The following is a 42175-nucleotide window of genomic DNA, read 5'->3' on the forward strand; positions in this document are numbered from 1 at the left end:
GGCGGGACCCGCCGCAAGTACGTCCGTGTATGCTCATGTCGCGCCATCCATGGCGCTCATGGTCCCGCCAACCCACCCGTGCCCGCCCTTTGACAATGGGCTGGTGCGCAAGGGAAAAGCGACGCTAGCAGCTGAAGCATGCGCAATGGTTGGATCGGCCAGCGCGGTCGAGATGATCGGGTTGATCGGTCTGGTCGGTGGGAGCGGAACAGTCCGGGCGGTCAGGGAAATCGGGGCGTTCGACGTGGTCGGCACGGTCAAAAGTGTCGAGGCGGCGGAACTGCTCGAGCTGGCCCTAACCGCAGATACCGCGTTCGATCCTCCGCCGCGTCGCGTCGCGTTGCGTTGCTTCGCTTCGCTTCGCTTCGCACTGCACTGCCATGGCAACCAACCACCTGTCGAAGGGCGGGGGTGTGTGGGTTGGCGGGACCGTTGTGCCGCAGGGATGCGGCTCACGAGCCCCCATGGATGGGTTTACGGCGCGTCCCGCGAACCCACACACCCCCGACCAGGCCACGGACAGTCGGCACTAACGCTTTTGAGGGGGCGGGGTAAACCAACAAAAAACCCGCTGCACAAGCAGCGGGTTTTCGATGTCACCACTAAGTCGCTGACAAGCGCAAAATCAGAACTTGTAGTTCACACCCAGCATGTACGTGCGGCCCCACTCCACGTACTCCAGCGGTCGATCCTTTGTGCCAGCGTAGGTGCGATACGGCTCGTTGGTCAGATTGCTTCCCTGCAGCAACAGCGTCAGCCCATGCAGACTGCTGCTGTCCGCGAAGGTGTAGCTGACCTGCGCATCCGTCACGTTCTCACCGACCACATACCGCAGCGTCCGGTTGCCGTTGAAGTTGCCGATCTCACCGATGAAATCCGAACGGCGGCGTTGGCTCACGCGGGCCTCGAACCCACTGCGCTCGTAGTACGCCGTGAAGTTGTACACGCGCTCGGACAGGCCGGGCAGGCTGATCGGATCGCTGCCCACGCTGGACGCGCTTTCCGGATCCAGGATCTTGATGTCGCTGTCGTTGAACGTCGCACTGGCCTGCACGCCGAAGCCACGCAAGGTCTCGGTCAGCATCTCCAGCGGGAACGAGGCGGTCAGCTCCAGGCCCTTGAGCTTGCCACCCTGGCCGTTCTGCGGGGCCGAGAAGGTGCCGGTCGGCAGCACCGGCACGATCATGCCCGGCGGCGGTACGTAGCTGGCCAGCAGATCGCTGAAGTCGTAGTCATCGCGCGACTGCGTGTAGACGTAGGACTTGAGATCCTTGAAGAACACCGCAGCCGCCACATACGCCTTTTCACCGAAGTACTTTTCGTAGGACAGATCGATCGCATTGGCGCGCCACGGATCCAGCAGCGGGTTGCCGCCGCTGCCGCCGGGCTTGCCGGTGGCGGTGTCCACGCCGAACTCCAGGCCGGCGCGCATCTGGTCCACGCGCGGGCGTGCCACCTGCTTGGCCACGGCGAAACGCAGCGTCTGCTGGTGCGGGAACATGAAGGCCAGGTTCAAGCTCGGCAGCCAATCGGTGTAGGTCTTGCCGTCATCGATCGGCAGGATGTTCTGGCCGTCCGGACGCGAGCGGTCGAAGTAGTTGGACTGCGAGCTCTGGTCGGTGCGCACCATCTGCACGCCGATGTTGCCGCGCAGGCCCACCTCGCCCAGGTCGGTGTTGATGTTGGCGCGGATCCAGGCGGTGCTGGTCTTTTCCTGCACCGTCCAGGCCTTGGGAATCAGGTAGTCCAGGTTGGTGACCGGGTTGAAGACCATGTAGCGGTCCACCGCGGCCGGGACGTTCCAGGCGGGGATGTAGCCGATGCCGGCGAAGCCCAGGTTGACCGGTGCGTACTGCAGGTCACCGGCGATGTTGGCATCGCCCTGGTCGCCGAGCAGGATGTTGCCCTCGGCCTGGGTCTTGTCCTTGCGGCGGTCGGCGTAGTTCACGCCCACGTCCACATCGGAGAACCACGGCAGCGAATCGGGCATCGCAAAGGTGGCCTGCAGGCGGGCGCCCTTCAGGCGGTCTTCGACCATCGGCACCTTGCCGTAGCCGGAGCCGTAGATGGTGTTGGTCAGGAACAGCGCGTCCGGGTTGGAATAGTCCAGCCCCGGGCTGATCTGCGAGAACCCGTCCGGCTTGACCACCACCCCGACCGAATCCAGCTGCGGCATCGGCGTGAGCTGCAGGTTGTTTTCCAGGTTCAGTTCGTTGCGCGTGGCCTTGGAGTAGTTCACATCGGCGACAACCTTGACCCGCTCGAAGTTGAACTCGTTGTTCCAGCCGAACGCGTCGATCTTGTCCTTGCGCTTGTTGTACATGCCGCGCACCAGCGGATACACGCCGGTCGCCACGCCGCCGGCGAAGGTGCCATCGGCGTTGATCTGCGGGTTGGTGATCAGCAGGCCCGGGGTATAGCCGCCGTTGTAGTTGCTGAGATTGACCTCGAACTGGTTGGCAGTATCGATCTGCTCGGCTTCGGTGTGGAACGCATCCAGGGTGCTGGTCCACACGTTCGACGGGCGGAACTGGACGGTGGCCATCACGCCGTCGCGCTCGTTGTTACCGGTGCGGCGCAGCGCCTTGATGCCGTCGGAGAACACCGTGCCCGGGGCCAGGCCGGGGCGATTGCCCTGGTCGGTCTGCTCGGTGGTCCACGGTTCGTACAGCCCGACCTGGTTCTCCTGGATGGGCATGTCGCTGTGCGCGTAGCCGATCGAGATGCCCAAGGTGTTGTCGAGGAACTGGTCGATGTAGCTGGCGCTGAAACGGTTGCCGTACGGATCGACATTGGCGGCCTTGCCCAGCGAGCTCTTCTGGTAGCGGCCGCTGATCGCGATCACGCGCTCGGCGAAGCTCAGCGGGCGCACGGTCTGCATGTCGATGGTGCCCGACAGGCCCTGGCCGACCAGGGCGGCGTCCGGGGTCTTGTACACGGTCACGCCGTTGACCAGCTCCGAGGGGTACTGATCGAACTCGACGCTGCGGTTGTCACCGGTGCTGACCACTTCGCGTCCATTGAGCAGCGTGGTGGCAAAGTCGGGCGACAGGCCGCGCACGCTGATCACCTGGGCACGCCCGGCCACCCGCTGGGCGGCCAGACCGGGCAGGCGGCCCAGCGATTCGGCGATGCTCACGTCGGGCAGCTTGCCGATGTCCTCGGCCGAAATCGCTTCGACCACCGAGGTCGCGTCCTGCTTGATCGCGATCGCGTTCTCGATGCCGCGGCGGATGCCGGTGACCTGGACGGTGTCCAGATTGGTCGCCGCGGTGCCGGTCCGTGCAGTGGTGGTACTGGGTTCGGCGGTCTGCGCCGACGCCATCAACGGCGTCAGGGCGACGGCCAGCGCGAGACTCAGCGCGCTGCGCTTGCGGTTCAACATTTTCCCCTCCCAGGCAATGTTGCCAATCGATTTTTTGGTTGCCCGGAGGACCCGGGAGCGTCATGGCGCGGTGGCCGTTGACTGCGTGGCTATGGTAGGCAGCGCATCGGCTGTGGGAATCACCCTGCATACGTATTCAATGACGTTTGCAGCGTTGGAAGCGATTACAGGTGCGTTATTGCAGCCGCACCGGCGTACACGCGCCCGGTAGGCGCCGACCGTCGGTCGGCACGCCGCATCCACGCACGCGGCGCTGGCTGAGCGACTTACAACGGGGTAAAGCGGATCGCCTGGCCGCCGCCCGGTGCAAGCACCAGCGTCAGCGCATCGGCGCTGGTGACCTCGCGCGTTTCGCGCACGAAGGCGAAGGGATTGCGGCGGAAATCCGCGCCGTCGCCATCGCGGTAGATCTCCGCGCGGTAGCGCACACCCGGCGCCAGGAAGCCCAGCGAGACCGGGAGCACGCGGCCGTGTTCATCGGTGATGCTGCCCAGGAACCAGTCGCGGCTGTGGCGGTCCTTGCGCACGATGGTGACGTAGTCGCCCACCTCGCCGTTGAGCACGCGGCTGTCGTCCCAGTCCACCGCGACGTCCTCGATGAAGCGGAAGGCTTCGCGGTGCTGCTCGTAGTGCTCGGGCAGGTCGGCCGCCATCTGGATTGGGCTGTAGATCGTCACGTACAGCGCGAGCTGCCGGGCCAGCGTGCTGGGGATCGCCTGACCGCCGCGGCCCTTCAGACTCAGGATGCCGGGGGTGTAATCCATTGGCCCGGACAGCATCCGGGTGAACACCAGGTTGACCTCGTGCTCGGGCGGGTTCGGCGGTTGGCCCCAGGCGTTGTACTCCATGCCACGCGCGCCTTCGCGGGTGATCCAGTTCGGGTAGGTGCGGCGCAGGCCGGTGTCCTTGATCGGCTCGTGCGGATTCACCGCGATATGCCGCTTGGCTGCTTCCTGCACCACCTTGAGGTGATGGCGGGCCATGAACTGGCCGTCGTGCCACTCGCGCCACAGCGGCCCACCGGCCGGGTTGCGACGGTCGACCTGGCCGTCATCGCAGACATAGCCGCTCTTGAATGCATCCACGCCCAGCCGCGCATACAGATCCAACGCCGCGCCCAGCTGATCTTCGTAGTGTTCGATCGCGCAGCCGGTTTCATGGTGGCCGATCAGGTGTACGCCCTTCTTCGCGCCGTAAGCCGACAGTGCCTCGATATCGAAGTCCGCGGTGGGCCGGGTGAAATCGAAGGCATAACCATTGCCGACCCATTCACCGTTCCAGCCGGGATTCCAGCCTTCCACCAGTACGCCACGGAAGCCATGCCGGGCGGCGAAGTCGATCACGCGTCGGGTCTTGGCGGTGGTCGCGGCGTGCCGCGGGCCGGTGGCCCAGCTCTCCTCATCCAGATGCATCGACCACCACACGCCCAGGTACTTGGAAGGCTTTACCCAGCTGACGTCGCCCAGCACATTGGGTTCGTTGAGGTTGAGGATCAGGCTGGATTCGACCAGCCCGCCGGCGGTGTCGCTGATCTGCAGCGTGCGCCAGGGGGTGTCGAAGGGCAGGTTCCGCCGCACTTTCCAGCCCTCGGCCGAGGGCGACAGCTGCGCGCGCAGGCGTTGGCCGTCGGTGCGGCGCAGCCACATGCCGGCGTAGTCCACCAGCGCGGCTTCGTGGATGGCGACATGCAGGCCATCGCGGCTGCGCAGCGTCATCGGCGTATGTGCCAGCGGCACCTGATCCAGCGGCGTGCGCTGGTAGAGATATTCGTAGTGAATCGGCTCACCGGCCGGAATCCACCAGGCGGTGGAGGTCGGCGCGATCGCGAACTCGGTCAGCTCATCGTCGATGATCGCCTCGCGCATGCCCGGCTGCTCGGGGAAGTGGTAGCGAAAGCCGAGGCCGTCGTCATAGACCCGGAACACCACATCGATGCGGCGCTTGGCGCCGCTGCGTTCGGCCAGCTGCACGACGACTTCGTTGAAGTGATTGCGGGTCAGCCGGCGCTCGCCCCAGGGCTGTTCCCAGGTTTCATCGACGCTGCGCGACTGCTGGCCCACCACGGCGAGATCCCGGTCCAGGCGGCCATCGCGCAGCTGGAAGCCGAGCTTGGAGCTGTCCACCACGGCCTCGCCGAAACGTTCAACCCGATAGCTGGGGTTGCCGCCGTCCAGTTGCAGCGACACGCGCAGGACCTTGCCGGGCGACTCGACGTTGGCGACAGTGACCGGTTCCGCCGAGACGGTGGCGCTGAATGCGCAGAGGATCCAGCCGAGCAGGGGCCGGCGACAACGTGCGAAAGGCCCGTTTGTTGGATGCGACAGTGACGGCATTTCCCCTCCCAAGGCGGCCGAAAACACCCCCGGACTATAGCGATGCGGTCACGATTGCCGACCGCCCTGGCCATGAATACGTATGCAGCTCGATGCAGGCTGCGGCGTGCCGTCTACCATGGGCCCAAGGCACCCTGGGAGGGGGCCGCGAGCGCATTGCCGCGAGGCGGTGCGGACCTACAACGCGAGCAAAGGGGAGGGAGGCAACAGGCGCGAGCCGGTTCGCCACTTCGATGCTGAAGATGATCTGCCTGACCGTTGCCCTCGGGGCAGCGATGGGGTCCACCGCACGTGCGGCCGACCTGGACTTCGATGGCCGCCATGCGCGTGCCGAGACCGCCGCTGAAGGTGGCTACCGTCTGCACGCACCGCAGGGCGAGGTGCGCGTCAACGCGCAGCCGATGCGCAGCGAGACCGGCAGTGTGCTGTTCGATGCGCTGTTCGGGCTGGCCCAGCAGGAGATGGATGCCGACCGCGTGGATGCGATCCGCGACCCGGCCTTCAATCACGGTAAGCCCGTGGACTGCGAATGCTTCCAGACCGGCGAGCGCTGGCCCTATGTGTGGACCCGCGATGTGAGCTTCGCCGCCGATCTGGCGCTGTCGCGTCTGGATCCCGTACGCACGCGCCAGTCGCTGCGGTTCAAGCTGTCCACCGCACGCGATGGGCATACGCCCGGTCTGTTCGTGGCGCAGGACACCGGCTCCGGTGGCAGCTGGCCGATCAGCAGCGACCGCGTGGTGTGGTTCCTGGCCGCACGTGGGCTGCTGGATGACGCGGCCTTTGCCGAGCAGGTCTGGCAGGCACTGCAGGCCACCCTGGCACAGGATCGCGAGGCGGTGTTCGAGGCGCGGATCGGCCTGTATCGCGGCGAGACTTCGTTCCTGGATTGGCGCGAGCAGACCTATCCGGACTGGACCCGCGAGGATGTGCGCTTCATCGGCGAGTCCTTCGCGCTCTCCACCAACGTGCTGCATTACCAGGCGCTGCGACTGGCCGAGCAGCTGGCACGCCAGCGCGGCGACGCGCGCGCCACCACGTATGGCGAATGGGCCGATGCGCTGGCCCGCCAGATCGACGCACGCTTCTGGCGCGAGGAGGCTGGCCAGTACATGAGCTACATCGGCGAGGCGGCCCACCCGGTGCCGTACGCCAAGTACGACCTGCTCGCGCTCTCGCTGGGCGTGCTGGCCGATGTGTTTCCGGCCGATCGCGCACGCCGCGCGCTGGCGAATTACCCGGCCGTGGCCGGTGGCAGCCCGGTGGTCTGGCCGCAGGAAGCGCAGCAGCCGATCTACCACAACCGCGGCATCTGGCCCTTCGTCAGCGCGTACTCGCTGCGGGCAGCGCGCCGGTTGGACGATGCCCCGCGCATTGCCATGGAGATCGAATCGCTGATGCGCGGCACCGCGCTGGCCGGTTCCAACATGGAGAACTACGAGATGCGCACGCTGGCCGTGCATGTCGATGAAGGCGCCCTCAGCGGCCCGGTAGTCAATTCGCCGCGGCAGCTGTGGTCGGTGGCCGGGTACCTCTCGATGGTGCTGGAAGGGGTGTTCGGCGTGGAAGACGATGGCCGCATCGCGCCGAAGCTGCCGGTGTCGCTGGTGCCGACGCTGTTCGGTGCGCATGACCGCATCCGCCTGGACGATGGCAAACAGCGGTATGTACTGGTGCGACCGAAGCAGCTTGCCGGCGAGCTGCTGGTGGCGGGTGATATCCAGCGCGACGGCAGCACCACCACAGTGCAGCTGGTGCCGTTGCATGCGACGGGGGCGACGCCATCACCGGCCATCCTGCGTCCCTCGGCGGTGTTCGCCCCGGCCACCCCGGCCACCCCGGTGCCGCGCGAAACGACGGCGGGCTGGCAGATCACGGTGCCTGCCGGGCACGTGCTGTGGCGCGACGGCCAGACGCTGGCGCCCACACGGGGTGTCGCCACGATTGCCCGGGACGGTGCCAGTCACTGCCTGAGCCTGACCCGCCGGGAGGGCGCGCTGGAATCGCTGCACAGCCCGATGACCTGCATCGGCCCGCAGCAGGTGCTGGCCGGCGACACGCACTGGCAGTGGATCGCACCGACCGCCGGCCGCTGGCGTGCACGCCTGCGCTACGACAACCCCAACGGCCCGATCAACACCGGCGTGACTGCAGCGGTGAAGACGCTGGTGCTGCAATGCGAGGGTCAACCGGAGCAGCGCCGCCCCATCGTGATGCCGCACAGCGTGGGCGAACAGGGCTCCACGGCGGTTGAATTCGAGCTGCCGGCACGCGCCTGCCGCGTCACGTTGGACGAGGGCTTCAACATGAGTGCGTTGACCCACTTCGCGCAGTACAACGGCGGCAAGGGCGGCAGTGAGGGCGTGCTCAATCAGGCCCGCGTGTCCGCGCTGACCCTGATGCCGGTCGCAGCCTCGCCGGAGCCGCGCCCATGAGCCGTTCGCCCAAACCGACGCTGTCGTTCTGGCAGATCTGGAACATGTGCTTCGGCTTCCTCGGCATCCAGTTCGGCTTTGCCCTGCAGAACGCCAATGCCAGCCGCATCTTCGAGACCCTTGGCGCCCCGATGGATGCGGTGCCTGGGCTGTGGATCGCCGCGCCGCTGACCGGCCTGCTGGTGCAGCCGGTGATCGGCTACCTGTCCGACCGCACCTGGACGCGCTGGGGCCGCCGCCGCCCGTTCTTCATGATAGGTGCGGTACTGACCACGCTGGCTCTGCTGGTGATGCCGAATTCGCCGACGTTGTGGATTGCGGCCGGCACGCTGTGGGTGCTGGATGCCTCGATCAACGTATCGATGGAGCCGTTCCGCGCGTTCGTCGGGGATCAGCTGGCCCCCCGGCAACGGCCGACCGGCTTTGCGATGCAGAGCTTCTTCATCGGCATCGGTGCGATCGTCGCCAGCTTCCTGCCTTTCATCCTGGCCCACCTCGGCGTGGCCAACACGGCGGCCGCAGGGCAGGTGCCCGATACCGTGCGCTACGCGTTCTACTTCGGGGCGGCGGTGCTGCTCGCGGCGATCACCTGGACCGTGGTCAGCACCCGGGAATACTCGCCGGCCGAGCTGGCCAGCTTCGATGATGCCGAGCCGTCCGCCGTGCACCAGAGTGCACGTGTGGCTGGACCGCCGCCGCGGGCACAGATCGGCGGCTGGGTGGCGGTGGGCATCGTGCTGGCCGCCGCCATCGCGGCGCGGCAGGGTGACCGCATGCTGTATGTGCTGGCTGGCCTGTGCATCGCCTATGGCGTGCTGCTGGGTGTGGCGCGCTGCGTGCCGGGGGCGAACATGCTGGCCACCATCGTCGACGACCTGCGTGCGATGCCGCGCACCATGCGTCGCCTGGCCTGGGTGCAGTTCTTCTCGTGGTTCGCGCTGTTCGCGATGTGGATCTACGCCACCGCCGCCGTCGCCGGCACCCATTTTGGTTCCACCGATACCGGCTCTGCCGCCTACAACGAGGGCGCCAACTGGGTCGGCGTACTGTTCGGTGCCTACAACGGCTTCGCGGCATTGGCCGCGCTGCTGATCCCGCTGATGGTGCGCTCACTGGGGCTGCGCTGGAGCCACCTGGTCAACCTGTGGCTGGGCGGGCTGGGGTTGATCTCGATGCTGTTCATCCGTGATCCGCACTGGCTGCTGCTGTCGATGGTCGGCGTCGGTTTCGCCTGGGCGTCGATCCTCTCGTTGCCGTATGCACTGCTGTCCGACAGCGTGCCGGCGGCCAAGATGGGCATCTACATGGGCCTGTTCAATTTCTTCATCGTGATCCCGCAGCTGGTCGCGGCCAGTGCGCTTGGCTTCCTGCTGCGCACCTGGCTGGGCGGCGATCCGATGCACGTGCTCGCACTCGGGGGTGGCAGCCTGCTGCTGGCCGGTCTATGCGTGCTGTATGTGCCATCCCAACAGGAGGTTGTCTGATGCCCCGGTATTCGTCGTTGTCGCTGGCCCTGTCATTCGCGCTGTCCGCCAGCCCCGCCCTGGCCATCGAACGCCCGGACTATGTCGGCACGCGCGAGCCGTTCGCCAGCCAGGCGGTCTACTTCGTGGTCACCGACCGCTTCGTCAATGGCGATCCGTCCAACGACCACCGCGACCAGGGCGGGGCGCATCCCACCTTCGATATCCCGGTGCCCTGCCCGGACAAGGTCGATGGCAACATCGGCTACCTCGGCGGCGACTTCAAGGGCGTGCTCGACAATGCCGCGTACATCCGCAAACTGGGCTTCGGCGCAGTGTGGATCACCCCGATCATCGACAACCCGGACCAGGCCTTCACTGGCAGCAAGCCGATCAGCTGCACCAGCACGCTGACCGACCGTGGCAAGACCGGCTACCACGGCTACTGGGGCGTCAACTTCTACACGCTCGACGAGCATCTGCCGAGCAAGGACCTGGACTTTGCCGCGTTCACCCGCGGCCTGCATGCCGCCGACCTGAAGGTAGTGCTGGATATCGTCGGCAACCATGGCTCGCCCGCGTGGACGATGCCGGTGGCGCAGCCGCAGTTCGGGCAGATCTTCGACAAGGACGGCCGCTTGATCGCCGACCATCAGAACCTCCCGCCGCAGCAGCTGGACCCGCTCCATAACCCGCTGCATGCGTTCTACAACAACATTGGCCCGGTCGACGGCAAGGACGGCTCGATCTTCGACGGCAACCTGGCCGAGCTGTCCGACTTCAACGAGCACAACCCGGCGGTGATGGACTATCTGGTCGGCGCTTACCTGCAGTGGACCGCGCAGGGCGTGGATGCGCTGCGCATCGACACCATCGGCTGGCTGCCACACCCGTGGTGGCATGCCTTCGTCAACCGCATCCGGGCCGAGCATCCCGGCATGTTCATGTTCGGCGAAGCGTTCGACTACGACGCCAGCAAGATCGCCGAGCACACCTGGCCGGCCAACGCGAACGTCAGCGTGCTCGACTTCCCGCTGCGCGGCGCCCTGTCGTCCGTGTTCGGCAGGGAGCAGAAAGGCTTTGAGACCCTGGCCGAGCCGCTTCACCTGCTGGATGGGCCGTACGCCAATCCGTATGAGCTGATGAGTTTCTACGACAACCACGACATGGCCCGGCTGGATGCCAGCGATGCAGGGTTCATCGACGCCCACAACTGGTTGTTCACCGCGCGCGGCATTCCGGTGATCTATTACGGCTCGGAAACCGGCTTCATGCGCAGCCGTGCCGAGCATGCCGGCAACCGCGCCTACTTCGGCCAGCAGCGCGTCAACAACGCGCCGAACAGCCCGATCTATGCGCGGCTGCAGCGCATCGCCAAGCTGCGTGAGGCCACACCCGCACTGCAGCGTGGTCTGCAGGTCAACGAGCGGCTGCAGGGCGATGAAGCGGTGTTCTTCCGCGTGCTGCAGCAGGGCGATACCGCACAGACCGCCCTGGTCCTGCTCAACAAGGGCGACACCGCCCGCACCGTCGAGGTGCGCCGCTATCTGCAGGCCGGGACCTGGCGCGACGCGCTGGGTGGCGCCAGCCAGACGGTCACCGGCGCACTGAAGGCCGAGGTGCCTGCGCATGGCGTGCGCGTGTTCGTGCTGGATGCGCAGGTCGACCAGACAGCGCTACAGCAACAGTTGAAGGCGGCGATGGAGGACCAGCAGGCCCGCACGAAACGCCTGGCGAAGTAGCCGGGGAATGCCCGGTCTGCCGTTCGCGGTGGGCCGGGCACTACAATCGGGCTCGCGATCGCGCACTGCGGTCCTTCCGAGTACGCTTTCCATGTCACGCCTGTCCCTGCGCCCCGCAACGCCCGACGACGCCGAACGCCTGTTCCATCTGATGCAGTTCTACTACTTCGAGGCGTCGGCCTGGAGCGGAGAAGAAGTACGCTCCGACGGCCTGTTCGACTGTGATCGGAGCGATGTCGAGGCCTCCCTGCGCAACGCCCCGCAGTGGGCGCGGTTGTTGTTCGTCGACGAGGCGCTCGCCGGCTTCGTGCTGGTGGACCGGGTGGAACGGGACGGCCACCACTATCCTGAACTGGCCGACCTCTTCGTGCTGCCCAAGTACCGGCGGCAAGGGTTGGCCGCGTATGTGGTCAACGCACTGGTGCGTCCCGGCGAGGGGCAATGGCTGCTCGCAGTGTTCCGCGGCGACGTGGCTGCGCATGCCCACTGGCTGCGGACCCTGCCGCGTCTTGGTCTGCCCCACGTCGCGCTGGCCGACGATGACCCGCGGTTCCATCTCTACCTGATCGGCGATCCGGCCAGCCTGTAGTGCCGGCCGCTGGCCGGCTCCCGACACGCCCGGCGGTACACTAGCGGCCCCCACCCACACCCCCGCATTCCATGAACGACGCTGCGCCCCAGACCCCGATCGAAACGCTGCTCAAGACCGCGATGGACGGTCAGCTGCCGATCGGCCTGTTCATGAAGGCCTTCGTCGCCTCCGAGGTGGTGTTGCTCACCGGCAGCCTGGTGACGCCGGATGGCAGCGGTTTCGATCCGCTGCTGTTCGACAAGCAGGGCGTGCTGCACGTGTCCGTGTTCACCGATATGAGCCGCGTCGGTTTCCACAGTCAGCAGGCCCCGCATACCATCCGCATGCTGATGCTGGAGGTGCTCAAGCGCGTCCCCGGCGGCTACGGCGTGGTGATCAATCCGGGCACCTCGCTGGGCTTTGAAATCTCGCCGTCCGGCGTCGGCGAAATCCTCAAGGACTTCGCTGACGCCCCGCGCTGACGCTGCGTTTTACTGCAGCGTCACCTTCCGCCGGTTATCCGACGACACCCGATCGATCAGTTTGTTGTACGGATCAAAGCCCGCCTCATCCGGCTTGCCCTCCACCGTCACCGTGATGGAGGGATTGGCCTCGGTGACGTGGTGGCGCTGCAGGTACAGCACCTTCTGATCGCGCTCCTTGCCCGACGGCGCATTGGCGAACACGCCCACCTCGATCCAGTCGTCCATCGTACCGGTGGTCTCCTTGCCGCCACCGTCGGCATAGCGCTTCTCGGCGTGCAGCTTCAAGGTGACGTCGTACTTTCCATCGGCACGCTTCTGCACGCTCGCGGTGAGGACACGGTTGTCGTAGAAGCTGATCTTCTCGAACAGGTCCGTCACCAGCTGCTGACGGTCGGCCGGGGTCTCGGCGCGGATGTAGGCGAGCAGTTCGGTGGAGGTGGTGTAGGGCGGCTGCTGGAAGGCCTTGTCCTGCAGATAGCGCTTGAGGGCGCGATTGAGGGCGGCTTCGCCGATCTCCTCACGCAGCCGGTAGAACGCCAGCGAGCCCTTGCGGTAGTGGATGTACTGCTGGTTCTCCACCCGTGCCAGCGGCAGTTCTTCTACGCCTTCGCCACCACGCCCGGACAGGTACCCGTCCAGCTCGTTCTTGAGGAACTGGCGCATGTGCTGTCGGCCGTACTCCTTCTCCATCACCATCAGCGCCGAGTACTGCGACAGCGACTCGGACAGCATCGTGGCGCCCTGTACGTTGGCACCGATCACCTGGTGCGCCCACCACTGGTGTGCGATCTCATGGGCGGTGACATAGAACACGTAGTCCACCTTGTCCGGATCGCGCAGGTCGGCGATGAAACCAATCGATTCGGAGTAGGGGATCGTGTTGGCGAAGGACTGCGCGAAGCTCTGGTAGCCCGGGAATTCGATGATGCGCACCTGACGGTGCTGGTAGGGCGTGAAGTTGGCTTCGTAATACGCCAGCGACTTCTGCACCGCATCGATCATGCGGTCCACGTTGTAGCCGTGCTGGGGGTCGTAGTAGATCTCGACCGGAATGCCCTTGTAGGTCGCGCGTTTCACTTCCCAGCGGGCAGACAGGTAGGCGTAGAAGTTCAGCATCGGCCGGTCCATGGCATAGCTGAAGCAGCGGCGGCCGTTCACGGTCGTCTCCCGCACCAGGTATCCCGGTGCCAGCGCAACCTGGTCCGGCGCGGTGCAGATGGTGCTGCGGAAGTCCAGCCAGTCGGCATCGTCGCTGACGTAGTTGTTGGCGCGTGCGGCCTGGTCCTCCAACTTGGGCATGCGGGTCGGCTCGCCAAGGCCGCGCTTGCGGCGCTCGTTGCGGTCGGTGATCTGTACGCGCTGGTTGTAGCCGAACGACGGCAGATCGCTGCTGTTGAAGAAGCTGCCGTTGTCGACCAGGTTGGTCGGTGCCTGATGCGCGGTGATGCCGTCCGGATGCTGGTTGATGCGGAAGTGGATACGGCGTTCCTCACCGGGCTGCAGCGGCTTGGCCAGCCGGTAGATGCGATAGCCCAGATCAGCGTCGTGCATGGACAACGTTTCGCCCCCCAGGTCGACCAGGGTCAACTGCCTGTCATCGTCCATCGACACATGGATCTGATCGATGGGCGCGGCATGGGTATTGCGCACCGTCCAGTAAGCATCGACGACCATCGACTGGGTTTCCGGCGACAGGTCGATCCGGTTGTCCACCGCCACGATGCGTGGCTGCGGCACATCACGGTAGCGCGACAGATCGCGTTCGTAGCGGGCCTGCAGGTCCAGCTGCTGATCGGGCGAGCGGAACTCGTTGCGGATGTTGGTGCTCCAGTACAGCCAGCCACCCACCCCGATGAAGGCCAACGTGGCCACCACTGCACCGAGTCCAGTCGGGCCGCGCAGGCGGCGCCCGGCCAGCACCAGCCGCTGCCGCGCACCATTGCCGACGCCGCGTACCCAGAAGGCCGAGGCGACGCACAACAGGGCCAACAGGAACAGCGCCCAATACCCTTGGAACGCCAGTTGCCCCGGCAGGAAGTGACCGTAGCCGTTCATGTCCGAGTACGGCGCGATCGGCCAGCTGCCGAAGTTGTACAGGTTCTGCGTGTAGTCGAGCATGCCCAGCACCGCCTGCCCGATCATCACCACGATCAGCAGTGCGTAGCCGACGAACTTGTTGTTGGTCAGCACCTGCAGCACCAGCGCCAGCCCACCCATCAGCAGATAGACCACCGAATCCAGCGCGAGCATCTTGAGATACACCAGCGGCTCGATGTGGGTGTAGCCCTTGGCCAGCTGCACGCCGATCGCGGCCAGCGCGCCGATGGCCTGGAAGCAGGCGATCACCGCCACCAGCGTGGCGAACTTGGCCAGCAACGGCACCCAGTTGGGCACCGGCATCGCATCGGTGACGTCACTGATGCGGGCGGTGCGTTCCTTCCAGACCAGCTCGCCGGCGAAGAACAGCACGATGATGATCAGCAGCCAGCTGTAGGTGCCTTGCAGCGCGGTCAGCATTTCCGAGGTGACCGGCCAGATCGGCGTGCCATACATCGTCTGGCGGAACAGGGCGCCGGGCAGGAAGTTGCACAGCCCCAGCACCAGCAGTACCAGGAAGGGCACGCTGCGCACCACGCCAGCCGTATCAAAGCGAACCTGATGCAGGAACTGGCGCCAGGCGGTGCCGACACCGCTGCCGGGCACCACGCGTGGCACCGTGACCTGGGCCGGGCGCAGCGACGGGGTGCTCGTTGCCGCGGCGGCTTTACGGCCCCAGCGACGACCGGCACTGCCGCTGCGCTCGGTGCGGAACAAGGCAAACGTCGCAGCGAACAGCACTGCCGCCACACCCAGCCATAGCGCACGGTTGGCCAGCAGCTGACCGGCGACGGCAGGCAAGCCGGAGTTGCGTTCGGCCACCGACCAGTAACGGATGGTCCGCGACAACGCGCGCAGGCCGAGCGGCTCGCTCAGCACCGCAATCCAGGTGTTGTCGATGTCGCGGAGCAGGGCCGCGCTGACGCCGTACAGCACGAAGTAGGCGATCACGCCGATGTAGACCCACAGGATCGAGCGGGTGGTGGCCGCCAGCAAGGCCAGCAGGGCCGTGGTGAAGATCAGGTTCGGAATCACGATGACGCCGAATGCCCAGACATAGCTGTACAGCGAGACCGGGCCCATACGGGCCGGATCGACCCAGGGCATGAACGGCCCCAGCGCCATGCCGGCGGCAATGATCACGTACACCAGCAGCCCGCTGACCAGCGCGGCGCCGATGCGTCCGGCCAGGTAATCGCGGCGTTTGATCGGGCTGGCGAAGATCAATTCGGCGGTGCCGAGATCGAAGTCGCGCAGCAGCGCATTGCTGACGAACAGCGTGGAGACCAGCATGCCGAGCAGAGTGAAGATGCCCAGCATCGAAGCGATGACGGTCGGTGCATTGCTGTGCACGTTGCCGGTGCCACCGCCGATCTGTATCGCGTCGGACGACGCGGCACCGAAGGCCATCAAGGCGAACAGGCCCGCCAGCAGCCACAGCAGCGGGGAACGGAGCTGCTCGCGCAGCTCGAAACGGAAGAAGGCAGCGATCATGGGCCGGCTCCGGTCAGGCGGTCCGCGACTGCAGGCGCAGTCGCTGGAAATAGACGTCTTCCAGATCGGGAGCCACGGCTGCGAAGCCGTCGCCGGGGTCGTTCGCGCTGTGTACGTGGATCACCGGCCGCCCACCGACCAGGCGGGTGGACAGCACCACATGGTTGGTCTCATACGTGGGCAGTTCGGCAACGTCGACCTGCTTGCGCCAGACCTGGTGCTGCAGCGCATCGATCGCATCGCTGGGTTTGCCGGTCAGCAGCACCTGTCCCTTGTTCATGATGGCCATGTTCGGGCAGAGGTCGGTGACATCTTCGACGATGTGCGTGGACAGGATCACCGCCACGTTCTCGCCGATCGCCGCGAGCAGGTTGAGGAAGCGGTTGCGCTCTTCCGGGTCCAGGCCAGCGGTGGGCTCATCGACGATCACCAGGCGCGGATCGCCGAGCAGCGCCTGCGCGATGCCGAAGCGCTGGCGCATGCCGCCGGAGTAAGTGCCGAGCTTGCGCTTGCGCGCATCCCACAGGTTGACCTGCTGCAGCAGCGCCTCGACCACCTCACGGCGCTGGCCCTTCTGGGTGATGCCCTTGAGTACCGCGAAATGGTTGAGCAGGTCCAGCGCGCTGACCTTGGGATACACGCCGAAGTCCTGCGGGAGGTAGCCCAGCCGGCGCCGTACCGCATCCTTGTCGCGCAGCACGTCGATGGCCGCCTCACCGGGAATCGACAGCGTCGCCGAGCCGCTGTCGGCCTCCTGCAGCGTGGACAAGGTGCGCATCAGCGAGGACTTGCCGGCGCCGTTGGGCCCGAGCAGACCGAACATGCCGCGGGGCACATCGAGCGTCACACCGGCGAGGGCATGGACACCATTGGCGTACGTCTTGGACAGCGCGCGGATCTCAAGCATGTGGCCACTTCCCCTGGGAGATAGCGCGGTTATCCGCCCTATTCAGGTGGGCCGCATCCGCCGTAAGTCATGGGTGCTTCTGGACACGTGTGCGCCACCGAGCGGCCAGCCATGACGCAGCCACGCAGCCTGCGGCCACCAGCAGCCAGCCGGATGCCGTTGGCCCCGCGCTCTCCTTGATCGCGCCCCACCACGCCGGGCCGAACATCGCCCCGATGGCCAGGACGGCGAGGGCCAACAAGGCAAGCAATACCCGCGACACCCAACGTTCGATACCGGCGTCATGCCGGGCAATGCGCAGCGTGACATCACGGGCGAAGCGCATCGGCGGTCCACTCTGCGGGGCCGAAGCGATCGCCTGGGCGATGCGCAGGTAGTCGGTGGCGTCCGGCGCAGCGCGCTGGCCGCTGAGGGCGGCGCGCAGCGCATCCTCCTGGGCCTGCCATTCCTCGGGATCGATGCGGGGATCGTCTGCGCTGCTCATGCGGGCACTCCAATGCGGGATTCGAGCAGTTCGCGCAACCGCTTGCGGCTGCGGAACAGGTGGCTCTTGATGGTGCCTTCGGCCAGCTCGGTCAGGGTGGCGATCTCGGCGATGGAGATCTCCTCCAGGTGATAGAGCGTGAGCAGGGTGCGCTGCAGGGGCGGCAAGCCGTCGATCGCAGCGTACAGGTGGGCGTTGATGTCGTGCTCGCTGGTCAAGGCTTCCAGATCGATGCCATCGCCGATCTGTTCGATCAATGCGGTGCCGTCCTCGCCCATGGTGTTCTCCACCAGCGGAATGCGGCGGCGTTCCAGGTGGCGCTTGGCGATTGAATAGGCGACCTGCGCCACCCAGGATTTCAACGCGCTCTCGCCGCGGTACTGATGCAGCGTCTGATGGATGCGCAGGAAGGCTTCCTGGCACAGCTCGCGGGTGTCGTCGGGGTGGCGGACCATGCGGTCGACCACGCGCCAGCACAGCCCTTGATACTCCCGCACCAGCTGCTCGAACGCCCCGGGCTGCCGCGACAGAATGGCGGCGACCAGTGCCCGGTCGGCGTCGAGACAGTCGGCAGGGGTGGGCGGCGGGGTGCGCATCCCCATAGGGATACGTCGAGTGCGCCATCGGTTGCAACCGTGCTCCGTGCAACCCATTCCGCCCTGGCCGTATCTCAGTGGATAAGCCCCTCCTCAACGGAACGAACGCACCATGGATTACAACCTGATTCTTCCCGTCGTCCTGATCCTGGGCATCGTGTATGCCATCAAGAGCGTGGTCGATGGCCACACCCGCCGCCGGATCGTTGAAGCCCGCGGTTCGGAAGAGCTGGTGCGCTCGCTGCTGGCCGGCGACACCACCAAGCGGCGGCTGGCCGCGCTGCATTGGGGCTGCGTGTTGCTGACCCTGGCGCTGGCATTCGGCCTGGTCGATCTGCTCGGTATCGACCGGGTCACCCCTGGCGCCATCGCCCTGCTGCTCGGTGCGACAGGGCTGGGCAACGTGGTGTATTTCGTACTCGATCGCCGCCTGAAGTAAGCCCGCCATCCTGCCGCCCGCGTCGCCGGCGGCTCCCCTGCAACAGGACCTCGAATGAAACGCATCCTGGCACTCTGTGCCGGCGTTGCCGTGGCCGTGATGTCTCCGGTGCGCGCTGCCACGCCTGTCGATTTTGCCCCGCTGTCCTCCCTCATCGAACAGACCAAGGCGGCCACGGGCCTGCCTTCGGGTACCGCGGTCGTGGTGGTGAAGGACGGCAAGGTGATCCATGAAGGCTACTACGGCCTGGCGAATATCGGGGCCGGCACGCCGGTCACGGCTGACACTGTCTTCTACATCGCCTCGGCGACCAAGCCGTTCTTCGCGCTGAACGCCCTGCACAAGCAGGCCGCCGGCGAGCTCGACATGGCGATGTCACTCCAGCAGATGTTTCCGCAAACACGCTTCGATGGCCTGGAGGCCGAGGCGATCACCGTCCGCGATCTGCTCACGCACACGGCCGGCGTGGACAACACTGCCCTGGTCTGGGCCACCGCCTTCAGCGGCGTGCACGACAGCGCCTCGCGGCGGGCGCTGGTGGGTGCGACGCGGCGCGATCCGGACGCGGCGCACGGCACCTTCCGCTATACCAACCTGGGCTACAACCTGCTCAGCATCTGGATGGACCAGCACGACGGCCTGCCGTGGCAGGACCAGCTGCAGCACACGCTGTTCGATCCGTTGGGCATGCGGCACACGAGTACCCGGATCAGCACTGCCGAGGCGGCCGGCTGGCCCATGGCCACGCCTTACTCGCTGGCCAGTGCGCAGCCGACCACGCCGCTGTATCTGCGCAAAGCGGACGACACGATGCAGGCGGCCGGCGGCATGGTCGCCACCGCGCCGGACCTGGCGCGGTTCCTGATCGCGCAGTTACCGGGGGAGGGCAACACCGCCCTTGCCCGGCAGGTAATCACCCGCTCGCAGCAGCGTCAGGTCGCGCTGGACGCGAGCTATCTGGATTTCGCGCGCGACGGCTACGCGTGGGGCTGGTACACCGGTCCGTACAAGGGCCACCCACTGCTGCACCACTTCGGTGGATTCGCCGGCTTCCACGCGCATCTGTCGTTCATGCCGGACCAGAACATCGCGCTGGTCGTGCTCAACAACGAGGACGTGCTGGGCGCGCCGCTGACCAACCTCATCGCCGATCACGTGTATGGCCTGCTGTTGCACGAGCCCGGGATCGCGTCGAGCTCCGCCGCCCGCTTCCTGGCGCTGCAGGCAAAGGCGGCCCAGATGCAGGCGAACGTGGCGCGCCAGCGCGAGGCGATCCAGTCACGCCCCTGGCGGCGGTCCTTGCCGCGCGACCATTTCGTGGGCCGATACGTCCATCCGCTGCTCGGCGAGGTAAGGGTCGACGCGGCAGGTGACCAGGCGCTGCGGCTGCGCTGGGGGCGGCTGGACGCCGTCGCCAGTGCAGGCGAACAGAGGGATCAGGGGCGCGTTGAACTCGTCCCCGGTTCGGGGAGCTGGCTGACCTTCCAGGTGGGAGAGGGCCAGGTACGGTCGCTTACGTTCGAGACCCTGACCTTCCAGCGCGTGCCCTGAGCCAGGCTCAGCCGCGCAGCGAGGAGTCCCGCAGCACCTGCTTGACCGCGATGCTCTCGCCCTCCACCGGCTTGCCCTCGATCAGCGCCAGCAGCTTCTCCACCAGCAGGTGCCCGGCATGCTTGGTGTCCTGCTGCACGGTGGACAGTGGTGGGGAGACCGAGGCGGCCAGCGGGATGTCATCGAAACCGGTGACCGCCACGTCCTCGGGCACGCGCAGGCCGTGCTCGCGCAGGGCGCGCATCGCACCGATCGCGATCAGGTCGCTGGCCGCGCACAGCCCATCGATACGTTCGCCGCGCGCCAATAGCGCCTGGCAGGCATCGAAGCCGGACTGCTCGGTGGTGATCGCATCGTGCTGCAGGGACGGCTCGGCGGTGAGGCCGCGTGCCTGCATCGCCTCGACGTGGCCGCGGTAGCGCTGCTCGAACTCGGGATAGTGGCTGGAAGCATGGCCGACGAAGGCGATCCGGCGGCAGCCCTGGTCGAGCAGGTGCGCGGTGATGTCGAAGCCGCCCTGGAAATTGTCGCTGCCGATCGAGACACCGGGCTGATCGGGCAGGGAAGCACCCCAGCGCACGAAGTGGGTGCCTTGCTCGACCAGCCGCTGCAGGCGCTCGCGCGACTCGTGGTAGTCGCCGTAGCCGAGCAGGATGATGCCGTCGGCCTTGTTGCTGTCCTCGTAATCGGCCTGCCAGTCGGTGGACAGCTGCTGGAAGGAGACCAGCAGGTCGTAGCCGCGCAGCGCGCAGGCCCGGGTGATCGAGCCGAGCATGGCGTGGAAGAACGGGTTGATCAGCGAGTCGTCGTTGGTGGGGTCTTCGAAGAACAGCAGCGCCACCGTGCCGGCATTGCGCAGGCGCAGGCTGGAGGCATTCTTGTCGACCTTGTAATTCAGCTCCCGGGCAATGGCCAGGATCCGCTGCCGGGTCTCGGCGTTGACCATCGGGCTGCCGCGCAGCGCCCGCGACACCGTGGGCTGGGAGACGCCGGCCAGGTGGGCGATATCGAGGGAGGTGGCTTTGCCGCGGATGGTCATTTCAGCAGGGGGTGAGGCAGTGAAGGGACATCATGCCATGCGCTACCAGGGCTGGGCCTGTCGCCGGGACGGTCAGGCTGGCCGGGGCCTGGCGGCAGTCGGCGTAACGGTCGTCACCCTTGCCGCGTATGGCTCGAGCAGGTTTCCGGTCGCTGCCGGGCGGAATTCCGACAGGGTCGGGGACGGCGGCAATGATAAGATGGTGCAATCTGGATCCCCCCAATTTTCCCAAGGGCGGCCCGGCAGATCTGCACCCCGCCCGGGGCTGTGATATGACTGCGGCCTGCCCTCGGACAACGGAAGAGCAACCCTATGGCGCGCGGCATCAATAAAGTCATCCTGGTCGGCAACCTCGGCAACGACCCGGACGTGAAGTACACCCAGGGCGGTATGGCGATCACCCGCATCAGCCTGGCCACCACCAGCGTCCGCAAGGACAAGGATGGCAACCAGCAGGAGCGTACCGAATGGCACCGCGTGGTGTTCTTCGGCAAGCTCGGCGAGATCGCCGGTGAATACCTGCGCAAGGGCAGCTCGGTCTACGTCGAAGGCAGCCTGCGTTACGACAAGTACACCGGCCAGGATGGCGTGGAGAAGTACTCTACCGACATCATCGCCGATGAAATGCAGATGCTCGGCGGCCGTGAGGGCGGCGGTGGCGGTGGTGCCGGTGGCGAACGTCCGCAGCGCCAGCAGGCCCCGCGCCAGGAGTACGGCGGTGGTGGTGGTGGCGGTGGCGGTGGTCAGCGCGGCGGCGGTGGTGGTGGCTACGGCCAGCAGCGCCCGCAGCAGCAGGCCCCGCAGCAGTCCGCGCCGCCGATGGACGACTTTGCGGATGACGATATTCCGTTCTGATTTCCAGTCGTCAGTTCGCGTTTGAATAAACCCCAGTAAGCCGGTGTGCTTACTGGGGTTTTCTCGTTTGGGCGGCGTTGTGCCCCGCAGCATGCGTTTTCGTGCACCGCGTCTTGCAAAAAAAACCGTTCCTCCTCTATGGTGCAATCGATTGCATTGCAGCAGTTCGACAGCGTTTGATACCAGGAGGCCGGAAGGCGGATGTCCATCCATTCCATCAGACCGCCCTCGGCGCCGGGGCTCACGCGGCGCGATGCGCTTCGCATGGCGGTCGCCGGCAGCCTTGGGCTGGGTGCTGCGGCCGTGTTGCCGGCGTTTGCCGCTGCCGCCCCGCTCAAGGGCAACCTGAAGCACGCCGTCGCCCGCTGGACCTTCCCGCAGCTGTCGGTCGCCCAGCTCTGCACGACGGTGAAGGACATTGGTTTTGCCGCCATTGATCTGGTCGGCCCAGAGGATTGGCCCACACTGAAGGCCCACGGCGTGGACAGCTCGATGTGCAACGGCGCGGAGCTGGGCCTCACCAAGGGCTTTGCCGACCCCCGGTTCCACGACGCCCTGGTGGAGCGCTACACGCGGCACATCGATCTGGTGGCCGATGCGGGGTACCGCAACCTCATCTGTTTTTCCGGCAACCGCAATGGCATGGATCCCCAGCAGGGCATGGCCCACGCCGAGGCGGGCCTCAAGCGCATCCTCGGGCATGCCGAGAAACGCGGCGTGGTGCTGGTGATGGAGCTGCTGAACTCCAGGGTCGATCATCCCGACTACCTGTGCGACACCTCCACATGGGGCGTGGCGTTGTGCCAGCGTCTCGGCTCGGACCACTTCGGCCTGCTCTACGACATCTATCACATGCAGATCATGGAGGGCGACATCATCGCCACCATCGGCAGGGATCACGCCTGTTTCAAGCATTACCACACGGCGGGCGTGCCGGGCCGGCACGAGATCGGGGACCACCAGGAACTCAACTACCCCGCCATCTGTCGCGCGATCCGCGACACCGGTTTCGACGGCTATCTGGCGCAGGAATTCATGCCTGCGGCACCGGATCCCGTCGGCTCGCTGCGCGAGGCGATCCGCCTCTGCGACGTCTGAAACGATATCCACCAGGTGAGAGATCCATGGCAGACAATCATTACGACGCCATCGTTGTTGGCTCGGGAATCAGTGGCGGTTGGGCGGCGAAGGAGCTGACCGAGAAGGGCCTCAAGGTGCTGATGCTGGAACGCGGCCGCAACATCGAGCACGTGAAGGACTACGTCAACGCGATGAAGGAGCCGTGGGACTTCCCGCACCGCAACCGGCCAACCCAGGCGATGAAGGCGGCCTTCCCGGTGCTGATGCGCGACTACGCGCTGGCCGAGAACCTCCAGGGCATGTGGGCCGACGAACAGGAATCGCCCTACATCGAGACCAAGCGCTTCGACTGGTTCCGCGGCTATCACGTCGGCGGGCGTTCGCTGATGTGGGGCCGGCAGAGCTATCGCTTCTCCGACCTGGACTTTGAGGCGAACCTCAAGGACGGCATCGCCACCGACTGGCCGATCCGCTACGCCGACATCGCCCCCTGGTACGACCATGTGGAGAAGTTCGCCGGCATCGCCGGCACCCGCGAAGGGCTGGACGTGCTGCCGGACGGCGAGTTCCTGCCGCCGATCCCACTCAATATCGTCGAGAAGGATGTGGCCGCGCGGATCAGGAAGGCCTTCGGCGGCACCCGGCACATGATCCACTCGCGCACCGCCAACATCACCCAGCCGATGCCCGAGCAGGGCCGCGTCAACTGCCAGTACCGCAACAAGTGCATCCTCGGCTGTCCCTTCGGGGCCTATTTTTCCACCCAGGCAGCGACGCTGCCGGCGGCGATGAAGACGGGCAACCTGACCTTGCGGCCATTCTCGATCGTCAAGGAAGTGCTCTACGACAAGGACCGCAAGCGTGCGCGCGGGGTGGAGGTCATCGATGCCGAGACGGGGCAGACCTATGAGTACACGGCGAAGGTCATCTTCCTCAATGCGTCGTCCTTCAACTCGACCTGGCTGCTGATGAACTCGGCCACCGATGTCTGGGACGGTGGGCTGGGCTCCTCGTCCGGCGAACTGGGCCACAACGTGATGGACCATCATTTCGGCGCGGGTGCCTCGGGCCGGGTCGAAGGGTATGAAGACAAGTACTACTTCGGCCGTCGTCCCTGCGGCTTCTACATTCCCCGCTTCCGCAACGTGGCTGCGGACAAGCGCCGCTACCTGCGTGGCTTCGGCTACCAGGGCGGTGCCAGCCGCATGGGATGGTCGCGCGAGATCGCCGAGCTGAATATCGGTGCCGACCTGAAAGAGGCGCTGACCGTGCCCGGTGACTGGCGCATCGGCATGACCGGCTTCGGCGAGATGCTGCCGCACCACGACAACACGATCCGCCTGGACAGCGACCGCAAGGACAAGTGGGGACTGCCGGTGCTGGCGATGGATGTCTCCATGCGCGCCAACGAACTGGCCATGCGCAAGGACATGGCCGCCGATGCCGCCGAGATGCTCGAGGCCGCCGGCGTCAAGGACGTGGAGATGCATGACAATGACTACGCCCCGGGCAAGGGCATCCACGAAATGGGGACTGCGCGCATGGGCCGTGACCGCAGCACCTCCGTGCTGAACCAGCACAACCAGGTCTGGGATGCGCCCAACGTCTATGTGACCGACGGGGCGTGCATGACCTCCAGCGCGTGCGTGAATCCTTCATTGACCTACATGGCGCTGACGGCACGCGCTGCCGACCATGCCGTGCGCGAACTGAAAGCGGGGAATCTCTGATGGACCGCCGCGAACTGCTGAAGATGATCGTCGCCGCCACCGGTGCGGCCATGATCGGTCTGCCCGCACTCGGTCAGGCACAGGCTCCTGCCGCAGGGGCGAAGTCGCGCTTCTCCGACGCGGATGTCGGCACGCTGGATGAGATCGCCGAGACCATCCTGCCGCGGACGAAGACGCCGGGGGCGAAAGACGCAGGCGCCGGTGCGTTCATGGCGACGTTCGTCAGCGACTGCTACACCGCCCGGCAGCAGGCGACGTTCCGCGCCGGCCTGGCCGATATCGACAAACGCGCGGGCGGCCGCTTCGTTTTACTTGCGCCGCAGGCCCGCACCGAGCTGCTGCGCGCGCTGGATGCAGAGGCCAGGAAGCACGCGGTCGAGGTGACCGAGACCGGCACCGCCGAGGAGGGAGAAGCGATGCCGCATTACTTCACGATGCTCAAGCAGCTGACCATATTCGGTTTCTTCACCTCCAAGGTCGGCGCAACTGAAGTGCTGCGCTACGTCGCGGTGCCGGGGCGCTACGACGGCGACCTCGCCTATATCCCCGGTACGCCGGCGTGGGGGACCAGCTGATGGAGCGCAACGGAATGATCACGCCTGTGCTGATCGCCGCCGCCGTGCTGGTTGCCGCACCTGCGCTCGGGCAGGCCGGTGCCGACCCTGCACGCGATCCGAAGAAGACCGAGGTCTGGACGCCGGTGCCAACGAGCGTGGCCACGCCCCCAGGAAAGGCACCCTCCGACGCAATCGTGCTGTTCGATGGCAACGATGTGTCCGCCTGGGAGTCGGAGCAGGGCGGGCGCGTGCCTTGGCGCGTCGCTGATGGCGCACTGACGGTGGTTCCGGGCAGCAAGGGCATCCGCACCAGGCAGCACTTCTGCGACGTCCAGCTGCATGTCGAGTGGCGCACGCCTGTCGAAACCGAGGGCTTTGAGGGCCAGGACCGCGGCAACAGCGGCATCTTCCTGCAGGAACACTACGAGCTGCAGGTGCTCGACAGTTACAACAACCCGACCTATGCCAACGGCCAGGCCGGCGCCATCTACAAGCAGGCCATGCCCTTGGTGAACGCCTCGCGCGCACCGGGGCAGTGGCAGGCCTACGACATCCTCTGGAAGGCACCTCGGTTCTCACCCGGCGGCGGGCTTGTGTCGCCCGCGCGCATCACGGTCCTGCACAACGGCGTGCTGGTGCAGGACGACACCGTGCTGGCGGGCAAGACCGAGTACATCGGCGCGCCCTCGTACGCGCCCCATGGGTGTGCGCCGATCTACCTGCAGGAACACGATTCCAACGTCAGCTACCGCAACATCTGGGTGCGGGCGCTGTAGTGGACTCCTATTTCGCCAGGTAACTGGCGAGATTGTCGATTTCCTGTGCCGACAGCTGGGAAAAGGGCGGCATCAAGCCGCCGCCCTTGCTGATCTTTTCCTTGATCTGCGCCGGCTGCAGCCGCTTGGCGACATCGGTGAGTGCGGGGAACGTCGGCGGAATGCCGGCCCGATTCGCGCCGTGGCAGGCCGTGCAGTGCACGGTATAGAGTTGTGCGCCAGCGGCCGGGTCGTCCTTGGACCACGCTGTGGTGGGGGCCAGCACCGTGCCGAACAGCGTCAGGACCAGCGTCAGGATCTTGTTCACGTGGGGCTCCTTGGCGGGCTAGCGCAATGCGCTGGCGGGCGGCGTGGCGGTGAGGTGTTGACGCAGGTAGTCCGCGCCCGTCTTGATGACCTTGGCCGGATCACGCGGTTGGTCGTGCTCGACGATGTACCACTGCACGCCCGCCGCCGCGGCGGCAGGCAGGATCGCGTTCCAGTCCAGCACGCCCTGGCCAACGGCGGCGAAGCCGCCCTCGTCTTCGGCCTGGCCTTTGGGGGCGTTGTCCTTGGCGTGTACCGCGAACACGTGGCCACGGAACTTGCCCAGCATCACCACCGGGTCATGGCCCGCACGGGCTACCCAGGCCAGGTCCAGCTCGGTCTGCAGGTCGGGGCCGGCCGCAGCGAACAGCAGTTCCAGGCCGGTTTTGCCGTTGAAATCGACCAGCTCGAAGTCATGGTTGTGGTAAGCCAATCGCATCCCCTGGGTTCTTGCCTGCGCCGCGATCCGGCCCAGTTCGTGGCCCAGTGCGGTCCAGCCAGCGGCATCGGTCGGCCGATCCTTCTTGTCCAGGTACGGCACCACCAGGGTGGTGTTTCCGATCGAGCGGTTGAAGGCCACCACCCCGGCCAGGTCGCTGCGCAGATCGGCCAGTTGCACGTGGGAGGAAATGGCCTTGATCGAATAGCGGTCCAGCAGGTGCTTGAGTTCGGTGGCGCTGACGTTCTGGGTACCCACTGTCTCCACCGCGTCGACGCCCGCGTCATGCACGATCTTCAACTGCTGGTCGAGCGTGCCGGCGTCGCGCAGCGTGTACATCTGCACTGCGATGGGCTGCTGCGGACCGGCGGGGTCGCCTGCGAAGGCAGGCAGGGCAACGAGCAGCAGCAGTGCAAGGGTGGTGGTCCTGCGCGTAGCGATTTTCATCAACACATCCTCCCGGGATTCAACCGATGGCGGTCCAGGCACGTGACCTGGCCGATGCAATCACGCGGTCGACGATCAACGCCGAACGCAGGCCGTCCTCGAAGGTGGGCAGGCCCTGTGGCCGCTCGCCGTCGATGGCGTGATAGGTGTCGGCGACGAACGCCTCGAAGCAGTGGCCGTAGCCCTGCGCATGGCCGGGCGGCAACACCGACAGCCGGCGTTGTTCGGCACTGCCGGCACCCGGTCCACGCACGAAGGTTTCCTCGCGCTGGTCGGGTCGGCCGATCCACAGCCGTTCGGCGTCCTCCTGGTTGAACGCCACGCTGGCCTGGGCGCCGTCGATCTCGAACCAGAGGCGATTGTGGCGTCCGGCCGAGACCTGGCTGACCGTCAATGACGCCAGCGTGCCTGCGCCGGTCTTGAACATCGCCGCGGCCACATCTTCGCTGGATACGGCCTGCATCGCGCCGCCCGCCGCCGGCGTGGTGAAGCTCTGGCCGGTGAGGGCGCCGCGCTCGGCGAGCACGGTGGCGAATGCCGCACTGACGTCGACGAAGCGCTCGCCACTGACCCATTCCACCAGGTCGCACCAGTGCGAGCCGATGTCGGCGAACACGCGCGACGCGCCGCCCAGCGCCGGGTCCACGCGCCAGTTGTTGCTGGCCGGGTCCAGCAGCCAGTCCTGCAGGTAGCTGCCGTGGATCAGGTGCAGCGGCCCCAGTTCGCCCTGCGCGATGCGGGCGCGCGCCTCGCGTACCACCGGGTGGTAGCGGTAGACGAACGGCACCGTGGCAACCAGCCCGGTCGAGGCGGCCAATGCGGCCAGCGCCTGGGCGTCCTCCAGCGTGGTGGCCAGCGGTTTCTCGCAGATCACGTGCTTGCCCGCGTTCAGCGCCGCCTGCGCCATGCCGCGGTGCAGATGGTTGGGCGTGCAGACGTGCACCACCTGCACCTGTGGATCGGCGACCACGTCCTCGATGTCCCGATAGGCACGCGGCACGCCCCACGCCTGCGCCACGTCGCGTGCGCGCTGCGGTGACGAGGCGGCCACGCCCCGGATCTCCGCACCGGCCAGCAGCGCCGCGCGATGGTGTACGGCGCCGATCATGCCGGTGCCGACGATGGCAATTCCAAGCTTGGGCATCGGGTGCGGTCCTCAGGGAGTGGACGGTGCGGCCGCAACCACCGGCCGGTCGCGGAACAACAACAGGAAGGCGATCAGCACGACCAGCGCCACGCCTGCCGGGAACAGCCAGATCTTCTGCCAGTCCGGGCCCGCCGCCGTGGTGTAGTGCTCCACCACCGCGCCGGACAGGAACGTGCCAATCAGCATGCCCACGCCATACGTGGCCAGGGTGATGAAGCCCTGCGCGCTGCTGCGCGCGGCCGGGCCGGCATGCGCATCGGTGTAGATCTGGCCGGTGACGAAGAAGAAGTCGTAGCAGATGCCGTGCAGCACGATGCCGATCACCAGCAGGGAGAAGCCGCTGCCTGCATCGCCGAAGGCGAACATCGCATAGCGCACTACCCACGCCGCCATGCCCACCGCCAGCATCGTCTTCACTCCCAGCCGCACGAACAGGAACGGCATGGCAAGCATCAGCAGCACTTCGGAGACTTGGCCCAGCGATTGCAGGCCGGCCGCGCCGCGCACGCCCAGATCGTTGAGGTACGGGTTGGTGAAGTTGTAGTAGAACGCCAGCGGGATGCAGATGGCGATGGAGGCCAGGAAGAACACCAGGTAGGCGCGCGACTTCAGCAGCCGCAGCGAGTCCAGCCCCAGGATCTGTCCCAGGCCGGCGTCGCGCTGTTGCGCCAGCGGCGGCGTGTGCGGCAGGGTGAATGCATACAGGCCCAGGGCCAGCGACGCCATCGCCGCCATCTGGAAGGTCAGCTCGAGCCGATGCGCCTGTTCCCAGCCCAGCCAGCCGATCAGCACGCCGGCCACGATCCAGCCGATGCTGCCGGCCACCCGCACCAGCGGAAACTGCTTTTCCGGCGACTGCATGTGCCGCATCGCCACACTGTTGGCCAGCGCCAGCGTTGGCATGAACAGCAGCATGTATCCCATGACATAAACGGAGAAGGTGCTGAAGTCCGTCGCCGTGGAGGCCAGCCACATCATCGCCGCGCCGGCCAGATGCAGCACCGCGAGAATGCGCTGCGCTGCGAAGTAGCGATCCGCAATCAGGCCAACCAGGAACGGCGCGACGATGGCGCCGATGGACTGGCTGAGGAACGCCGTCGCGACCTGGCTCGCAGTGGCCTGCAACGGCCCCTGCACCAGGTACGTTCCCAGGGTCACGAACCACGCGCCCCAGATGAAGAACTGCAGAAACATCATCGCGCCCAAGCGCGACATGGTGTGCGTCATGGCTTGCCCTCCCAGGCAGTGATGGCTCAGATCCCCAGCATGCGGCGCAGTGATCCAGGATCGGTGCCGCTGTCGGCAAAGTCGTCGAAGGCGCGCTCGGTCACGCGGATGATGTGGTCGCGGATGAAGACGGCCCCTTCGCGCGCGCCGTCTTCCGGGTGTTTCAGGCAGCACTCCCACTCCAGCACTGCCCAGCCGGGGAAGTCGTACTGCGCGAATTTCGAGAAGATCGCCTTGAAGTCGATCTGCCCATCACCGAGCGAGCGGAACCGGCCCGGACGATCGATCCAGTCCTGGTAACCGCCATACACGCCACTGCGCGCACTGGCGTGGTACTCCGCGTCCTTGACGTGGAAGATGCCGATGCGCGCGTGGTAGCGGTCGATGAAGCCGAGGTAGTCCATCTGCTGCAGCAGCAGATGGCTGGGGTCGTACAGGATCTTTGCGCGGGGGTGGTGGTCCACCACGTCGAGGAAGCGCTCGAAGGTCGCGCCGTCGTGCAGGTCCTCGCCCGGATGGATCTCGAAGCACAGGTCCACGCCGCAGGCGTCGAAGGCATCGAGGATGGGGCGCCAGCGGCGGCCGAGTTCGGCGAAGGCTTCTTCCACCAGTCCGGGCGGGCGTTGCGGCCAGGGATAGAAGTAGGGCCAGGCCAGCGCGCCGGAGAACGTGGCGTGCGCGGTCAGCCCCAGGCGCTCGCTGGCCTTGGCGGCCAGCAGCAGCTGCTCCACCGCCCAGGCCTGGCGGGCCGCGGGATCACCGCGCTTGTCCGGTGGTGCGAATCCGTCGAACAGGCTGTCATAGGCCGGATGGACGGCAACCAGCTGCCCCTGCAGGTGGGTGGACAGCTCGGTGATCTGCAGGCCATGCCCGGCCAGCATGCCGGCGACGTCGTCGCAGTAGGCCTGGCTGCGCGCCGCCTCGGCCAGATCGAACAGGTGGGGCGCGCTGGTCGGCACTTGTACGCCAGAATAGCCCAGCCCCGCGGCCCAGCCGGCCAGCGTGTCCAGCCGATCAAAAGGAGGTGTGTCGCCGATGAACTGCGCCAGGAACAGCGCTGGACCCTTGAGCGTTTTCAAGAGGATTCGCCCTCGATGCAATCGATTGCATTATCCTAGCAGGGGCATTCGAAAGACCCGTTGTGCACTGCACAGCGGAAGGAAGAGGTAACCCCATGGCCACCATCTACGACATTGCAAAGCACGTCGGCGTCTCGGCCGGCACGGTGTCGCGGGCGCTGTCCCGACCGGAGAAAGTGCTGCCGGCCACGCGGGCGCGCATCGAGCAGGCGGCCGCCGCGCTGGGCTATGTCCCCAACACGGTGGCCAGAACCCTCAAGACCCAGCGCAGCGGCAAGATCCTGGTCACCGTGCCGGACATCGCCAACCCGTTCTTCGCCCAGATCCTGCAGGGCGCGGAGGACGCGGCGCAGGCCGTTGGCTACGCCGTGCTGCTGGGCGATACCCAGAACCTGCCCGAGCGCGAGGAGCGCTACGCGCAGATGCTCCGGCGCAACGAGGCCGATGGTCTGATCGTGCTGGGCCATCGCCTCCCGCCCACGGCACGTGACATCGTCCAGCAGCAGGGCAGTGCCGCGCCGGTGGTCAACGGCTGCGAGTTCGATCCCGCGCTGGGCATCCCCAGCGTCCACATCGACAACGCGGCCGCCGCGCGCGCCGTGATGGAACACCTGTACGGGCTGGGGCACGAGCGGATCGCCGTGGTCGGTGGACCGCGCGACAATCCTCTGCACCAGCAACGGCTGGAAGGGGTTCGGGCCGCCGGCAAGGCGCGCGGTCGCCTGCGTCACCTGAGCGTTGTGCCGGGTGACTTCTCGGTGGAATCCGGCCATGCGGCCGGGATGAAACTGCTGGCCCGCGCGTCGGTGCCGACCGCGGTCTTCTGCTTCAGCGACCAGATGGCGCTGGGCGTGCTGGCGGCCTGTCGGGATCTGGGCATCGGCGTGCCCGATGGTCTGTCTGTCGTCGGCTTCGACGACCTGGCACCGTCGCGTTACCTCACGCCCCCGTTGACGACCATTCGGCAACCGATGCGGGAGATCGGTGCCCGCGCGGTCCATCTGCTGCTTGCCATCATCGAACGTGTCGATGTACCGCTTCAGCAGACGCTGGATTTCAGTTTGATGGTGCGGGGCTCGACTGCAGCGCCCGCGCCGCATCCACTACCATGGGCCACCCGTCAGGATGCGCCCGCATGTCGATAGTGATCCCCGCGTTGCCCAAGCCGCCCACCGCCCGCATCGCGGCCTGGGTGCTGATGCTGCTGGGCATGTGGCTGACCTTGAAACTCGGGCTGGTGGTGACCCTGCTGTCGGGTCTGCTGGTGTTCCACCTGACCCACCTGCTGGCCTCCACCGTCGAAGGCAAGCTGCCGCCCGGGCGCGCACGGGCCTATTCGGTGATCGTCCTGTCGGCGTTGATCATCGGCGCGCTGACCCTGGCGGCGATCGGCATCGCTTCGTTCTTCCGCAACGAGACCGGTGGCCCGGATGCGCTGTTGATGCGCCTGATGGACATCCTCAACACCTCCCGCCACCAGGTGCCGGACCTGCTGCAGCCCTATATCCCGGAAGACCTGCAGGCGCTGCGCACGGCGATGAACGACTGGGCGGCGACGCACCGCCAGCAGCTCGGCATCGCCGGCACCTCGGCCGTGCAGATCAGCGTGCGGATCCTGATCGGCATGGTGCTGGGGGCGATGATCGCGCTCTACGACGAGTTGCCCTTGCCCAAGATGGGGCCGCTGGCGCAGGAGCTGATCGGCCGCACCAGCCGCATGGCCACGGCCTTCCGGCAGGTCGTGTTCGCACAGGTGAAGATCTCGCTGCTCAATACGCTGTTCACCGCCATCTTCCTGCTCGGGGTGCTGCCGCTGTTCGGCGTGCATCTGCCGCTGTCCAAGACGCTGGTGCTGATCACCTTCCTCGCCGGCCTGCTGCCGGTGGTGGGCAACATCATCTCCAACACGGTCATCACCATCGTCGCGCTGTCGGTGTCGTTCTACGTGGCCGTGGTCGCGCTGCTGTACCTGGTGGTCATCCACAAGCTGGAGTATTTCCTCAACGCGCGCATCGTCGGCGGCGAGATCCAGGCACGTGCGTGGGAACTGCTGCTCGCCATGCTGGTGATGGAAGCCGCGTTCGGGCTGCCAGGGCTGGTCGCGGCGCCCGTGTTCTATGCCTATATCAAGCGCGAGCTGCTGGACCAGCGCTGGATCTGAATCACCGGCCGCCGGGCGCGCTCCGTTGCTCCCAGCGCCGCCGCGGTCTATAACGCGGGTGGGTCTTCCACGGGAACGGCACCATGGCGACGAACGTTCCACATCAAGGTGGCCTTTTTCCGCGGGCGATTACTGCAGCCGGTTCCGCCAGTCGCCTCGAAAAGCCAGGACACGCGCTACCTGCATATCGAGGAAGGCGTGCCGCTGGACGAAGCGCAGTTCCGTACCTGGCTGGAGCAGGCCAGCCGCCTGCCCGGCGAGCGGATGTGAGGGCAGGGCTGCCCTACAGCTTCAGGTTCAACGACACGTAAGCCGAGCGCCCCGGTGCGGGCGAGAACATCGGCTGGTCATCGCCGCCCCAGAAGAAGTTGTCGTACCACGCATAGGCGTAGTCGCGGCCGGTCAGGTTCTTCACCTGTACATCCACGCTCAGCCGCTCGGACAGCTGATACGACGCACTGGCATCAAGCACCGCGAAGGCGCCGAACGTGCCCTGCGTGTTGCGCTCTTCAATGTAATAGTCACCCTGCATCCGGCCCTGCAGGCCGAAGGTCCAACGATCGTTGGCGCGGTAGTCCAGGCCGATGTTGCTGATGTAGCGCGGCGTGGCGATGACCTCGTTGCCGGCCAGGGAGGTACCGTCGGTGGTGAAGGCGCTGACCACCTTGGCCTGTTGGATGGCGTGCGAGCCCCACAGCGTCCACCGGTCGCCCAGGCGCGCGGTGACCTGCAGGTCGATGCCTTCGCGACGGGTCTGGCCCAGGCCGACCGAGGTGCCGGTGGCCGGCATGTTGGCGACCTCGTCGGTTGCATCCTGGCGCCACACCGCGATGCGCGCGTCGGTGCCGACGGCCGGGGTGAACTTGATGCCCACCTCCTTGCCGGTATTGATCGAGGGCCGGAACGTGTCCTGGCCGGCGGTGAGGTAGGCCGGCGCGGTGGAGCCGGTCAGTACCTGGAACGTCCTGCCCCAGTTGGCATAGACGTTCAAGGCCGGGGTGATCGCATAGACCACGCTCAGCTTGGGCTGCTCGATCGTGCCGTAGTGCTGCAGCGGGGCGGTGATGCCACCGGGCAGGCGGGTGGTGCCGGAGAAGCGGTCGACGCGGTAGGCCGGCACGATCTTCAGGGCAGGGGTGGGCTGATACACGGCCTGCACGTAAGCACCGAGGTTGTCCAAGGTGTAACGGTCATCGTTCTGGACCCGCGCCGGGGTCGAAAAGTCGGTCGGGACGGCGTGGTTGTAGCGCAGGCGGCGGTACGTGTTGTCCTGGTGCTCGGCGTTGAGACCGCCCTCGACTGTCAGCGCAGGCATGGCCGCCCAGGTCAGCGTGCTGAGCAGGCCCGTCTGTTTCTCGTCCCACTGGCGGCGCTGGCGCGGCGCGTTGCCGGGCACGTAACGGGTGAAGGTCACCTGCCGATCGTCCTCGTAGCGGTTGTAGTACAGCGTGTTGCTGACATGCACGGTGTCGCTCAGCTGCAGGTCCAGATGGGTGCTGAGATGGCGCATGTCGCGGTCGTCGAGATCGTTGGCATTCTTGAGCGCCGATCCGCGGCGGTCGGTGGCCAACTCTTCAGCCGTCATGAAGCCGGGCTCGTCCGCCTCGTGGTGGTACACCCGTGCGATCAGGCCGATGGTGAACAGGTCCTCGTCGCCGCTGTAGAACCACTTGCCGCCGAGCGAGTATTTTTTCGAACGGTCATGATCGCGGTAGCCATCGGAGGCCTGTGAGGCCAGGAAGTAGTTCTGGGCGACACCGTTCGCTTCGCGACCGATCGCGACCTGCGCTTCGCGGGTGTTGTAGCTGCCGTAGGTGAGCCGCGCATCGGTGTAGTTGCCGCCTTGGCGGGTGCCGAGGTTGATGTTGCCGCCAATGTTGTGCAGGCCGTAACGGGGGTCGTTGGTGCCGCGCACGACTTCGATGTAGTCGATGTCCAGCGGGAACACCATGTCGATGAAGCGCTGGTTGCCGCTGTTGACGTTGCTGGGGATGCCGTCGATCAGGATCTTGATGCCGTTGAGGTAGCCCTCGCCGTTGAACGCGCGGAAGGTGGCCTTGCCGGACTCCGCGCCCTGGCGGGTTTCGGTCAATTGCATGCCCGGCATCTGGCCAAGCAGTTCCCAGCTGTTGGAGACGTTCTTCTCATGCACCTGGTCGCCCCCCATCACATCCACCGAGGTCAGCACGCGGTTCGCAGCGAGGGGACGGCGGGAGCCTTCGCGCACATGCACGCTGCCCAGCGTGATCGCCGCATCGCTGGACTGCGCGCGCGCTTCGCCGGCGCACAGGGTCGCCAGCACGGCGGACACCATTGCCTTGGTTTTCATCTCTTTGTGCCTTTCAGTAGCCGTGAGAACAGGGGTAGGGCAAGCGGACAGCGGTCGCTCGCTGAGGGGAAGGGGGAACTAAAAAGCAATAATATAACATTGCATTAATGTCCGCTTCCCTTTGACCTCCGGCAGCCAGCCCAACGCCCGTGCGCCCCCGCGCGCTGCGGCAGCCAGCGAGCCGTCCGCATCGCGGCAGATCGATGCGCGCAGCCAGTCGCATCCGCCGCCTGATCCACGAGGTCGATCCGGCGGTGGTGGACACCTGGAAGTGGCGAGGCGTGCCCGTGTGGGAGCACAGCGGCATCCTGTGTACCGGCGAGACCGACAAGGTGGCCGTGACGCTGACCTTCGCCAAGGGCGCGGCGCTGCCCGATCCCAAGGGGCTGTTCAATGCGAGCCTGGAGGGCATCTACGCGACCGCGTTCAAGGCCTTGATCCGCGCCGCGATCGCGCGCAAGCGTGCAGCGAAGCCCCCTGCCGCTGCAGCGCGTGCGAAAGCAAGCCAGCGCTCTGCCTGAATCATCACGACCTCCTGCACTGGAACACGCCGCGCGATTCGGCAACGATAAAGGGCTGGGCGAGGCGGCAGCGATGCGGCCGGCCCATTCCCCCACGTTTCCAGGATGTGCCTGTGCTGAGTGTGATCGGCTGTTTGCTTGCGTTGTATCTGGTGTGGCGCGTGATCTGGCCGCTGCGGTTGTCGCGTCCGGTGCGGATCGTACTGGGCCTGCTGGTGGTCGCACTGGCGCTGCACCACCGGATCGTGGCCCAGTTCGCTGGGACCATGGCCTCGCCCGAGATTCCCAAAGCGGTGATCGCGGTGCTTGCGACCGGGTTCACCACGCTGCTGATCAGTGCGGTGTTCGTGTTGGTGCTGGATGCGCTGCTGCTGATCGCGCGCCTGGTCCGGGCGCGGCGCGTGCTGCCGATGCTGCGCGCGGCGTGGCTGCGCCCTGCAGCGGGCACGTTGGCGCTGCTGCTGTCCGCCTATGGCATCTGGCAGGGCATGGCGGTCCCCAAGCCGCGGCAGATCGAGGTCGCCATCGAGGGGCTGCCGGCCGCGTTCGACGGCTACCGCGTGCTGCAGCTCACCGACATCCACGCCAGCCGCCTGCTCACCGGTGCCTGGGTGGAGAAGGTAGTCACCGAGAGCAATGCCCTGCATCCGGATCTGGTGGTGATCACCGGGGATCTGATCGACGGCAGCGTCAGCGCCCGCGCCAACGACTTTGCGCCGCTGGCCAGGCTGCATGCGCCCGATGGCGTCATCGCGATCACCGGCAATCATGAGTACTACGCGCAGTACGCCGAGTGGATGCAGGCCTTCCGCGGGCAGGGCATGCAGGTGCTGGAGAACACCCACACGCAGGTCCAGCGTGACGGTGCGACGTTGACCATCGCCGGTGTCACCGATCCAGTGGCCGCGCGCTACGGTCTGCCCATGCCGGACCTGACGGCCGCACTGGCCGGGGCGGACCCGCAGGCGCCGGTGATCCTGCTCGACCATCGTCCGGTGGAAGCACGCGCGAATGCCGCGAAGGGCGTGGCGCTGCAGCTCTCCGGCCACACCCACGGCGGCCACATCGTCGGCATGGACCAGCTGGTCAAGCGCGCCAATGGCGGCTTTGTGTCCGGGCGCTACGAGGTGGATGGCATGACGTTGTATGTCAGCAACGGTGCCGGGCTGTGGCCGGGCTTCGCGGCACGTATCGGCGTGCCGTCCGAGATCACGCTGATCACGCTGCGGCCGCGCTGATGGTGTGTGGATGCGCCATGCCCGGGGTAGTGCTGCCGGACACCGAGGCCTGGACAATGCACGATCCAGTAGGCCGCGATTATCCGATCTGGGTGTCCCTGCCGGCCGGCTACGCGCGGGAGACACACCTGCGCTACCCGGTGCTGTATGTCACCGATGCGCTGTACAGCTTTCCGCTCGCGCGCAGCGTGCGCAACATGGTCGGGCAGGGCGGTGCGCATCTGGCGCCCTTCATCCTGATTGGCCTGCCACCGCAGGACGGGTTGAGCTCGCAGCAGAGCCGCTCGCGTGATTACACCCCGAGCCGGCCCACCCGCAGCCCCGGGGACGAGTACACCGATGGCATCACCTACGGCGGCGCCGCGCACTACCGGGATTTCCTGGCGCAGCACGTGCTGCCGCAGGTCGAGGCGCGCTACCGGACCGATCCAGCGCAGCGGGCGTTCGCCGGCCATTCCTACGGCGGTCTGTTCGGCGCCTTCGTGTTGCTGACGCGTCCGGCGATGTTCCAGCGCTACATCCTGTCCAGTCCTTCGCTGTGGTTCGATCAGCATGTGATCGAGCGGATCGAGGCGGACTACGCCAGTGCGCATGCGGATCTTGACGCCCGCGTGCTGCTGTCGATCGGCGCGCACGAAACCCCGGCCTCCGATGCGCCGTTCGCCGCCCGCAACGACATGGTCGCGCATACCCAGGCCTTTGCCGACCGCCTGCGCGGGCGCGGGTATCCCGGCCTGCAGCTGGAGACACGCGTGGTGCCGGATGAGGATCACCTGACGGTATATCCGGCGATGCTCACCCGTGCTCTGTGGGCGTTGTTCCCCAATGGGAGCACGTTCCGGACCGTGTGAAATTTCCGCCAGTGGCTGTGCACGCCTCGGTCACCGGGCTGCGCGGAGGCTGGGCGCACGAGCCCTGACCCCCGGAGATTCCATGACCACGCTGACCCTGCCCGAACTGGCCAAGAAGATGGCCGGCATCGATTTCGCGATGCTGCAGACCCACACCGCCAGCGGCGAGATCGCCGGCCGGCCGATGAGCAACAACGGCGACGTCGACTACGATGGCGACAGCTACTTTTTCGCCTTCGACAGCGCCGACATGGTGGCCGAGATCGAGCGTGACCCGAAAGTGGCGCTGTCCTTCACCGGCAGCAAATCGCTGCTGGGCAAGCCGCCGCTGTTCGTGGCCGTGGAAGGCCATGCCACGCTCAGCCGCGACCGTGCGACCCTGCAGGCGCATTGGGTCCCGGACCTGGAGCGGTGGTTCAAGCAGGGCGTGGATACGCCTGGCATCGTGCTGATCCAGGTCAAGGCGACCCGCATCCACTACTGGTCGGGCGAGGACGACGGCGAGATCCGCCTGTAAGCGATGCCTGCCCCGTCGATCAAGATCGGATGCGCAGGCTGGTCGATTCCCAGCCGTTACGCCGCATTGACCGGCGCGGGCGAGAGCATGCTCGCGCGCTACGCAACGCGGTTCCCGGTGGTGGAGATCAACTCCTCTTTTTATCGGCCGCACCAGCAGCGCACGTATGAACGCTGGGCGGCGAGCGTGCCGGCCACGTTCCGGTTCTCGGTGAAGCTGCCCAAGGCCATCTCGCATGAGGCGGCCCTGCGCGGTTGCGGTCCGGCGGTGGACCGCTTCCTTGAGGAAACCGCCGGCCTGGGCCGCACGCTCGGCGGGCTGCTGCTGCAGCTGCCGCCGAGTCATGCCTTCGATGCGCGGGTGGCGGCCGGCTTCTTCGGCATGCTGCGCCGTCGCACCGCTGTGCGCGTGGTCTGCGAGCCGCGCCATGCCAGCTGGTTCACGCCGCAGGCCGACGCGCTGCTGCAGCGGCATGCGATCGGGCGTGTCGGCGCGGACCCTGCGCGGGTTCCCGAGGCTGCCCAGCCGGGCGGTGACGCCAGATGGCGCTACTGGCGATGGCATGGGGCGCCACGCATGTATTACAGCGACTATGACGACGCAGCACTGCGGGATTTGGCCAGGACGGTTGCTGCGCGGACAGCAGGTGCGCGCTGGGTAATCTTCGACAACACTGCCCATGGGTTCGCCATCGCCAATGCGGCGCGGCTGCAGGACCTGCTCGGCGCCGCCACCCTCCAGGACCCCGCCCATGCCTGAAGGTCCCTCCATCGTCATCCTGCGTGAGGCCGCCGCCAAGTTCCGCGGCAAGACCGTGCGCCTGGCCACCGGCAACAGTACGTTGGACCTGACCCGCATGGAGGGGCGGCGGGTGGTGGCCCTGCGCAGCTGGGGCAAACACTTCCTGATCGAGTTCCGCGGCTTCAGCCTGCGCGTGCACATGCTGATGTTCGGCAGCTATCGCATCGATGAGCGCAAGCCATCGCCACCGCGGGTGTCGCTGCAGTTCGACAACGGCGAGCTCAACATCTATGCCTCGTCGGTGAAGTACATCGACGGCGCGCTGGAGGACACCTACGACTGGCGCGGGGATGTGATGGACCTGGCCTGGGATCCCAGGCTGGCGCGCAGGAAGCTCAAGCAGCAGCCGGAAACGTTGATCTGCGACGCGCTGCTGGACCAGGAGATCTTTGCCGGCGTCGGCAACATCATCAAGAACGAAGTGCTGTTCCGCACGCGTGTGCATCCCGAATCCACGGTGGGTGCGCTTCCGCCACGCAAGTTGGGCGAGATCATCAAACAGGCGCGGCAGTACAGTTTCGATTTCCTGGACTGGAAGCGGCAGTTCGTATTGCGCCAGCATTGGCTCGTGCATACCAAGCGCACCTGTCCCCACTGCGGCGGGCCGATCAGCAAGACCTACCCGGGCACGACCCGGCGGCGGGCGTTCTTCTGCCCGGTGTGCCAGGTGCGCTACGGCGCCGCGCCTGCCGGGCGCAACGCCGCGCCGAACGCACGCAAGGCCGCCCCGAGGCGTTCAGCCAGGTCCTCGCCCATGGCGTAGGATGGGGGCAACACGCACGTACGCGCGTCCTGCGCGATCGACACCTGATCGCCTTCGCTCCTTTCTCAGAGTCGTTCATGCCGCCCGCGGAATGAAGACTCCCGTGTCCCACGGAGCGCACATGCCGGGCTATACCACCCGCATTCTCACCATCCCGGTCGGCGGGCACGACTTCCGTATCCGCGCGCTCAGCGATCTGCAGCAGTTTTCCGATCCCACCGGACGTGCCCAGCGGGCCGGCATCCACTCTTCGTTGTGGAGCCTGTTCGGTCAGATCTGGCCGGCCGGCCGCGCGCTGGCCGATACCATGAGCCACTTCGACGTGACCGGTAAGCGGATCCTGGAGCTGGGCTGCGGGCTGGGACTGTCCAGCCTGGTGCTGGCCCATCGCGGCGCGGATGTCGTGGCGACCGACCACCATCCACTGGCCGAATCCTTCCTGGCCTACAACGCCGGCCTCAACGACCTGCCGGCGGTGACCTACCGTGACCTGCCCTGGGAGGTCCCTGACGGTTCGCTGGGGCGCTTCGACCTGATCATCGGCAGCGACATCCTCTACGAACGAGGGCATGCCCATCAGATCGCGGCGATGATGCTACGGCACGCCAAGCCCGATGCCGAGCTGCTGATCACCGATCCCGGCCGCGGCAACGTGGGCTCGTTCTCGCGTGGCATGGCCCTGCAGGGCTTCGATGTGACCGAGGAACTGGGGCTGTTCGAAGATGAAGGCAATGCGCCAGGCAACGGCCGCCTGCTGAGCTATCGGCGGGGTGCGGTGCGGCCGGCGGCCGTGGCCTGAGCACAGGCAGGGCGTGTTGCGACAAGACCGCTCTCCTGTGACGCGGCCTGCAGATCGACTGGCGTAGGCTGTCGCCGTCCAGATGCGGCCCAGGCGGCCGGGAGTCCCTCGATGCAATCTCGCCCACTGCCGCGCCGCGAAGGCCTGCGTGTTTCCAGGATGCAGGCTTGAGCACGGCCGCTACCGCGCCCACGGCGCGCCCGCAGACGCGCTCGATGGTCATCGCCGGCCTCTCCACCGTGGTGGAGTGGTACGACTTCACCCTTTACCTGTATCTGGCCACGGTGTTGTCGCGCGTGTTTTTCGGTGGCGGCGAGAATGCGTTGCTGGCCACCTTGGCCGGGTTTGCCGTGTCGTATCTGATGCGTCCCTTGGGGGCACTGGTCTTCGGCCATCTCGGCGACCGTTTCGGGCGGCGCTACATGCTGCTGGCCTCGATGCTGCTGATGACGGTTGCGATGCTGGCCACCGCGCTGCTGCCCACCTTCGAGAGCATTGGCGCGACCGCTGGTGTGCTGCTGTTGCTGCTGCGCTGCCTGATGGCCTTTTCGGTCGGCGGCGAATACACCGGCGTGGTGGCGTATCTGCTGGAAACCGCACCCGTGCGCAGGCGCGGGCTGGTCACCTCACTGGCGTCGGCCGCGAGCGAAGTGGGGGCCCTGCTGGCGGTGGCGTTGTCGGCGCTGACCGTCGCGCTGCTGAGCACCGCGCAGCTGGATGGCTGGGGCTGGCGGATTCCGTTCTTCGTCGGCGCGGCGCTGGCGGGGGCGATCCTGCTGGCGCGCTCGACCATGCACGAATCGCCGGAGTTCGAGCGGCAACAGGCCGAGGGCACCGTGCCGACGTCGCCGATCCGCGATAGCTGGCGGCACCACAAGCCCGCGATTGCGCGCACGTTTGCGATCTCCGCACTGGGCTCGATCACCTATTACGTCGGCATCACCTATGTGCCCGCATTCCTCGGTTCGGTGGGGCAGGTGAGTGAATCGGAGGCGTTGTGGCTGTCCACGGTCGCGGCGGTGGCGGTGATCGTGGTGACGCCGCTGGCAGGCGCGTTGTCCGACCGGGTCGGGCGCCGCCCCGTGTTGATCGCGCTGGCCGCGCTGTCGGCGCTGCTGCCGTTGACGATGTTCTCGGTGATGGCCGGCGGCAGCACCGTGGCGATCGGTCTGGCGGCGGTGGTGCTGGCGTGTCTGGCCGGTGGGGTGAGTGCGGTGGCGGCCCCTGCCACGGCCGAGCAGTTCCCCGGCGAAGGGCGGCTCAGCGGGCTGGCACTGGGCGTCACCATGGCCACGGCGTTCTTTGGCGGTGCTACGCCCTTGCTGGCCGAACTGCTGGTGCGGCATACCGGCTGGTCGTCGGCCCCCGGGGCGATGATCGCGGTGGTCGCGATACTGGTACTGCCGGTGATGTGGACGCTGCGCGAGACGCGGCCCCGGTAGTGCCGGCCGCTGGCCGGCTCCACGCAGGATGCTGAGAAGGTAGTGCCGGCCGCTGGCCGGCTCCACGCAATGTCGGGTCTTCGAGGAGC

General features: G+C 66.6%; 35 protein-coding genes and 1 pseudogene. 23 read left to right on the forward strand and 13 right to left on the reverse strand.

The features are described from left to right. Window positions 1-625: 625 nt before the first annotated feature. Together ABE483_RS16680 and ABE483_RS16685 are read right to left on the reverse strand one after the other, a co-directional pair. A complete protein-coding gene (locus tag ABE483_RS16680) occupies window positions 626-3385 on the reverse strand; it encodes a TonB-dependent receptor (RefSeq protein ID WP_313217511.1) in 2760 nt (919 codons plus the stop codon). 266 nt (window positions 3386-3651) lie between these two features. Continuing rightward, window positions 3652-5718, reverse strand: coding sequence for a glycoside hydrolase family 97 protein (locus tag ABE483_RS16685; RefSeq protein WP_346482071.1), 2067 nt, complete (start codon window positions 5716-5718; stop codon window positions 3652-3654). 233 nt (window positions 5719-5951) lie between these two features. On the opposite strand from ABE483_RS16685, the gene ABE483_RS16690 reads away from it, so the two are divergent. The 5 genes from ABE483_RS16690 (at window position 5952) to ABE483_RS16710 (ending at window position 12411) form a co-directional block, all read left to right on the forward strand. Beyond that, window positions 5952-8153 (forward strand): Six-hairpin glycosidase-like protein, encoded by a 2202-nt coding sequence (locus ABE483_RS16690; RefSeq protein WP_346482072.1) that lies wholly within the window; start codon window positions 5952-5954, stop codon window positions 8151-8153. Further along, on the forward strand, window positions 8150-9637 hold the full coding sequence (locus ABE483_RS16695) for an MFS transporter (protein ID WP_346482073.1): 1488 nt from the start codon (window positions 8150-8152) through the stop codon (window positions 9635-9637). The genes ABE483_RS16690 and ABE483_RS16695 overlap by 4 nt, the downstream gene beginning before the upstream one ends. Continuing rightward, window positions 9637-11358: an alpha-amylase family glycosyl hydrolase gene (locus ABE483_RS16700; protein ID WP_346482074.1), complete on the forward strand. Its 1722-nt coding sequence runs from the start codon at window positions 9637-9639 to the stop codon at window positions 11356-11358. The genes ABE483_RS16695 and ABE483_RS16700 overlap by 1 nt, the downstream gene beginning before the upstream one ends. 91 nt (window positions 11359-11449) lie before the next feature. Then, window positions 11450-11947: a GNAT family N-acetyltransferase gene (locus ABE483_RS16705; protein WP_346463896.1), complete on the forward strand. Its 498-nt coding sequence runs from the start codon at window positions 11450-11452 to the stop codon at window positions 11945-11947. A 71-nt stretch (window positions 11948-12018) separates the two neighbouring features. Continuing rightward, a complete protein-coding gene (locus ABE483_RS16710) occupies window positions 12019-12411 on the forward strand; it encodes an SseB family protein (protein ID WP_346463897.1) in 393 nt (130 codons plus the stop codon). A gap of 9 nt (window positions 12412-12420) precedes the next feature. On the opposite strand, the gene ABE483_RS16715 is transcribed toward ABE483_RS16710, so the two are convergent. From ABE483_RS16715 to ABE483_RS16730, 4 genes are all read right to left on the reverse strand, one after another. Beyond that, window positions 12421-16005, reverse strand: a complete 3585-nt coding sequence (locus tag ABE483_RS16715; RefSeq protein ID WP_346482075.1) for a M1 family aminopeptidase — start codon at window positions 16003-16005, stop codon at window positions 12421-12423. Window positions 16006-16018: 13 nt separating this feature from the next. Continuing rightward, window positions 16019-16912 (reverse strand): ABC transporter ATP-binding protein, encoded by an 894-nt coding sequence (locus ABE483_RS16720; protein ID WP_346482076.1) that lies wholly within the window; start codon window positions 16910-16912, stop codon window positions 16019-16021. Window positions 16913-16979: 67 nt separating this feature from the next. Beyond that, entirely contained in the window at window positions 16980-17396 is a 417-nt protein-coding gene (locus tag ABE483_RS16725; RefSeq protein ID WP_313212072.1) for a hypothetical protein, read from the reverse strand. Then, on the reverse strand, window positions 17393-17992 hold the full coding sequence (locus tag ABE483_RS16730; RefSeq protein WP_346463901.1) for a sigma-70 family RNA polymerase sigma factor: 600 nt from the start codon (window positions 17990-17992) through the stop codon (window positions 17393-17395). Before ABE483_RS16730 ends, ABE483_RS16725 begins: the two co-directional genes overlap by 4 nt. Before the next feature lie 112 nt (window positions 17993-18104). Here ABE483_RS16730 and ABE483_RS16735 point away from each other — a divergent pair, with 112 nt between their 5' ends. Both ABE483_RS16735 and ABE483_RS16740 read left to right on the forward strand, forming a co-directional pair. Then, a complete protein-coding gene (locus tag ABE483_RS16735; RefSeq protein WP_313217531.1) occupies window positions 18105-18431 on the forward strand; it encodes a hypothetical protein in 327 nt (108 codons plus the stop codon). 54 nt (window positions 18432-18485) lie between these two features. Then, entirely contained in the window at window positions 18486-19982 is a 1497-nt protein-coding gene (locus ABE483_RS16740) for a serine hydrolase domain-containing protein (RefSeq protein WP_346482077.1), read from the forward strand. Between the two features lie 7 nt (window positions 19983-19989). On the opposite strand, the gene ABE483_RS16745 is transcribed toward ABE483_RS16740, so the two are convergent. Then, window positions 19990-21021: a LacI family DNA-binding transcriptional regulator gene (locus ABE483_RS16745; protein ID WP_346482078.1), complete on the reverse strand. Its 1032-nt coding sequence runs from the start codon at window positions 21019-21021 to the stop codon at window positions 19990-19992. Between the two features lie 312 nt (window positions 21022-21333). Here ABE483_RS16745 and ABE483_RS16750 point away from each other — a divergent pair, with 312 nt between their 5' ends. The 5 genes from ABE483_RS16750 (at window position 21334) to ABE483_RS16770 (ending at window position 26019) form a co-directional block, all read left to right on the forward strand. Beyond that, window positions 21334-21876 (forward strand): single-stranded DNA-binding protein, encoded by a 543-nt coding sequence (locus ABE483_RS16750; protein WP_088435225.1) that lies wholly within the window; start codon window positions 21334-21336, stop codon window positions 21874-21876. 201 nt (window positions 21877-22077) lie between these two features. Then, on the forward strand, window positions 22078-22974 hold the full coding sequence (locus tag ABE483_RS16755) for a TIM barrel protein (protein WP_313217537.1): 897 nt from the start codon (window positions 22078-22080) through the stop codon (window positions 22972-22974). A gap of 26 nt (window positions 22975-23000) precedes the next feature. Beyond that, window positions 23001-24686, forward strand: coding sequence for a GMC family oxidoreductase (locus ABE483_RS16760; RefSeq protein WP_346466321.1), 1686 nt, complete (start codon window positions 23001-23003; stop codon window positions 24684-24686). After that, on the forward strand, window positions 24686-25261 hold the full coding sequence (locus ABE483_RS16765; RefSeq protein ID WP_346482079.1) for a gluconate 2-dehydrogenase subunit 3 family protein: 576 nt from the start codon (window positions 24686-24688) through the stop codon (window positions 25259-25261). The genes ABE483_RS16760 and ABE483_RS16765 overlap by 1 nt, the downstream gene beginning before the upstream one ends. 14 nt (window positions 25262-25275) lie before the next feature. After that, window positions 25276-26019 carry a DUF1080 domain-containing protein gene (locus ABE483_RS16770; RefSeq protein ID WP_346482080.1) on the forward strand — a complete coding sequence of 248 codons (744 nt, stop codon included), beginning with the start codon at window positions 25276-25278 and terminating at the stop codon, window positions 26017-26019. Window positions 26020-26026: 7 nt separating this feature from the next. Here ABE483_RS16770 and ABE483_RS16775 read toward each other — a convergent pair whose 3' ends face one another. Genes ABE483_RS16775 through ABE483_RS16795 form a run of 5 tightly spaced genes read right to left on the reverse strand, consistent with a single transcriptional unit; the run spans window position 26027 to window position 30664 of the window. Continuing rightward, the gene (locus tag ABE483_RS16775; protein WP_313219149.1) at window positions 26027-26317 is read right to left on the reverse strand and encodes a cytochrome c; all 291 of its coding nucleotides are present in this window, start codon (window positions 26315-26317) and stop codon (window positions 26027-26029) included. Window positions 26318-26344: 27 nt separating this feature from the next. Further along, window positions 26345-27211 (reverse strand): sugar phosphate isomerase/epimerase, encoded by an 867-nt coding sequence (locus ABE483_RS16780; protein WP_346482081.1) that lies wholly within the window; start codon window positions 27209-27211, stop codon window positions 26345-26347. Between the two features lie 19 nt (window positions 27212-27230). After that, window positions 27231-28355, reverse strand: coding sequence for a Gfo/Idh/MocA family oxidoreductase (locus ABE483_RS16785; protein WP_346482082.1), 1125 nt, complete (start codon window positions 28353-28355; stop codon window positions 27231-27233). Window positions 28356-28367: 12 nt separating this feature from the next. Then, window positions 28368-29585 carry a nucleoside permease gene (locus ABE483_RS16790; RefSeq protein WP_313212053.1) on the reverse strand — a complete coding sequence of 406 codons (1218 nt, stop codon included), beginning with the start codon at window positions 29583-29585 and terminating at the stop codon, window positions 28368-28370. Between the two features lie 26 nt (window positions 29586-29611). Beyond that, window positions 29612-30664: a sugar phosphate isomerase/epimerase family protein gene (locus tag ABE483_RS16795; protein ID WP_346463909.1), complete on the reverse strand. Its 1053-nt coding sequence runs from the start codon at window positions 30662-30664 to the stop codon at window positions 29612-29614. A 95-nt stretch (window positions 30665-30759) separates the two neighbouring features. Between ABE483_RS16795 and ABE483_RS16800 the strand changes: the two genes are divergently transcribed. The 3 genes from ABE483_RS16800 to ABE483_RS16810 all read left to right on the forward strand — a co-directional run bounded on the left by ABE483_RS16800 (window position 30760) and on the right by ABE483_RS16810 (window position 33095). Further along, on the forward strand, window positions 30760-31809 hold the full coding sequence (locus tag ABE483_RS16800) for a LacI family DNA-binding transcriptional regulator (RefSeq protein WP_346482083.1): 1050 nt from the start codon (window positions 30760-30762) through the stop codon (window positions 31807-31809). Next, window positions 31800-32825: an AI-2E family transporter gene (locus tag ABE483_RS16805; RefSeq protein WP_265309429.1), complete on the forward strand. Its 1026-nt coding sequence runs from the start codon at window positions 31800-31802 to the stop codon at window positions 32823-32825. Before ABE483_RS16800 ends, ABE483_RS16805 begins: the two co-directional genes overlap by 10 nt. Window positions 32826-32933: 108 nt before the next feature. After that, entirely contained in the window at window positions 32934-33095 is a 162-nt protein-coding gene (locus tag ABE483_RS16810; RefSeq protein WP_313212049.1) for a hypothetical protein, read from the forward strand. A 13-nt stretch (window positions 33096-33108) separates the two neighbouring features. On the opposite strand, the gene ABE483_RS16815 is transcribed toward ABE483_RS16810, so the two are convergent. Then, entirely contained in the window at window positions 33109-35154 is a 2046-nt protein-coding gene (locus tag ABE483_RS16815) for a TonB-dependent receptor (RefSeq protein WP_346482084.1), read from the reverse strand. 191 nt (window positions 35155-35345) lie between these two features. Here ABE483_RS16815 and ABE483_RS16820 point away from each other — a divergent pair. The 8 genes and pseudogenes from ABE483_RS16820 to ABE483_RS16855 form a co-directional block, all read left to right on the forward strand. Beyond that, window positions 35346-35675, forward strand: a pseudogene (locus ABE483_RS16820) (DUF1801 domain-containing protein); the annotation flags it as partial. A gap of 113 nt (window positions 35676-35788) precedes the next feature. Next, on the forward strand, window positions 35789-36913 hold the full coding sequence (locus ABE483_RS16825) for a metallophosphoesterase (RefSeq protein ID WP_313212081.1): 1125 nt from the start codon (window positions 35789-35791) through the stop codon (window positions 36911-36913). A gap of 17 nt (window positions 36914-36930) precedes the next feature. Then, window positions 36931-37764, forward strand: coding sequence for an alpha/beta hydrolase-fold protein (locus ABE483_RS16830; protein ID WP_346482085.1), 834 nt, complete (start codon window positions 36931-36933; stop codon window positions 37762-37764). 82 nt (window positions 37765-37846) lie between these two features. Further along, window positions 37847-38281 carry a pyridoxamine 5'-phosphate oxidase family protein gene (locus ABE483_RS16835; RefSeq protein ID WP_313212045.1) on the forward strand — a complete coding sequence of 145 codons (435 nt, stop codon included), beginning with the start codon at window positions 37847-37849 and terminating at the stop codon, window positions 38279-38281. Window positions 38282-38284: 3 nt separating this feature from the next. Next, window positions 38285-39040 (forward strand): DUF72 domain-containing protein, encoded by a 756-nt coding sequence (locus ABE483_RS16840; protein WP_346482086.1) that lies wholly within the window; start codon window positions 38285-38287, stop codon window positions 39038-39040. Further along, complete coding sequence (locus ABE483_RS16845; RefSeq protein ID WP_313217562.1) at window positions 39033-39845, forward strand: DNA-formamidopyrimidine glycosylase family protein; 813 nt, start codon at window positions 39033-39035, stop codon at window positions 39843-39845. Before ABE483_RS16840 ends, ABE483_RS16845 begins: the two co-directional genes overlap by 8 nt. A gap of 121 nt (window positions 39846-39966) precedes the next feature. Next, a complete protein-coding gene (locus ABE483_RS16850) occupies window positions 39967-40644 on the forward strand; it encodes a methyltransferase domain-containing protein (protein ID WP_121043308.1) in 678 nt (225 codons plus the stop codon). A gap of 215 nt (window positions 40645-40859) precedes the next feature. Then, window positions 40860-42086: an MFS transporter gene (locus ABE483_RS16855; protein ID WP_313212080.1), complete on the forward strand. Its 1227-nt coding sequence runs from the start codon at window positions 40860-40862 to the stop codon at window positions 42084-42086. The last annotated feature ends 89 nt before the right edge of the window (window positions 42087-42175 follow it).

The organism is Stenotrophomonas sp. TWI602 (genome assembly GCF_039674045.1).
In the GTDB taxonomy this organism is placed as follows: Bacteria; Pseudomonadota; Gammaproteobacteria; order Xanthomonadales; family Xanthomonadaceae; genus Stenotrophomonas.

Coding starts and splice junctions, on each gene's coding strand:
- ABE483_RS16680 (WP_313217511.1), bottom strand. CDS start 3,385: ATGTTGAACCGCAAGCGCAGCGCGCTGAGTCTCGCGCTGGCCGTCGCC.
- ABE483_RS16685 (WP_346482071.1), bottom strand. CDS start 5,718: ATGCCGTCACTGTCGCATCCAACAAACGGGCCTTTCGCACGTTGTCGC.
- ABE483_RS16690 (WP_346482072.1), top strand. CDS start 5,952: ATGCTGAAGATGATCTGCCTGACCGTTGCCCTCGGGGCAGCGATGGGG.
- ABE483_RS16695 (WP_346482073.1), top strand. CDS start 8,150: ATGAGCCGTTCGCCCAAACCGACGCTGTCGTTCTGGCAGATCTGGAAC.
- ABE483_RS16700 (WP_346482074.1), top strand. CDS start 9,637: ATGCCCCGGTATTCGTCGTTGTCGCTGGCCCTGTCATTCGCGCTGTCC.
- ABE483_RS16705 (WP_346463896.1), top strand. CDS start 11,450: ATGTCACGCCTGTCCCTGCGCCCCGCAACGCCCGACGACGCCGAACGC.
- ABE483_RS16710 (WP_346463897.1), top strand. CDS start 12,019: ATGAACGACGCTGCGCCCCAGACCCCGATCGAAACGCTGCTCAAGACC.
- ABE483_RS16715 (WP_346482075.1), bottom strand. CDS start 16,005: ATGATCGCTGCCTTCTTCCGTTTCGAGCTGCGCGAGCAGCTCCGTTCC.
- ABE483_RS16720 (WP_346482076.1), bottom strand. CDS start 16,912: ATGCTTGAGATCCGCGCGCTGTCCAAGACGTACGCCAATGGTGTCCAT.
- ABE483_RS16725 (WP_313212072.1), bottom strand. CDS start 17,396: ATGAGCAGCGCAGACGATCCCCGCATCGATCCCGAGGAATGGCAGGCC.
- ABE483_RS16730 (WP_346463901.1), bottom strand. CDS start 17,992: ATGCGCACCCCGCCGCCCACCCCTGCCGACTGTCTCGACGCCGACCGG.
- ABE483_RS16735 (WP_313217531.1), top strand. CDS start 18,105: ATGGATTACAACCTGATTCTTCCCGTCGTCCTGATCCTGGGCATCGTG.
- ABE483_RS16740 (WP_346482077.1), top strand. CDS start 18,486: ATGAAACGCATCCTGGCACTCTGTGCCGGCGTTGCCGTGGCCGTGATG.
- ABE483_RS16745 (WP_346482078.1), bottom strand. CDS start 21,021: ATGACCATCCGCGGCAAAGCCACCTCCCTCGATATCGCCCACCTGGCC.
- ABE483_RS16750 (WP_088435225.1), top strand. CDS start 21,334: ATGGCGCGCGGCATCAATAAAGTCATCCTGGTCGGCAACCTCGGCAAC.
- ABE483_RS16755 (WP_313217537.1), top strand. CDS start 22,078: ATGTCCATCCATTCCATCAGACCGCCCTCGGCGCCGGGGCTCACGCGG.
- ABE483_RS16760 (WP_346466321.1), top strand. CDS start 23,001: ATGGCAGACAATCATTACGACGCCATCGTTGTTGGCTCGGGAATCAGT.
- ABE483_RS16765 (WP_346482079.1), top strand. CDS start 24,686: ATGGACCGCCGCGAACTGCTGAAGATGATCGTCGCCGCCACCGGTGCG.
- ABE483_RS16770 (WP_346482080.1), top strand. CDS start 25,276: ATGATCACGCCTGTGCTGATCGCCGCCGCCGTGCTGGTTGCCGCACCT.
- ABE483_RS16780 (WP_346482081.1), bottom strand. CDS start 27,211: ATGAAAATCGCTACGCGCAGGACCACCACCCTTGCACTGCTGCTGCTC.
- ABE483_RS16785 (WP_346482082.1), bottom strand. CDS start 28,355: ATGCCCAAGCTTGGAATTGCCATCGTCGGCACCGGCATGATCGGCGCC.
- ABE483_RS16790 (WP_313212053.1), bottom strand. CDS start 29,585: ATGACGCACACCATGTCGCGCTTGGGCGCGATGATGTTTCTGCAGTTC.
- ABE483_RS16800 (WP_346482083.1), top strand. CDS start 30,760: ATGGCCACCATCTACGACATTGCAAAGCACGTCGGCGTCTCGGCCGGC.
- ABE483_RS16805 (WP_265309429.1), top strand. CDS start 31,800: ATGTCGATAGTGATCCCCGCGTTGCCCAAGCCGCCCACCGCCCGCATC.
- ABE483_RS16815 (WP_346482084.1), bottom strand. CDS start 35,154: ATGAAAACCAAGGCAATGGTGTCCGCCGTGCTGGCGACCCTGTGCGCC.
- ABE483_RS16830 (WP_346482085.1), top strand. CDS start 36,931: ATGCCCGGGGTAGTGCTGCCGGACACCGAGGCCTGGACAATGCACGAT.
- ABE483_RS16835 (WP_313212045.1), top strand. CDS start 37,847: ATGACCACGCTGACCCTGCCCGAACTGGCCAAGAAGATGGCCGGCATC.
- ABE483_RS16840 (WP_346482086.1), top strand. CDS start 38,285: ATGCCTGCCCCGTCGATCAAGATCGGATGCGCAGGCTGGTCGATTCCC.
- ABE483_RS16845 (WP_313217562.1), top strand. CDS start 39,033: ATGCCTGAAGGTCCCTCCATCGTCATCCTGCGTGAGGCCGCCGCCAAG.
- ABE483_RS16850 (WP_121043308.1), top strand. CDS start 39,967: ATGCCGGGCTATACCACCCGCATTCTCACCATCCCGGTCGGCGGGCAC.
- ABE483_RS16855 (WP_313212080.1), top strand. CDS start 40,860: ATGGTCATCGCCGGCCTCTCCACCGTGGTGGAGTGGTACGACTTCACC.